The sequence below is a fragment of the Kitasatospora sp. NPDC088742 genome (assembly GCF_055584905.1).
In genome coordinates this window covers 1-54,646 of the sequence record NZ_JBVJLD010000053.1, presented here as the reverse complement: position 1 = coordinate 54,646, position 54,646 = coordinate 1, and the positions used below count along the sequence as shown (strand labels likewise).

The following is a 54,646-nucleotide window of genomic DNA, read 5'->3' as shown; positions in this document are numbered from 1 at the left end:
TGGGCCCGGGTGAGGGCCAGGGCCTGTTCGGCGGCGGCCCGGGCCCGGGGGTCCTGGAGGTCGGAGAGCTCGGCGGCGTACGCGAGCAGCAGCTCGCACCGCACGGCGTCGGAGAGCCCGGGGCGGGCCGACTCGGCGGCGAGCAGGGCGATCAGCGGCTGGTCGAGCTCGCCGTACGGCCGGATCTGCCAGGGCGTCGGGACCGTCCAGGAGGTGAGCGCGGCGGTGAGCAGGGCCGGGTCCCCGAGCGCGGAGTCGACGGCGAGCTGCCGGGTGGTGCGGGCCGCGGTGACGGCACCGGCGCGGACCTGGGCGCGGACCAGGTGGCCGAGCAGGTCGACGCGTTCGGAGTCGTGGGAGGTGTCCCGGGCGGCGTCCGGGACGCGGTCGAAGGCGGTGAGGGCGGTGGCCAGCAGCGCGGCGGCGGTGTCGTGGGCGTGGCGCCGCCCGGCCAGCTCGGCGGCCAGCAGGCCGTACCTGACGGCCCGTCGGGCGGTGGCGGCCGAGGCGGCGGAGGCGAAGTGGTGGGCCAGGGCGGTGACGTCGGCGGAGCCGAGCCGCTCCAGGCCGTCGGCGATCCGGCCGTGCATCCGGCGCGCCCGAAGGGCCGTCAGGTCGGCCAGCAGGGTCTCCCGCACCAGCGCGTGGACGAATCGCACCCGCCCCGGCGCCGGTTCCTCCAGCAGCCCGGCCAGCAGCCCGGCCTCCAGGGCGTCGAGCACCTCCTCCTCCCCGGTCTCCGCCGCCCCGGCCAGCAGCTCGACCTCGGCCTCGGCCCCCACCAGGGCGGCCAGCCGGAGCACGGCCACAGCCGGCTCCGGCAGCCGGGCGAACCGACGCCGCACCACGTCCCGTACGCCCTGCGGCACTTCGGTCAGCGCCGCCGCCTCCCCGGTGGAGGCGAGCAGCCGCGCGCTCTCGCGCAGGTGGAAGGGGTTGCCGCCGGTGCGCTCGGCCAGCGCGGCGACCGTCCCCGGGCTCGGGGCGGGGCCGTCGCCGAGAGCCGTCAGCAGTTCGGCGACGGCGGGCGCGGCGAGGCCGGGCAGCGGCAGCCGGAGCGGTTCGCGCCGGGCGAGGCGGGCCAGCGCCTCCCGGAGGCCGGGCGGGGCCTCCTCCGGGCGGTAGGCGCCGACGAGCAGGAGCCTGGTGCCGGGCGGGAGTTCGGCGGCGGCGCCGAGCAGTGCGGCACTCTCGGCGTCGGCCCAGTGCAGGTCGTCCAGGAGCAGGGCCACCGGCCGTCCCCCGCCCGCCTCGGCCAGCCAGTCGTGGACGGCGCGGTGCAGGCGGAAGCGGGCGGCCGCCGCGTCACCCGGGCCGGTGGGCACGGCGGCGGCGGGTGCGGCAGCGGCCTCGTCGGAGAGCAGCGGAGCCAGCACGGCGGCCCGCGCGGGGGCGGGCGGTGCGGTCAGGGCCAGCCCCCGCAGGGCCTGCACCCAGGGCCACCCGGGCGGCGCCCCGGCGGAGTCCTCGGCGCGGCCGGAGACCACCGACCACCCTTCGGTGCGCAGCCGTTCGGCCAGGCGCTCCAGCAGCGCCGACTTGCCGAGCCCCGCCTCGCCGGTCACCAGCGCGAAGGCCGGTCCGGCGGAGGCGGCCCGGGCGGCAGCGGCGGCGAGCTGCTCGAGCTCGGCCGTCCGCCCGACGAAGGGAGTGGCACCGGTGGGCAGTGGTGGCGTGAACCGGGCTGGCTCGGAGGCGAGTTGGGAGCTGCCGAGTTCGGCGAGCAGCTCGGTGCGGCCGGCCAGGACGGCCGACTCCAGCGCGGTGAGGGCCGGCCCCGGGTCGAGTCCGGTCTCCTCCGCCAGGACCGTCCGCGCCCGGCGCAGCGTCACGAGGGCGTCCGCCTGGCGTCCGGCCGCCCAGAGGGCCAGGGCGTGCAGCCGCCAGCCCTCCTCCCGGAGCGGGGCCTCGCGGGTGAGCAGCTCGGCCTCGGGGACGGCGCCGGCCGGATCGGCCGTCCGGAGCCGGGCCGAGACGGCCGACTCGCGGGCGTGGAACCGGAGTTCGTCCAGGCGGACGATCTCGTCGCGGGCCCAGGGCTCGTCCGCGAACTCGGCGTAGGCCGGCCCCTGCCAGAGGTCCAGCGCCTCGGTGAGGAGGGCGCGGGCCTCGGCCGGGGGAGCGCCGGCGGCCCGCGCCACCGACTGCTCGAACCGCCAGGCGTCCACGGCCGCCTCGTCCAGCCGCAGGGCGTACCCGGGGGCCGTGCTGACCAGCAGCCGGGCGGGGGTGCGCGGGGCCCGCCCGGGCTCCAACAGGCGGCGCAGGTTGGAGACGTAGGACTGGAGGGAGGTCACCGCCTGGGCCGGGGCGGCGTCCTGCCAGAGCTCCTCGACCATCCGGTCGACCGAGACCACCCGGCCCCGCGAGGCCACCAGCAGGGCCAGCACCGAACGCTGCCGCCGCCCGCCCAGGGGCAGGGGGCCGTCGTCCCGTTCGGCCGTCAGGGAGCCGAGCACCGATATCCGCACCATGTCGCGGGCCATCATAGGCGGGCCGGCTCACGGACCGTCAGCCTCCGTGCGGGCAGCGGTCCCAGGGCTTCCCACAGGGCCTCCCGCACGGCTTCCAAGTCGTCTCCAAACCGGTTCCAGGAGGCCCCGGCCAGTCTGTTCACCATGGAGACCGAGAGCACGACCCACCAAGACCTCCGCCCCGACGTCCACGGCATGGTGGTCATCCACCGAGGCCTGCGCCGCGAGGCCCGCCTGCTGGCCGAACTGGTCGCCGCCGTCGCCCCCGGCGACACCGAGCGGGCCGCCGTGCTGGCCGCCCACTTCCGCGACTACCGGCTCGGCCTGCACAACCACCACCACGGCGAGGACGAACTCCTCTGGCCGCTGCTGCTCACCCGGGTCGACCTGGAGAGCGAGGTGGTGCTGCGGATGGAGGCCCAGCACGAGCGGGTGGCCGGCACCCTGGCGGCGGCCGAAGCCGCCCTGCCCGCCTGGGAGTCGACGGCCGGCGAGGCGGAGCGCGACCGGCTGGCGGCGGTGCTGTCCGAGCACCGGGCCGTCCTGGCGGAGCACCTCGCGGACGAGGAGCAGGAACTGCTCCCGCTCGCCGAACGCCACCTCAGCGCCGCCGAGTGGGACCGGCTCGGCGAGCACTTCGTCGCCGCCACCCCCAAGCCGAAGCTGCTGCTCTTCCTCGGCATCGTGCTGGAGGAGGCCGACGCGGCCGAGCGTGCCGCCGTCCTGGCCGGACTCCCGCTCCCCGGACGCCTCCTGTGGCACTCCGTCGGCCGCTCGCTCTACGCCCGCACCGTCCGCCGCGTCCGCGGCTGACCACCCGTCACCCCTCGCCCCTGAAGGAGAACCACCTCGTGAAGAAGCACCTCGCCACCGTCCTCGCCGTCCTCGGCATCGCCTTCGTCTTCTGGTTCGGCACCGGCTACCTGTTCACCCCGCAGTCCATGGCCCCGAGCTTCGGCCTGCCCGACTGGCCGACCGACCAGGGCAGCGGCTTCCTGGTGGTCAAGGGAATCCGCGACGTCGGCCTGGCGCTGATCCTCCTGGTGCTGCTGCTCACCGGACAGCGCCGCGCGGTCGGCTGGGCGATGCTGGCCGCCACCACCATCCCGCTCGGCGACATGTCGCTGATCCTGGCCCGGCACGGCGACACCACCACTGCCCTGAGCGTCCACGGCCTCACCGCCCTGAGCGTGCTCCTCACCGCCGTCCTGCTGCTCACCGAGCGCCGCCCCGCCACCGACCGGTCGCGGCAGGCGAGTTGAGCCCCCGCCAATGCGGTGGAGCGGAGCGGCGGCGGGTGGTCGGCATCCGGCCCATGCTGCACGGAGAGTTCCGGATCGGGCGGCGCTCTTGACAGTTTGTCAGCTGAAGGGCGCTGATGTGTACTCACCGGTTATCGACCGGTACCAGGAACGGCACCGAAGGGGGCGGACGGCCCATGGCACAGTCCGGGAACACAGAGCAGGTGCAGTACCGGCAGCAGTACGACGTCGTGATCAGCGGAGGGAGCCTGGCCGGCTGCGCCGCCGCGATCCTGCTCGCCCGCCAGGGCGTCCGGGTCGCCCTGCTGGAGCGGCGTTCCGACCCGCAGGCGTACAAGGTGCTCTGCACCCACTCGCTGGTGGCCAGCGCCTACCCGGTGCTGGTGGAACTCGGGCTCACCGAGGCCATCGAGGCGGCCGGCGCCCTGCACAACGACGCGCGCTGGTGGACTCGTTGGGGCTGGATCGAACCCAAGGCCGCCCCCGGCGGGCCCGCCCTCCCGTACGCCTACAACCTCCGGCGCAGCAAGCTCGACCCGCTGATCCGCTCCCGGGCGGCCGAGACCCCCGGGGTGGACCTGCTGCTCGGCCACCAGGTCACCGGACTGCTCCAGGAGGGCGGGCGGACGGTCGGGGTACGGGCGAGCAGCGACGCCGGTGAGCGCGAGCTGCGCGCCCGGCTGGTGATCGGCGCCGACGGCCGGGACTCGGCGGTCGCCAAGCAGGCCGGCATCGCCACCAAGCAGTACGAGAACGGCCGCTTCGGCTACCTCGCGCAGTACCGCGACCTGCCGCTGGCCGGGGGGATCGGCCAGACCTGGTTCCTGGAGCCCGACATGGCCTACGCCTTCCCCAACGAGGACGGGGTGACCGTGCTCGCGGTCCTGGTGGAGAAGAAGAAGCACCTGGCCGCCTTCCGGGAGGACCTCGAAGGCAGCTTCCTGAACTTCGTCCGCGCCCTGCCCGAGGCACCGCCCGTCGACGACGCCCGCCGCATCTCCAAGCTGATCGGCACCGTCAACTACCCCCTGCAGAGCCGCCGCCCGACCGCCCCCGGCCTCGCGCTGGTCGGCGACGCCGCCCTCACCCCCGACCCGCTCTGGGGCGTCGGCTGCGCCTGGGCGCTGCAGTCCGCCCAGTGGCTGGCCGAGGCGGTCGGCCCGGCACTCGCCGGGCACGGCGACCTGGCCAAGCCGCTCGCGGCCTACGCCCGGCGCCACCGTCGCAGCCTGACGGGCCACCAGCAGCTGGCGGCCGACTACGCCAAGGCCCGCCCGTTCAACCCGGGGGAGCGGCTGGTCTTCGCCGCGGCCGCCCGGGACGCGGCCGTCGCCCGGCACATGCACCTCTTCGCCTCCCGGCTGATCGGCCCGCTGCGCTTCCTCAACCCGGTGGTGCTGGCCAGGGCCGCCGCGGTCAACCTCAGGCACCGCCGCACCGCACCTGCCCGAGTCACCGCCCGGACCTGACGGTACGGCGGACGCGGGGCGGCCTCCGGCCTCGGTGACCACTAGCTTGACCGGCACCGGGGCGGCACGGCCGCCCCGCGTCCGTGCCCGTCCAGGAGGGGACCGTCTTGCGGATCAACGTCATCGGCACCGGCAACGCCGGCTCCGCCCTGGCCCGGCGCCTCACCGGCGCCGGCCACCAGGTCACCACCTCGAACACCACCACCCCCGTCGCCGACGCGGCCCGGCAGGCGGCCGAGGCCGAACTGACCTTCCTGGCCGTCCCCTTCACCGCCACCCTGGCCCCCGAGATCAGGGCCGCCCTGGCCGGCCGGATCGTGGTCGACGCCACCAACCCGCTGAGCCCCGACTTCCTCTCCCTGACGGTCGGTCGCACCACCTCCGGCGGCGAACTGGTCGCCCAGGCCCTGCCCGGAGCCCGGGTCGTCAAGGGCTTCAACACGGTGCTCGCCGCCGCCACGGCCGCCGCCTCCTACGAGGGCCGCCCCCTGCTCCTGCTCCTCGCCGGCGACGACCGCGAGGCCGTCAAGACCGTCGCCGCCCTCGGCACCGAGCTCGGCTTCGACGCGGTCGACGCCGGCCCGCTGGCCACCGCCCGCTACCTGGAACCCCTGGCCGAGGTCCTCATCCACCTCGCCTACGCCCAGGGCCTCGGCGGCGAGATCGGCCTCGCCCTGCTGCGCGCCCACCCGGAGGCCTGACCGGCTGGGCCGGGATGTCAGGATGTCGGTTCACCTGCCTGGAGGACCGCCCGATGTCCGCACCCCTGTCCGTACGCCGCGTGCTCGGCGACCGCCCCTTCGCCGAGATCGGCGAGCCGGTGGTGGCCGTGCACAGCTCCTCGCGGGGCGAGGTCGCGATCGGCGGTGACCTGGGTGAGCTGGAGTGGCCCGGGCGATCCGTCGAGGGCTGGGACGGCCACCGGATCGGCGTCTACGGGACCGAGGGGCTGGACTGCCGACGGCTCGTCAGCAGCCGCTGGCCGGTGCGCTCGCTCGCCTTCCACCCGAGCCTGCCGCTGCTGGCCGTCGGCACCGGCGAGTACGACGGCGGCTACATGTTCGAGGGCGAGCTGCTGCTCGTCGACCTGACGGACGGGAGCACCGTCTCCACGCTGGAGCACGACAGCGAGGTCCGACGGGTGCGCTGGCGCGAGGACGGGCGCGTGCTCGAACTGCTGCTGGCGCCGCCGGACGAGGGCGCGGTGAAGAGGCCGTTCCGCCGCGGCTACGAGGTGCGGGTCGAGCGGGCGGACTGGCTGACCGTCACCGACCGGAGCATGACCCACCGCGAGCTCACCGGGCCCTTGGTCGAGGCCGGGCGCGACCTGGACGAGGCGACGAAGGCCGCCCGGGAACTGGTCACCGGCCTGGCCGACGGATGGTCACCGCGCCGCCAGGTCTGGGCGGTCGAAGCGCTGGCCGACGGCCGGGTGCTGGCCGCGCTCGAAGGCACCGCGCTGGAGTGCTGGCTGCCCTCCGGCGAGCTCGGCTGGACGGTGCCCGACCCGGACGGCGGGCGGCAGCTCGCCATCTGCCCCGGTGAGGCGGCGGTCTGGGTCAACGTGCCGCGCCATTCGCGCTGGACGGGTTCCGGATGGGCGGACGTCGCCAGCACGGTCGAACTGCTCTCGCTGGCCGACGGCAGCACCGTCGCGACGGCGGACGTCTCCTTCCCGGCCTCGATGACCTCCGACACCCGGGGCTGGGTGGCGCTGCGCGACACCCGGGACGAGAAGCCGAAGCCCGCGCTGGTGCTGATCTCCCCGGAGCACCAGGTGTCCAGCGGGCCGACGGTGGGGGGCTACGACACCTTCAACCACCACTTCCCGGTGCGGCACAGCTCCGAGCTGCTCTTCCTCCAGGGCAAGCCGAAGAAGCCCTGGAAGGACAAGCGGTTCGTCTCCCTCACGCCGGGCACGGGGCACGGCGAGGTCCGCGAGCTCTTCCCCCTGGAGTGGGACACCGACCGGAAGGGCCACCTCTTCGGCGGCCCGGCCGTCCGTCTCGCGGCCGGCGGCGAGGCCCTGGTCCACGCGGGCCAGGTCCACCACGGCCACGGCCTGCTCCCCGGGCACGTCTTCGTCGCGCGCCGCAGCTTCCCGGACGGCGCCCTGCAGTGGCTGTTCACCGCCGACCACGCCGTCACCGCCCTCGACGCCGACGGCTCCACGGTCTACGCCGCCTTCACCTCCGGCGAGTTGGCCGCCCTCGACGCGCTCGACGGGACGGTCCGTTGGCGCACCCCGATCGAGGTCGACGGCACGCCGGTCGCCGCGCTCTCCCTCGCGGTCGCCGGCCCCGGGGAGCTGCTCCTGGGCACGGTCGACGGGCGGATCCTGCTCTGCTCGACCCTCTGAGGGGCCTCGGTGACCCGAGGCCGGGCCCGGCCGATCCTAAGCAGGCTCCTCATGGGGCGAACGGTGGGTCACCAGCCTCCCGGCGGCCGTCCCGACCAGCGTCAGCGCACCGACCCAGTCGCCGTCCGGGTACTCCCAGTCGGTGCCGTCCAGGAGGACCGTCGCAAGCTGATCCCGCGGAACCAGATCTCCTGGCCGGACTCCCTTCTCGCCCGACGGTGACACCCAGGGAGCCACGCGGCGAACTTCGACCCACCCACGGTCCACCAGCGCGAGCAGGACTTCGGCGAGCTCACCGACCGGGCGGCGCCGCGCTGGGTTGGGCCGCGCCGCCGCGCAGGTTCAGCGGTACCAGGTGCGGATGGCGGTGGCGGCCTCGCGGACGTCGGCTCGGCCGTCGCGGATGCGGGCGGCCAGTTCGGCGGCCTGCTTGGGTTCGGCGGTGACGATCACGCCGGAGGCGGCCAGGTAGGAGGCCGCGACCACGGCAGCGAAGTGCTCGTTGGCGAACTCCAGGGCGGGGACCCGGACCAGTTGGTGCATCAGGGCGGCGGCGCGCTGGTTCACGGCGCCGTAGACGGGCACGTCCATCACCTCGTCCACGTGACGGGCGACGGCCGCGGCCAGCGTGCCGTAGTCGGTGACGTCCGGGTCGGTGGGCAGGAACTGGTGGGCGACGTCCAGCAGCCAGGCCCGGTCCACGTGCAGGATCACGCCGCGTCCGCCGTCCCGGCCCGCTTCCCCGCAGGGTACGGCCCGAACTCGGCCTCGAAGGCCGGGCCCCAGGCCTGCGCGAAGTGCGCGGCGGCGGTGAGGAACCGCTCCCGCCGCTCGTCCGCCTCCTCGGCCAGCACCTTTCGCGCGTAGTCCGGCAGGCTCATCCCCGCCGCCTCGGCCCGCTGCTCCAGCGCCTCGTGCACCCCGTCGTCCAACCGCACGTTCAGTTGCTTCATGCCCCCACCGTAGCGAGGGGTAGCGTCGGCTACAAGGTGCGGCCCTACCGCTCGAAGTGCCTCCAGTGGCCCTCGGAGACGACCTCGACGGTGCCGTCGACCACCGTGATCGCGGACTCGTCGTCGAGGGCGTAGCCGGGGACGGGGATGCGGGCGGCCCAGCGTTCGGCGTCGGCGGTGGTGTTCTCGGGGCACATCGGGTTGTCGAGGTGGGGGAAGACCGCGAAGTCGACCAGGCCGAGGGCGGTGTCGTCCCCGGCGGGGCCGGTGGGCGGCTTCCAGCCGAGGAACTCCTCGCCGACGTGCGGGGCCGTCACCATGCTGCCGGCGCTGAGGCCGACGTAGACGGTGTCGCGGAGGGTGGGGAAGAGGGCGGCCAGGCCGGACTCGCGCATCCAGTGGTGCAGGTAGCGGACGTCGCCGCCGCAGACCAGCAGGGCGTCGGTCTCCCGGACCAGGGGGATCCACTGCTCCTCGGGGAGGCTGGGGAGGGCGGTCAGTTCCAGCATGCCGACGGACTTCCAGCCGAGTTCGACCAGCGGGGTGGGGGACTGCCCGGCGATCTGACGCCACGTCATGACGGCGGTGCGGGGCAGCATGCCGTACATCGCGGTGGGGATGCACAGGGCGGTGGACTCGGCGACGGGCTTGCCCAGCAGGTCGGTGAGGGTGGCGAGGATGGTCGGGTTGCTGACGCCGCCCGAGGTGAGGAGGAGTTTCATCGCGCCTTCCTGCGTGGGGTCCTGGTCGGTGCTCAGGCCAGTCCGGCCGCGATGGCGCGACGGACCGCGTCGGCCCGGTCCTGGATGCCGGCCTTGGCGAACAGGTTGTTGATGTGGGTCTTGACGGTGGCCTCGCTGACGAAGAGCTCCTCGGCGATGGCCCGGTTCGGCAGGCCGCGGCCGATCGCCGCGAGCACCTCGCGCTCGCGACGGGTGAGGTCGGCGGGAAGCGACGGCGGCTGCGACTGCTGTGGTGCCTGCGGCGCGGCGGCCGAGCGGCCACGGGCGGTGGCCAGCAGCCGGGCCTGGACCTCGCGGTCGAGCACCGACTGTCCGGCCGCCGCCGCCCGGACGGCCCGGAGGATGTCCTGGCGGCCGGCGTTCTTGGTCAGGTAGCCGCGGGCCCCGGCGCCGAGCGCGGCCAGGATCGACTCGTCGTCGGCGAAGGTGGTCAGCACCACCACCGCCACCTGCGGATGCTCCTCGGTCAGCCGCCGAGTGGTCTCGATCCCGTCCAGCACCGGCATCCGAAGGTCCATCAGCACCACGTCCACCGGCTGCCCGGCCACCACCGCGAGCACCTCGGAGCCGTTCGCCGCCGCCGCGACCACCTCGACGTCGGCCGCCAGGTCGAGCACCGCGGCCAGCGGCTCGCGCACGGCGGCCTGGTCGTCGGCGACCACCACCCGCAGCACCAGCCCCGTCGCTTCGTCCGGTCCGTCGTTCGCCACGTCGTTCATCCCGGGATCACCGCCTCCACCGACCAGCCTCCCCGGTCCGGCCCTTCGGTGACCGGTCCCGCGGTGAGGGTGCCGCCCAGCAGGGCGACCCGTTCCCGCATTCCTACCAGGCCCATCCCGCTGCCGGCGGCCGAACGCTCCGCGCGCCGGCCCGGCCCGTTGCGGACCCGCAGCGTGGTGGACGTCTCGGCGAAGGCCAGCTCCACCGCGACGGTGGCGCCCGGGGCGTGCCGGGCCGCGTTGGTCAGCGCCTCCTGGGCGATCCGCAGCAGTTGCTGGGTCGGCCCCGCAGGCAGTTGGCGGACGGTGCCGGTCACCCGCAAGGCGTCGCGGTGCCCGGAGGTCTCCGCCATCGCGGCCAGGCTCTCGACCAGCGGGAGGGCGTCCTCGCGCAGGGCGTGCACCGTCCACTGGGCCTGCCGCAGGCTCTCCCGGACCAGGTCGTGCGCCTTGGCGTTGGCCTCCCGCACCCTCGCCAGGTCGCCGGTCTCGATCAGGGCGTCGGCCAGCTCCAGCTGCATGTTGATCCCGGCGAGCGAGTGCGCCAGCACGTCGTGGACGTCGCGGGCGATCCGGCTGCGCTCGGTCAGCACGGCGGCCTGCGCCTCGGCCCGGGCGGCCCGTTCGGCCGACTCGGCGGACTCCACCATCGCCTCCACCGCCCGCCGCCGGCTACGGCTGAGCATGCCCGTCACCACCGGGACCCCGGTGGTCAGGCCGACCACCCAGGGCAGTTGCCGGTCGCCCGGGCCGAGGCCGAAGAAGAGCACCGCGCCGCACAGCAGGCTGGTCAGGGCGGCCAGCGCGAGGGCCTGCCGGGCCGGGTAGCGGAAGCCGATGTGCCCGGCCAGGAAGTAGGAGAAGAGGAAGCCCGAGCCGCTGCTGCTCAGCCCGGTCAGCGCCGCGGCGGCCAGCACACCGCCGGTCAGCACGGGCAGGGTGATCCGGGGCGGGCAGTCGGCCGGCAGGTGACGGGCCGTCAGGGCCAGCGAGCAGACCAGCAGGAGCAGCAGCACGGCCAGGCCCGGGCCGGTCGGGCCGAGCGGACGGGTGGTCAGGAACGCCGAGCAGATCACCGTCAGGGTGACGACCCAGCGCACCGCGCCGTCCCGACGCAGCAGCACGGCGGCGCGATGGCCCGGCCCCGGGTCGGGGGCCGGGTCGGGGGCGGAGGTGTTCACGGACACGGCGCGACCATACTCCCGGTTCAGGACGCCCGGCCGGTGCCGGCCACGACCCGCGCGTCGGGCGGCTGCGGCAGGGTGGCGGCTGCGGTCACGGTGCGGCCGCGCAGGTAGATGGTGGCCAGCCTGGTCACTACCTCGGTGAGCGCCATCAGGACGAAGGCGGCGACCCAGGCCTGCTGGCCGGTGATCCGGTGGTCGGCGCTGAACCGGGCCACGTGGGCGGCGCCGCCGCCGTAGGTGACCCAGAGCTGGAAGGCCATCCGGCTGCCCATGCCCAGGACCCAGAGGGCGGCGGAGGCGGCGCCCGCCTTGATGAAGAGCTGTCCGCCCCGGCTGCGGATCCGGGTGAAGACGCCGCCGGCGACGCCGAGCGCCGCGCCGAAGGCGACCAGGACGGCGATCAGCACCAGGTCGTTGCCGGCGGTGGGCACGCCGTCCAGGTAGCTGTTGGCCACGAAGGCCACGATGGCCAGCGGGATGAGGTAGGAGCGGCGGTCCAGGCGGCCTTCGCGGAGCTGGCGGAAGACCACGAGGAGCAGGGCCAGGTCGGTGATCCATTCGGTGGTAGTCATGCCTCCAAGACTGCTGACCGGAGCCTCGGAGCACCTGGACCCACAGGTGGAGAAAGGGGTGGAGATCAGGCGAGGCGGAGGTCGACGTAGGGCACGGTGTCGCCGGTGAGGACGCGGGCGATCACGGTGGTGGCGGGGCCCGTGCGGAAGTGACGCGGTGTCAGGGGCTGACGGCCGGTACCAGGTGGGTCCGGGGCGAGTGCGCTCCGCCGAGCGCACCCGGCCCGGACCCGGCCAGGGAGTGACCGGCCGTCAGTCGCGGTACGAGAGACCGTGACCGGCGGCCAGCGCCCAGACCATCAGCACGCCCCAGATGCCCGGGGACGGCTTCCGTCGTTCCCGGACCACCCCTGTCGCGATTCCGAGCAGGATGAACGCCAGTGCCGCGCCCTGGAGCCACCAGGCCCAGATCAGGAACTCGGCGTGCCCTTGGCGCGATGCCATCCGCAGTGCTCCTGCGGGCAGCACCAGGAGCGCGCCGTACACGGCGACGGCATCCTCGATCGCGGTCTTCTTCGGGGTGTCGGAGCGGGACATCGGGGACCTTCCGTCCTCAGGGGCCTGGAGTGAACTGGACCGGGTGCAGACTGACCGGGTCTCAGCCGGCCAGCTTGATCAGCTCGTCGATGACCCAGCTCTGCACGCCGCCGCTGAGCAGCCACCAGGCACCCCGGACCACGGAGTTCTGCTTGCCCATCCAGTCCTTGAACGCCTGGTGGCCCTGCTTCGCCGCGCTGACCGCCCCCTTGAAGAGGTCCGGGGTCTTCTTCAGCAGCTCGATCATCTTCTTGCCTGCGGCCGACTTCCCGCTCAGCAGCTGCGGGACGTCCGAGCCGTCGGCCGCGGCGGCCCCGGCCCGGATCTGCGCGGCGATCTCCCGGATCTCGGCTATCTCCTGCGCGCTCAGCCGGACCTCGCCGGTCGTGGGCGCGGCGGAGGCGGAAACGGAGGCGGGAACGGTGGCGGCCGAGGCCACCGGTCCGGCGACGCCGATCGCGACGGCCGCGATCGCCGCAGCCGCTGTGAAACGAATGCTCTGGTGCATGGAAGTCCCCTTTGCAGGGCTGGCAGGAATACCGGCCGGATTCGGCGGCGAAAAGGAATCTAGCCCGGCCCTGCCGCTCCCGAATTCCTTGCCGGAATTGACCTGTCCCCCCTCGAATGGGTCCAGACCATTCGGGTAATTCGCCCTCCCGTCCGGCGAATTGCCCGCCGCCGGACGCCCTGCCGGTTGGGCGGCCCGCCGCACCGTGGCCCGAAAGGAGGGGAGCCCGCCCCGGAAGTCGTCTGCCGACGGCGGCGCGGTGGCGCAGAAGGTGGGCTCCCCGGCCTGGCGGCCCGGGTCCGCGCGGAGCACGGTGGAAGGGTGAGGACACGCGACGTACTGGTAGTGCTGTACGACGGGGTCGAGGGCCTTGACGTCGTCGGCCCGCTGGACGTGTTCAGCGGCGCCAACGGCTACGCGGCCGGCATCGTGGCGCTCTCCCCCGACGGCCCGGCCTACCGGGTCCGCACGGCCGGCCCCGGCGGAGTCGCCGTCCGGACCAACAGCGGCCTGCGGATCGCCCCGGACGACGACCTCGCCACCACCGCCATCCCGCACACCGTGCTGCTGCCGGGCTCGGCCACCACCCCGGACGGCCTCCCCCTGCTCGACCCCGAGGTGGTCCGCTGGCTGCGTACCAACGCCCGCCGCCCGCGCCGCATCGCCTCGGTCTGCACCGGAGCCTTCCTCCTCGCCGAGGCCGGCCTGCTCGACGGACGGCGGGCCACCACCCACTGGAGCCTGACCGCCGCCCTCGCCGAGCAGTACCCCGAGGTCCGGGTGGAGCCGGATCCGGTCTTCGTCCGCGACGGCCGGATCTCCACCTCGGCCGGCGGCACCAGCGGCATCGACCTCGCACTCGCCCTGGTCGAGGATGACCTCGGCCACGAGGCCGCCCTGACCCTCGCCCGCTACCTGGTGGTCTTCGTCCGCCGCCACGCCGACCAGGACCAGCTCTCCACCCAGCTGCGGGCCCAGACCGCCCGACGGCCCGGCCTGCGCGACCTCCAGGGCTGGATCGCCGACCACCCGGACGCCGACCTCTCGGTCCACGCCCTCGCCCGGCAGGCCGGCCTGTCACCCCGTCACTTCACCCGCGCCTTCACGGCGGAGACCGGCACCCCGCCCGGCCGCTACGTCGACCTCACCCGTCTGGAGACCGCCTGCCGCCTGCTCGCGGAGACGCCGCACACCGTCGTCCAGGTGGCCCGCGCCAGCGGCTACCCCAGCACGGAAGCCATGCGCCGCGCCTTCCAACGCACCCTCGGCCGGTCCCCCGCCCAGTACCGCCAGGCGGCGGCCCACCCCGGGAGCGTGTAGCGAGCGGACGCGGACGGGCCCCGGCACCGGGGCGGTGGCGGGGCCCGTGCGGAGGTGACGCGGTGTCAGGGGCTGACGGCCAGCACCAGGTAGGCGCCCATCACGGCGAGGTGGACCCCGCCCTGGAGGGGGGTGGCGCGGCCGGGCATGACGGTGAGGGTGCCGACTGCGATGGTCAGGGCGAGCAGCACCATGTGGGTGGCGTCGAGGCCGAGCACCAGCGGCCCGCTCAGCCAGACCGAGGCGACGGCCACGGCGGGGATGGTGAGGCCGATCGAGGCCAGGGCGGAGCCGTGGGCCAGGTTGAGGCTGGTCTGCATGCGGTTGCGCCCGGCCGCCCGGACGGCGGCGATGGTCTCGGGGGCGAGCACCAGCATGGCGATCACCACACCGACCACCGAGGAGGGCAGCCCGGCGTCGGCCACGGTGCGTTCGATGGTGGGCGAGACGCCCTTGCCGAGGCCGACCACCGCGACCAGCGCGACGCCGAGCAGGGCCAGGCTGATCCAGGCCTGCTGCCTGGTCGGCGGATCGGCGTGGTCGTCGTCGTGGCCGCCGTCCTCCAGCACCTTGCCGGTGGAGGTGACCGGCAGGAAGTAGTTGCGGTGACGGACCGTCAGGGTGCCGACGAAGAGCCCGTAGACGAGCAGCGAGGCGGTCGCGGCGAAGACCAGCTGGGTGGTGGAGAACTGCGGCCCGGGCTTGCTGGTGGTGAAGGTCGGCAGCACCATGCTCAGCGTCGCCAGGGTGGCGATCGCGCTGAACGCGGCACCGGTCCCCTCGGGGTTGAACACCGCGATCCGGTGGCGCAGCGCCGTCACCAGGATCGAGAGGCCGACGATCCCGTTGCAGGTGATCATCACGGCGGCGAAGACGGTGTCCCGGGCCAGCGTGGCGTTCTTCTCGCTGCCGTCGGCCATCAGCGTCACGATCAGCGCCACCTCGATGATGGTGACCGCCACGGCCAGCACCAGTGAGCCGAACGGTTCACCGACCCGGTGGGCGATCACCTCCGCGTGGTGCACCGCCGCCAGCACGGCGGCCGCCAGGAACAGCGCCACCACCGCGACCACCGGGCCGGGCAGCGATCTGCCCCAGGTGCAGGCGAGCAGTACGAAGGCGAGCACGGGTACGAGGGTGGTCCATTTCACAGCTTCACGACGGGCCTGGGCGTTCATGACCTCGAGTTTTCCAGCCGGGGGCGCCCTGGCCCCGGGGCCCCGCCGCGCTCGGCGTGTCGCCCGCGGCGGCCCCGGCCCGGCGGGGCGGGGGCCGCCGCGGGTGACGGCGCGTCAGTGTCCTTCGTGGAGCGTGTCGGTGGCCTTGATCTGCTTCCAGGACTTCGGCTCCTGCGGGGCCGTGGCCTTCGCGAGGCCGGTCGGAGCGGGAGTGCTGGCCGTGCCGGGGGCGGGCTTGCCCGGGGTGAGCAGCCAGGTGTCCAGCAGGGCGGCCAGCGGCTTGCCGGAGATCCGCTCGGCGTACCGGCGGAAGTCCGCGAGGTCGGCGTTCCCGTGGCGGTGCTCGGCCTGCCAGCCGCGCAGGATGGTGAAGAAGGCCTGGTCGCCGACGGCGTTGCGGAGCGCCTGGACGGCGAGCGCGCCCCGGTCGTAGACGGCGCCGTGGAACTGGTTGTCCGGGCCCGGGTCGCCCGGCAGCACCTGCCAGAACGGGTCCTCGGCGGGGACGGAGGCGTACGTCCAGTCGGCCAGCTCCTGGGCGGTGCCCTCGCCCTCGTGCTCGGACCAGAGCCACTGGGCGTAGCGGGCGAAGCCCTCGTTCAGCCAGATGTCGCTCCAGCGCTCCAGCGAGACGCTGTCGCCGAACCACTGGTGGGCCAGCTCGTGCGCGACCACGGAGGTGTTGGAGCCGGCGGCGAACACCTTGGGGCTGTAGAAGACCTGACCCTGCGTCTCCAGGGCGTACCGGGTGGGCACGTTGGGGACGTAGCCGCCGACGGTGGCGAACGGGTACGGGCCGAACTGGGTGGCCAGCCAGTCGGTGATCTCACCGGTGCGCTCCACGCTGGCGCGGGCGGCGCCGTCGTACTGGCCGAGGTCCTGGCTGTACGCGGTGACGACCGGCACGCCGGCCGAGGTGACGGTGCTCGTGGTGTCCAGGTCGAAGCGGCCGACCGCGAGGGTGGCCAGGTAGGTGGCCTGGGGGCTGGTCTGGCGCCAGCTGTACCTGGTCCAGCCGAGCTTGGAGGACCGGCCGACCAGGGCGCCGTTGCTGATCGCCTGGGTGCCGTCCGGGACGGCGACCGAGACGTCGAAGGTGGCCTTGTCGCTGGGGTGGTCGTTGCTCGGGTACCACCACCAGGAGCCCTCGGGCTCGTTGGCCGCGACCCCGCCGTCCGGGGTGCGCTGCCAGCCGGTCCAGCCGTACACCTTCCGGCTGGAGGGCACGTCGGCGTAGCGCACCACGACGGTCACCTTCTTACCCTTGTCCAGCGGTGCGACCGGGGTGATCTCCAGCTCGTGGTCGCCGGTGGCGGCGAACTTCGCCTGACGGCCGTTCACCTGCACCTCCTGGACGGCGAGGGCGAAGTCCAGGTTGAAGCGGGTCAGCGCCTGGGTGGTGGTGGCCAGGATGGTGGCCGTGCCCGAGAGTTGGTCGGTGGCAGGCTGGTAGGTCAGGCGCAGGTCGTAGTGCGAGACGTCGTAGCCGCCGTTGCCGTAGTCCGGGTAGTACGGGTCGCCGACTCCGGCGGAGCCGTACGGGGCCGTGCCCGCGGTGGCGGGCTGGGCCAGGAGCAGGACGGCTGCTGCGGCGGCGGCGAGGGTCAGCCTGGTGCGCACGGGGTCCTCCGGTGCGTCGAGTGCGGACGGGGTCGTTCGACGCTAGAGGCTGCGGGGCGGCCGGGGGCCGGGATCCGTGCTCCCGTTATGAAATGTTCACGCCAGTACATCTTCCGCGTCGGGCCGGCCGAAGGGCCGGGCGGCACCGAGTCCTGTGCGGACGCCCCGGCCGGGACCCTGCTGGACGTGCCGGGGTCCCGACTGTCAGGTGCACTGCTGGGACACCGACGTCGCGGACGAATCAGCTCGGCTTCGCGCGTTTCCGCTCGGCGGTAAAGGCTTTTGCCCGGACCGTCATCTTCTTCTGGCGGTGATGACATCCCTCTGCAGGACGGAGGGTCAAAAGGATTGCCCAAAAGGGAAGTTCACACGCTCTGGTGTGGACACGGAGTTGTTCGCGTGGCTAGCGTTCGCGTGTTGCCGCTCCGATGAGAAAGCACCTGAGAGGAACCATGAAGAGTTCGACGAGGAACACCCTTACCGCAGGCGTGGGAACGCTGGCCTTCGCCGCCGTGTTCGCGGCGGCTGCCATCCCGGCCTCCGCGGCCACGTACAAGGGAAGGGCCACCTCCTACTCGCCCGGGCTCAACGCGTGCGGGAAGGTGGATTCCGCCGGGGACTTCATCGTGGCGGTCAGCCCGCAGCTGTTCAGCAACGGTTCGGTGTGCTTCTCGACGGTCCGCATCACCTACAACGGCCGCACTGCGACCGCGAAGGTGACCGATCAGGCGCCGGGTGCGGGCATCAACGACCTCGACATGTCCCCGGCGCTGTTCAAGTACTTCGCCGACAAGGGCCAGAGCTCGCTCTCCGGCGTGAGCTGGTCCTTCACGGAATCCAAGCCCACGCCTGGCGGGACCACGAAGGCCCCGACGCCGAAGCCGAACAGGACCACGAAGGCGCCGACGCCGAAGCCCTCCGGGACCACGAAGGCGCCGACGCCGAAGCCCTCCGGGACCACGAAGGCGCCCACGCCGAAGCCCTCCGGGACCACGAAGCCCCCCACGCCCAACCCCAGCAGGACCCCGTAGGGCCGGGCGGCTAGGGTGGGCCGGTGATCATTCCGCTGCCGCACGGCGACTTCCGGGCCTACCTGTTCGACTGCGACGGGACCGTCGCGGACTCCATGCCGGTGCACCACCGGGCCTGGAGCCGGGCCGTCGGCGAGTGGGGCGGCGAGTTCCCCGAGGACCTCTTCTACGCCTGGGGCGGGCGCCCCGTCGCCGACATCGTGGTGGACCTGAACGAGCGTCAGGGCCTGGCGATGCCGGTCGCCGAGGTGGCCCGGCGCCGCGAGGAGTTCTACCGCGAGCTGCTCCCCGAGGTCACCCTGGTCCCCGGGATCCTGCCGCACGTCGAGGAGGCCCACCGCAAGCTCCGCTCGGCGGTGGTCTCCGGCAGCACCCGCGAGTCCGTCGAGGCCTCGCTGAAGGCGCTCGGCGTGGACGGCATGTTCGAGACGTTGGTCTGCGCCGAGGACGTCACCCAGGCCAAGCCCGACCCGGAGGGCTTCCTGCTGGCCGCGTGGCGCCTAGGCGTCGAGCCGCGGCACTGCCTGGTCTTCGAGGACTCGGTGCTCGGCCTGCGGGCGGCCGCCGCGGCCGGGATGGCCGCCGTGGACGTGCTGGCCCCGCGCACCTGACCGGCCGTCACCAGGCCCGGCCCGCCGGGAGGCCGGCCAGGCCTGGGGCGGAGAGGTGCAGCACCTCGTAGCGCTCCTCGTCCGTGGTGTCTGCGGTGCGGGCCTCGGCCAGCAGGACGAAGCGGAGCAGCTGCCAGTGGTGCGGGTCCAGCGCCAGCGCGGCAGTGTGCACGTCCTCTCGCCGAGCCAGCCCGGCCAGCTCCTCGACCTCCCGGGCGATCAGCTCGGAGAGGCCGAGGCCGGTGCGGTCCGGGTCGGAGTCCACGGGCACGGCGGTCAGCCGGCGGGAGGCGGCCCGGGGTACGGCCGCGCGGGCCGGGCCGGCGTGGCAGGCGATCCCGGTCCAGTGCAGCGCGGCCGGGCGGCCGAAGTCCCGCACGATGTTCTGGAAGCCGCCCCCGCCGACCAGGAAGCGGGCCATCTCCCCGGTGTCGTTCCAGAGGTAGAACGGGGCGTACTGGTTCACCGGCGAACCCTGCTCGCCGCGCTCGCGGATCAGGTAGGCCTTCAGGCCCAGCCCCGCCCGGTCGTCCAGGACGTGCCCACCGGCCGCCACCCGCCCGCGGATGATCCCCATGTCGTAGTCGGCGGGCAGGGTGAGCTCGTACTGCTTGGCGTACACGGTGGAGCCTCTCCAGCAGCGGATGGTGTGACGGGCCGTCAGGCGGTCACCCTAGATGCTCTTCGTACCGCGACGCTCCCGTACGGCAGGATGTCCCGGCAGACGTGTCACCCCAGTGAAGAGAGGCGGTACCCATGTACCCACCCGCGCCCCGGCCACCGTACTTCGAACGGGCCTGGTGGTGGCTGCCGAAGGACGAGCGGCGGGCCAGGCGCGAGCGGCGCCGGGCCTGGGAGCGCTACAAGTCGCAGCAGAAGAAGGACAAGGACAACGACTGCTGCGACGCCCTCGACTGCGTGGGCGACTGCGCCGACCCCTGCCTGATCGCGCTGATCCCGGTGGTCTTCACCTCCGGCCTGCGGGCCGCACTGACCGCCCACCGCGCGCCCCGGCTCCCCGGCGGCCGCCCGGCGGCCTTCCTGCACGGCGCGGTGCAGCACTACCGCACCCGGATCAGCCCCACCCGCCCCGTCTGCTGCCCCTACACCCCGAGCTGCTCCACCTACGCCGTCCAGGCCCTGCACCGCCACGGCGCCCTGCGCGCCACCCGCCTGACGGCCGGTCGCCTGCTGCGCTGCCGCCCTGGCACCCGGGGCGGCGCCGACCCCGTCCCGGAGAACTAGTGCCGGGCACGGCACTAGTCCAGGGGCAGCGCGGTGAAGAGCGCCTCGGTGAACGTGGTCACCCCGGTGAAGCCGAGGCGCTCGTACAGGCGGACGGCGGTGGCGTTGTCGGCGCGGACGTTGAGCCCGATGTGGTCCGCCGTCTCCGCCAGCCGCCGGCAGAGGGCGGCCACGCAGGCCGCCGCGGCGCCGCGCCCGCGCAGCTCGGGCAGCGTGGTGACGTTCCCCAGCACCGCCACCCGCTGCGCCGGCGACCACGCGTGCACCCCGGCCACCGCGGCCAGCCGGCCCTCGTGCCGGACCCCGAGGTACTGGCCGGTGTCCAGCATCCGGTCGTCGAACCAGTTGCCGGGGTAGGCGGCCGCGAACAGGCCCAGCAGCTCCGGGAGTTCGTCCCGCCCGAGCACGGCCGGCTCCCACTGGCCGGGCCGGTGCGCGGCGACGGGGCTGCGGTCCGGGTCGGTGAGCACCATCCGCAGCAGGGTGTCGCGGCCGCTGACCCGGTACGAGCCTTCGAGCACCTTGACCGCGCCGTCCGGCAGGTGCCCGATGAACCGCCGCGGTAGCACCGGCAGCAGAGCGGCCGCCAGCTCCTCCGCCCCCGCCGCCCGCTCCGGCCGGGCCGACACCAGCACTGTCGGGACGTCGCCGACGGAGTACAGCAGCGCCACCGGGCCCTCGTCCTCGACGGCGTACCAGCTGGTGTGCGGCCACAACAGGTCGTCCAGGTCACCGAGTTCGAGCAGGTGCGGCGCGGGGTCACTGAGCAGCCGGGCACCGAGGGCGGCCCGGTCGTGAAGGCTGTGCAGGGAGCGCGGAGACATCCCGGCAGCCTACCCGGGTGATCAGCTGACGGATCGTCGGGATTCGCCGTCAAGGGTGCTCCTGCGGTGATACGTTGCGCTCAGGCAATGGGTCGTTTGCACAGGAAAAGGTGTGGGACTCTTGCCGAATTGCCCGTATACGTACGGTCTGGTCCTGGAGCCGGCCGTTCGCGACTGGCTCCACGGCCTCCGCCGCACGGACCGTGCCTCCCTTGACCAGGTCGCCGCCGCGATCACGGCACTGCGCCGGACGGGCCCGGCCCTGGGCCGGCCGCTGGTCGACCGGATCCGCCACTCCTCGATGCCCAACCTCAAGGAGCTCCGCCCCGGTTCGGCGGGCGGCAGCGAGATCAGACTGCTGTTCGTGCTGGACACCAGGCGTCGAATCGTCATCCTGGTGGCGGGCGACAAGCAGGGGCAGTGGCAGTCTTGGTACCGCACGGCGATCCCGCTGGCGGAGGAGCGCTACCGCAGCCACCTCCGGCGAACCGAGGAACAGGCGGACCGATGACCGAGCCCGGCGAGTACGGCGACGAGGCCGAGTTCCTCGCCGAGTTCTACCCGGAGTCGTCCGACGCCGAGCGGATCACCCGCGAGGCCGACCGGCTGGTGGCCGAGCACCGTGGGCGGGTCCTCGCGGAACTGCGACGGCTGGCCGGTACCGGCTCCGCGGATCTCGCGCACGCCATGGGTGTCGACCCGTCCCGGGTGGTGGCGGTCGAGTCGGGCGCCGAGTCGACGGTGGGTCCGGTGCTCTCCTACGTCGCGGCCCTGGGCGGGCACCTCGTCGTGGAGACCGTGCTGCCCGAGGGCCGGCGGCTCGGATTCGAACTCCCACCGCCGGACTCCCCGACAGCCGCCGCAGGAGCCTTCGACGACTGGAGCGACCGCTGCCGGGCGGCGGTCTCCACGGTCGTGGCGGCAGCCGTGCCTGCGCTGCCGACGGCCGGGGAGGTGGCCGCCGTGCTCCGCGCACCCCGCGAACGGTGGCCCGCCGTTGGGCCGGAGAGCGCGGCCGTGGAGGTCCTGCTGATCGCCGTCGTCGGCGGCTGGCGCGCGGAGATCGCCTGACCGGCCCGGCCCGGCCCGGCCCGGCCGCGCCGTCAGTTGTAGGTGCCGGGGAGGACCGGGACGGTGGGGCGGTAGCGCGCGGCGGCCACGTCGGCGGGGGAGGGCCCGGGGCGGCGCTGGTCGGTGTGGTGGCTGGGGCGGTTGCCGACCTGGGTGACCCAGTGCAGGGCGGTCCTGACGGTCGCGATGACGTGCTTCACGTGCTCACGTCCGGGGCTCAGGTGGAGTGGTTCCACTCCCTCGGTGATCACGCTGGGCGCGTCCGCCCGCCGTTCGGAAGGGAGTTGAGCGGAACCTGAGGTGGGGCGTCTTCGGCCGGTCAGGCGGGTGCGCCGTTGAGGTGGCCGAAGGGGACGTGGACGCTGGGGGTGGTGCGGGCGGTGGCGGCGAGGTGGGCGGCCTGGTCGTCGAAGAACAGGTGCGGGCGCAGCACCGCCATGATGGCGGCCTTGTCCACGCCGCCGAGGAAGAACGCGTCGTTCACCCGCACGCCCCAGCGCTTCAGACTCATGACGGCCCGTTCGTGGGCGGGGGCGTTGCGCGCGGTGACGAGGGAGACCCGGACCCGGGGCCGGTAGGACGGGTCCTTCAGGTGCTCCTGCTCCTCCCGGAGCTGGATCCGGTTGACCGCCGCCAGGAAGTCCTTGAGCGGGCCGGCGTCGTGCGGGACGTCGGCATTCGCCCGCTCGTGCTCGCGGAAGCCGGCCAACCCGTCGGTCTGGTAGACGAGTTCCGAGGCGTCGGTGGCGAGTATGCCGTCGAAGTCGAAGGAGATCCGCAGCTCCTGGTCGTCCGCGTCCCCGCCGTCGGCGTCCTCCGGGATTCCTTCCGGGCCGAGCACGTGCCCGGCGGGCAGCCCCGCCCGGACGGCCTCGCGGACGTCGTCCTGGTTGGCGGAGAGGAAGAGCGACATGTTGAGGGCCGGCATGAAGCGGTGCGGCGAGCGGCCCTGGGTGAAGATCGCCCGGCTGATCGGCAGCCCGTGGGCCTCGATCGACCGCATGACCCGCAGGCCGGTGTCCGGGTCGTTGCGCGAGAGCACGATGACCTCGACCGGCGGATCGTCCGGGTCGAGGTCGTTGAGCGCCAGCAGCCGGCGGACGAAGGGGAAGGCCGCTCCGGGGCGGAGCCTGTCGGCCAAGTGCCGCTCCTGGTACGCCCCGTAGCCCTCCTCGCCCTCCTCGCGGAAGACCGCGTCGGACTCGCCGAGGTCGAACAGGGCACTGGAGGCGACCCCGAGCACCAGCCGCTCCGCCAACTCGTACGCCACCCGTCAGCCCTCCGTCCTCCCGGCCCCGCTCTGCCCGGCCATCATCGCACCTGCGTGCGACGCGGACGGGTGCGGGCCCGCGCGGACGGAGGGAGGGCTGACGACGCGTCACCGCTTGGTGGAGAAGACCTCCAGCTGGGCCTTGGCCTGGGCCTCGACGGCCAGCTGGGCGCCGATCATGACCTGCGGGGAGCCGGTCTCCTTGGACGGGCAGAAGCGGGCGTCCTTGACCGGGACGGAGATGAAGATGGCCTCCTCGTTCCGGACCAGGACCAGCTGGTTGCCCGTCGCGCACTCGGCGTTGGGCGCGCTGGGCGGGGAGGAGAGCCAGCTGACGGCCTGGAACAGGGTCTCGCCGGGGCCGAGGACGGTCGCCTTCGACCGGTCGGTGACGAACTTGACGTCGCCGATCACGCCGGTGACCAGCTTGTGGAAGGTGCCGGCCCCGTCGGTGCGGACGTCGGCCGGGCCGTACAGCTTGCAGGGCTTGGCGGAGACGTTGGTCAGCTTGATGACGCCGGACCAGCGCGGAGCGGCGCTCTTGTCCAGCCCGGTCAGCACGCCGGTGACGTCGGTCTCCTTCTCCGACCCGCCGCAGGGCTGCGCCTCGGGCCGGATGGTGGAGCTGGGGGTGTCCGACGCGGTGGTCTTCGGGCCGGTGCCGGCGCTGGTGGCCGGGTCCGGCGTGGAGACGGCGGGCGCGGGGCCGGAGGCCGTCGCAGAGGTCTTGGCGTCACCGGCCGCCACCGGGGTCCCGGTGGAACTGCAGGCGCTGAGCGCGAGGACCGCGCAGGCCAGGGCGGTGGTGGCGGTGAGGTGACGGTTCTTCAAAGAGGGCTCCCAGGACGGTGAACGGCCCGCCGCTCGGACGGGCCCACCTCCTGTACGTTCCGGGCGGGCCGTTCGGTTGCACCAGCGCGCCGATTTCCTGTCGGTGCCCCGTCAGCCGCTGCCGGCTGCCGAGCCGCCTCGCGCGACACCGGTCACCGGTCTGTCGGATCTGCTTGACCGCGGTACTGATTAGGCGCCATATTACTTCTCGTGACCCCACAGTCCGAGTTCGACCCTGGCGCCCCGAGCCTCGATCAGGCACGCCGTCAGATCTCCCGCTACGGCCTCTCGGTCGACCCGCAGGCGGTGCTGGTCGCGGCCAGACTGATGGCGGCCGGTGCGAGGGTCGGCCAGGCCGGCGAGGTGCACTTCGGCCGCTTCGGCCTCTCCACCGGCCGGTACCGGCTGCTCGCCGACCTGGAGGACCACGGCGGTGAGAAGTCGCCGTCCCAGCTCGCGGCCGGCCTCGGGGTCTCCCGGGCGACCGTGACCGGGCTGGTCGACGGCCTGGAGCGAGAAGGCCTGGTGGCCAGACGCCCGTCCGTCGAGGACGGGCGGGGCAATGTGGTGGTCCTCACCGCGCGCGGGGCCGACCGGCTGCGCGAGCTGGCGCCGGAGCACTTCGCCCGGATGCAGGCGATGGTCGGCGGGCTCTCCGAGGAGGAGCGCGCCACCTTTCTCGACCTGCTGGCCCGCGTGGCGGCGGGCATCGACGCACTCACCGAGGACTGACTCCCGTTCAGGCGGGCCGCACGGCGGCCCGCCTTCCTTCGACCCTGATAGTTAGGGACCTAAGTACAAATCTTAGGGCTCCCGTCGACCAATGGAAAGAGACCGTTCATGAGCACGAGAACTCCGGACGCTCCGGCGCCGTACGTCCTGTGGAAGGAGGTGCTGCCCGCCTACGTCATGCCCGCCGTGATGGCGAGCGCCGGCGGCTTCGCCTCCGGCCAGCCGCAGTTGGTGGTCGCCGCCCTGACCACCATCGGCGGCACCTCCGCCCTGGTGGCCGGTGCCCTCACCGTCGCGCTGCACCGCCGCCCCGTCCCCGCTCGCCCGCCCAGGATCCCCCGGCTGCTCGCGGCCCTCGCGGTCGGCCTCGCCGGCGCCGCGGCGGGCCTGGCTGTCGGCCTCGCCGCCTCGCAGCTGCTGCCGCTGATCCCCGCGCTCGACGGCAGCCCCTGGCCCGGGCGGCTGCCCGCCGACTTCGCGATCTCCTCCGCGATAGCCGGCACCATCGCCACCTTCCGCTGGCGGGGCAGTCGCGCCACGTCCCTTCCCACCGCCGAGCCCACCGAGGCTCCCCTCCTGGAACGGCAGCCCTCGTGATCGTCGTCATGGGCGCCGCCGGCGCCACCGGCAGTGCCACCCTGCACGCGCTCGCCGCCCGCGGCGTGCCGACCCGTTCCCTCACCCGCGACCCGGCGGGGCTCGCCGCCTCCCTCGACGGGCCGGTCCGCGCCACCACCGAGGTCCTGGCCGCCGACGCCGCCGACCCGGACTCCCTGCGGGCCGCCTTCAAGGGCGCCGACCAGCTCTTCCTCACCATGGCCAACGGCCCTCAGCAGGTGCGGTACGAGCTCGACGCCGTCGAGGCGGCCGTCGACAGTGGGATCCGACACATCGTCAAGATCTCGGCGCCGGCCGCCGAACCGGACTCACCGGTCGAGATCTCCCGGGGCCACCACCTCATCGAGGAACGGCTGCGCGCGACCGGCGTCACCGCCACCGTCCTGCGGCCGTACGCCTTCATGCAGAAGCTGCTGCTCCTGGCGCCCGGCATCGCCGCCGCCGGAGTGGTGGCCGGTGCGATGGGTGTGGCGCGCTGCAACTACGTGGACGTCCGCGACATCGGTGAGCTGGCCGCGCAGACGCTCACCCGCCCCGACCTGGCCGGCGGGACGTACCCGCTGACCGGCCCCCGGGCCTACAGCTACCCCGAACTGACCGAACTGCTCGGGGAGTTGCTCGGCCGCACGGTCCGCTACGCGGACCTGGGCCCGGACGGGCTCCGGGCCCACCTGGTCGAACGGGCCGGGATGCCGGGGTGGCTGGCCGCCCACGTGGTGGAGATCCAGCAGCTGGCGGTGGTCCGGGAGGAGCGGCCGGACGAGACCTTCCGGCAGGTCACCGGACGGGACCCGCGCACCCTGGAGGCCTTCCTCGCCGAGAACCTCCACCGCTTCCGCTGACCGCGGGGCCGGGGGCGCGGCGGGGGCTCGGCGGGGGCGCGGTCCTCCCTTCGGGTGGGTTGAGGTTCGGTGGGTGCCGGTGGCGGGCAGAGCCCGTTCCGTGACGAACTCATCCTCCGCACCCTCCGAGGGGCGCCGCCCGCGTCCCCGCCGCCGCCCGTCCCGGCCCGCCGCCGGCGTGCTGGCGCACCGAACCGCCGTACCGCCCCGGCCCGCCGGCCGTGGCGGATGCTGCCGGACCTGGTCGAGCGAACGCCGCGAGCGGGGCGGCCAGGTGGTGCGCACCACCTGGCACGAACCGGCCTGCGCCGTCGCGGTGGGCAGCCACCGGTGACGGGCCCGTCGGACCGTCACGACCCGGCCGGCGGCGGTCGGTTCGCCGCCGGGAGCACGGCGGTCCGCCGGGACGTCCACGGCGGACGGGTCTGGACGGCGATGCCGCACCGGGTGCTGGCCGACGACGGCGACCGCCTGGACCTGGCCTACTGGCCGGGCATCACCAGCCTCGCCCCGACCACCTGGATCGCCTCGCTGGCACCTGGCGGGGAGGGCGACCGGGAGGCCAGACGTGGTGAGGGCCTGGACGAGCTGGCGGCCGGCACCTGGACCCTCGAGCCCTACCGGTGGACCGGCACCGCCCTGCGCAGCACCTTCCTGGAGGGCGAGCACTTCTCCGTCCACCGCTTCCAGCACGCGGCCTCCGGCGAGCCGATCCGTTGGTACGTCAACTTCGAACTCCCCTTCCGCCGCACCGCCGCCGGGATCGACACGATGGACCTCGCCGTGGATCTGGTGGCCGAGCCCGACCTCTCGGCCCACAGCTGGAAGGACGAGGACGAGTACGCCCGGATCCGACGCCTCGGGCTGGTGGACGACCGGCTGCACGCGCGGGTGGAGCTGGCGCGGGAGCGGGCCCTCGGCATGCTCCAGGACCGCGTCGGCCTCTTCGCGGAGCCCTGGCGGGAGTGGGCGCCCGACCCGTCGTGGCCGGAGCCGGTCCTGCCGGAGGGCGCCGGGAGGGCCTGACGGCTCGGCCGAACGGGTGGGTTCGGGGCCGTCGCGGTCTGGTGTTCGGCCGAAAGGGTTACGGAGCGTGACTTTCTGTTGAGCCGTTTGCCATGATCGGACTCATGCGAACCTTCGGTAAGGCGTTCGGCGCCTTCATTGCTGCATGCGCTCTCTCGGCCCTCCCCACCACCGCCTTCGCGGACAACGCCGCCGGCCAGTCCGGCAGCGGCAACGTCGCCATCGGCCAGGGCTCGGGCGCCGACGGCGGTGGGGTCTCCTCCAACTACGCCAACGTCACCTCGGTCACCGCCACCGGCTCCAACGTCGGCAACAACCTCGACCTCTGGCCGGGCGCCGTCCTGGTCGTACCGACCGCTCACTGACGCCTGACGCCCGCCCCATCTGAGACCACCCCGAGGGTCCCGGCCGTAGCGCTACGGCCGGGACCCTCCGTCGTTCCCCGCGCTCCTCCCCGTCCGAGGCCGACGGTCGGCGGAAGCCGGGAGATCGCTTGCTAGGGTCTGATCCTGACTTCCCCTGCGGCCGAGGGACCGGAGGGCAGGTGGGAGCACGTTCGGGAGGTCGGTCCCGGGCGGTCTGAGACGGCATCAGAGAGGGATCAGGAGACGGACATGACCGGTGCCTCGCCGCAGCAGACCCCGGACGCGATCGACACGCTGCTCGGCGCCGGCCCGCGCCGGGCCGTCCCGCTCCCCGAACCGGCCGAGCGCAAGCGCCTGCGCACCGAGTACGGCCTGACGAAGGCGGAGACCGCCGCGGCCCTGGACGTCAGCGCCGGGACGCTCACCGCCTGGGAGTCCGGGCAGCGCGAACCGCAGGGGGAGGGGCGTGCGGCGTACGCCCGCCTGCTGGAGGGCATGGCCGCCCGCCTCACCCCGGCCCAGCCGACGCCCGCCCCCGCCGCGCCTTCCGTTCCGTCAACTTCCGTGCCTGGTACGGCCGGTGAGGTCGTGGTGGAACTGGACCGTACCGAGGCGGGGGAGTTGGTGGTGGCGGAAACGCAGGCGTGCGTGCGCTGCGGCCGTCCGACCCCGTACCGCGCGCAGGGTCGTCCGGTGCACATGGGCGGTTGGTGCACCCCGGCCACCACCGCTCCCGCCTCCGTCTCTCCGTCGCCGACTCCCGCTGCGCCGAGCCCTCGCAAGGCCGCGCCTCCCCGTGGCTCCGCGCCCAAGAAGTCCGCCAAGTCCGCCGCCACACAGGATGATTGGGCGCAGGCCGCGGCCGCCCGCTTCCCGGCCGGTCCGCTCGCCGTGCTCGACGTCGCCGCCGACGGCCGTGGCCTGGTGGCGTACCTCGCGGACGGCTCCCCGGCCGCGACCGCGCCGTCCGCCCGTACGGTGGCCGCCGCCGTCGAGTGGGCGCTGGAGGCCGGTCTCGGGCAGGGGAGGCTGCACCGGCACGGCCGCGACGGGGATCCGCTGCTGATCCTCACCGACGCGGCGCTGGCCGAGCTCGGCCTGCCCCGGGCGGGCCGGGACGAGAAGCAGGACTTCGTCCCCCGGCTGGGCCAACTCCCCAAGAACCACAAGGCGGTGAAGGCGCTGGAGAAGGCGGGTTGGCTGCTGACCCAGCGTGGGTTGGGCCCCTGGGCCCGGATCTACCGCACGCCGCAGGACGGCCGCCGTCAGTGTGTCCAGCTCTGTGTGCCGGCTTGGGGTGCGCTCGCCTCTGGTGGTTGGGTGGTGCCCGAGGGCCTGGATGCCTCGGGTCTGGCCCGGTTGCTCGGGACGTACGCCACCCGGGTGCTGACCCCGCGCGGGTCGACGGCGGTCAGCGGCCTGGAGCTGGTCACCTCGCTGCGTCCGCCGACCCGCCCGGTGCGGACCGAGAGCGGGTGGGCCTCCGGTGTGGTGGAGGGTTCCCGTACGCGTGCCTTCGACGCCGCGCCGCCGGAGGTGCCCGACGTTCACCCGCTGGCCCAGGAGCGGGACGAGCTGGGGGAGTTGGTGACGGAGGCGTGGGACTGGCACCGGTCGCTCACTCCGGCCGAGAGCGTGCTGCCGTACGCGGTCGGGCTGGACGTCAACATGGCTTTTCTCGCCGCCGCCGGCCGCCTCACCCTCCCGCTGTCCGGGCCGGTGCACGAGCTCGCTCCGGCCTTCGACAAGCGGATCCCGGGCAGTTGGCTGGCCGACCTCTCCGAGGTCCCGGTGGACCCGCTGCTGCCCAACCCCTTCACTCCGGACGGCAGTTGCCCGACCGGCCCGGCCTGGTACAGCACCGTCAAGCTCGCCTACGCCGCCGAGCTCGGCCACCCCGTCCAGCCGGCCGAGGGCTGGCTGCGGCACGAGTCCGGCCCGTACCTCGACCCCTGGCACAAGCACCTGCGGCAGGCCTACGTCGACACCATGGCCGCCCTCGGCGTCCCGCTCGACCTGGCCGACGGCGATCCGGTCGGTTTCCTTGACGCGATGGCGGGCTTGCGGACGGTCGGTGACCCGGTCGAGCTCGCGGTGCTGAGCGCGGTGAAGCAGACCGCGAAGGGCACGATCGGCAAGTTCCGTGAACGTCCGCGCGGCCACGGTTACCGCCCGGGGGAGCGCTGGCCCGCGCTGGAGCGGCCCACCTGGGACCCGTTGATGCGGGCCCTGGTCATCGACACCGCCACCGTCAATCTGCACCGCAAGCTGCGCAAGGCCGCGGCGGAGGGCCGCCACGCCTTCGCGGTGCTGTCCGACTGCGCGCTTTTCGCCTCTCCCGGCCCGGGTGCGCTCGATGTCCTCACCCGGCCCGACGGGACCCTCGGCACCGCGCTGCGCCTCGGCGTCAGCCCCGGGCACGTCAAGCACGAGGGCACCCGGCCGATGGCCGAGATCGCCGCGCTGCTCGCCGACGGCACCAACCCCGCACGCCACATCAAGACCGGCGGGGCGGTCTCCGCCGACGAGTAGATCCTGTCTGACGCCCTGTCACCATCACCGGTACGAGGAGGAGCCCCAGCGTGGGGGAGATCGACGAAGGCCTGGAGCGCGTGGAGCGCACCCGGCCGATCCCGCAGTCCCTGCCCGCGCGGCTGCGGTTCCTGCTCAAGGGTCACAAGGGCTCGACCAAGGCACTGGCGGCCGAACTGGGCGTCTCCCAGCGCACGGTGCAGCGCTGGCTCAAGGGCACGTCCGCCCCCAAGCCCGCCGCCGCCGAGCGGGTGGAGCAGCGGGTGCGGGCGAAGTGGCAGCCGAGGGTCCGTCAGCGGGTGCGGCGCGAGGCGGAGAAACGCGGCTTCATGCTCCACCTCCAGGCCCGCTTCGGCTTCACCGCCGCCGTCGGCTCCACCGACGACCCCCGCCCGCGCACCCTCACCCAGCTGATGCCGGGCGAGGTCGCCTCCCGCCTGTACGCGGCCCGCGACGCCGGGGCGAGCGAGGCCCAGCAGGAGCAGATCCTCGCCGACGCCCTCGGCGAGCACTACTTCAAGGACGGCGGCCACCGCGCCGCGGGCCTCGGCGTTGAGCTGACCGGCCTGGAGTGGATCGACATCGAGCGCCTGTAGCGGCCAAGGCCGACCGGCAATCGGGGGGCGGCGTCGCGACGCCGGGGCACGCACCTCGCCGGCTTCTCCTCAGTCGCCGATGCTCCGCATGGACTCTCCCCCAGCCTTCGGCCGGGGGGACCCCCTTGTCGGCGCCGCCGAGCCACGCACCCCAACGCCGCTCCTTCTCCCACCCCCCGGTGAGGTCGTGCCCGCTGCCGGTCGCCGGTTGCGACCGATGATGTGCGATCGGGCACGCAACGGTGGGCTCCGCTGCTAGCCTGCGGCCATGTCCAAGGACGCGGACCTGCTGTTGCGTGCCGTGGCGTCGCGGGCCGCCGGCTCGGGTTCGCCGGTGGTGGTGCTCTCCGGGGTCAGGCGCGGGCTGGGTATGACCGACCAGCGCTTCGCCGCCGCCCTGGCGCGCTGCCGCGACCGCCGTCACGTGGCCGCGGTGGAGGGGGCCGGGCCCGGCACCGTGGCCCTGACGCGGGTCGGCAGGATGCGGGCGCTCCGGCTGGAGGAGGCCGCCAAGCCGAAGAGCCGGCGGGCCTGGGAGTTCCGGGAGGAACTGCTGCGCTGGGTGGCCGACCACGACGCGGGCGGCGGGGCGGTGATGGGCCGTCAGTGGGTCGAGGGCGGGCCCAGGGGCACCACGAGACGGCCGTTCGGTCCGAAGGTGGACTGGGCCGTGGTGGAGATGGCGTACCTGGACCTGGCCGAACGCGGGCTGCTCAGGGTGGGCCCCGTGCGCACCGGTCCGGGTGCCGGGACGGACCGGGTGGAGCTCACCCTGACGGTGGCCGGCCGGGACCTCGCGTTCGCGGACCGGCCCCTGGACGAGGCCCTGACGGGCCCTCAACCCCTGGGAGCGGGCAGCATGACGATCGAGAACGCGGCCATCTTCAGCGGGCCCGTCACCGCTTCGGCGGTGGCGGTCGGCACCCGCAACACGGCCACGGCGAGCGGCAACCAGGTCGGTACCGACGTGGCCCAGCTGGTCGGGGTGCTGCGCGCCCTGGGGCCCCGGCTCGACTGAACCACCGGGCCGGCCGGGCCGGCTGCCGCCCCGCGCCCCGTCGGCTCGTACCCCGTCGCCGGGGCCGGCCCTTCCGGATCGCCAACGGCACCCCGGTGCGGACCCGGACCCACGCCCCGGCCCTCTGGGAGGCCGAGCCTGCGGCCGTCCCCGCCGAGCTGCTGCTGCGACCCACCGACGGTCACGGCGTCTGCGTGTCTACGGTCACCGCCCGCAACCGCTCCGGGGCGGCCGAGCAGCAGCTGACCGTCTCCTACCGACCGTCAACTCCCCACCGGTGGGCGCCGTCCGGACCCGGGCGGCGCCCGAAATCCTGCTTGCCGGGGCAGGGCCCGACCTCGCATCATCGGCGGATGGACGACACGCCGAACCGCCTCCCCGCCACCCTGCCCGCACTGCGCTCCGCGGCGCGCGAAGCCGGCTTCATCATGTCCAGCGAGGACCGCACCGGGAGCCTGCTGGCCGCACTCGCAGCCGCCCGCCCGGCCGGCCGGATCCTCGAACTCGGCACCGGCGTGGGGGAGGGCACCGCCTGGCTCCTCGGCGGCATGGACCAGGACTCGCGGCTGACCACGGTCGAACTCGACCCCGCCCTCCAGGAGTTCGCCCGGCAGCAGCTGGGCGCCGACCCGAGGGTGGGCTTCGTCGCCGGGGACGGCGGCGCCTGGCTGGAGGAGTACGACGGCCCGCCCTTCGACCTCGTGTTCGCGGACACCTGGCCCGGCAAGTTCACCCACCTCGACCGGGCCCTCGCCCTGGTGGCCCCCGGTGGGACGTACCTGATCGACGACCTCTTCCCGCAGCCCGGCTGGCCGGAGGGCCACCAGGCCTCCGTCGAACGGCTGTTGGCCGAGCTGGACGGGCGGGACGACTTCCGGTGCGTCCGCCTGGCCTGGGCGAGCGGACTCCTGATGGCGGTGCGGACCGCCTGACGGCCGGGGCCGGCGCCGTCAGTGCCGGCCGCCGGGCCCGGCGGGGGCGTCGGGGTCGCCGAGCGAGAGGTGGGAGACGATCCGGTAGCGGTCGCCCCGGTAGAGCGAGTGGACGTACTCGACCGGGAGGCCGGTGTCGTCGGTGGTGAGGCGCTCGACGTGCAGGGCGGGGGAGAGCACCGGGACGTCGAGCAGCCGGGCCTCCTTCTCGCTGACCACGGTGGGCTCCATCCACTGGGTGGCCTCGTGCACCCGGACGCCGTGGGCGTCGCGCAGCAGTTCGTAGAAGTCGCCGCTCTCCAGCTGCTCGGCGCGCAGTCCGCCGACCAGGGCGGCCGGCAGGTGCAGGTACTCGATGGCCATCGGCTCGCCGTCGACCAGGCGCAGCCGGGCGACGTAGAGGATCTCGACGGCGGGGGAGAGGTTGAGCTTGCGGCCGACCCGGGCGCCTGCCCGGACGGTCGAGAACTCCAGGACCCGGCTGGTCCAGGTGCCGCCGGCGCGCGGCAGGACGAAGGTGTGGTCCTCGGTGGCGGCGGCCAGCTCCTGGGTGATCTTCGCGGGGGCCACGAACATGCCCCGGCCGTGCTCGCGGACGATCAGACCGGTGGAGACCAGTTCGTCGACGGCGGAGCGCAAGGTCGGGCGGGAGACGCCGAGTTGGTCGCAGAGGGTGCGCTCGGAGGGGATCGGGTCGCCGGGCGAGCGCGACTCCACGTAATCCCGCAGGTAGTCGCGGACCCGGGTGCGCTTGTACGCGGGACCGGAGGTCTCGCCGCTCATGCCGTGCGCCCTTCCTCTCGTGGTCGAACCAGCGGTGAGCGTAGCCGAGACCTGACCAGTGCGCACCATCCGCCCCTGCCGGAGGCCTTGACGGCCCAACTGGTCTATGCCACATTCCTTACCAGTCAGCGCCACTGGTAAGTTTTCCACCCCTTCCCCCATGAGGTGACGTCTCCGTGAGACCCTCCGCACCACCGCTCCGCCTGCTCATCGCCGCCACCGCCCTGGCCACCCTGGCGGGCTGCTCCTCCGCCGGTCAGTCGAGCGAAAGCTCCTCGGGCACCCAGGAGTTGACCGTCTGGATCATGCGTGACACGGTCACCGACGGCTACCTCCAGCGGTTCCGCGCCGACTTCGAGTTGAGCCATCCGAACCTGAAGCTGAACGTCCAGATCCAGGAGTGGGACGGCATCGGCCAGAAGGTGACCAGTGCCCTGGCCAGTAAGGACGCGCCGGACGTCATCGAGGTCGGCAACACCCAGGTCGCCCAGTACGCGGCCAGCGGCGGCGTGCACGACCTCACCGACAAGGTCACCGAGCTGGAGGGCCGGGACTGGATCCCCGGCCTCGCCGAGCCCGGGCGGATCGACGGCAAGCAGTACGGCATCCCCTGGTACGCCGCCAACCGCGTGGTGATCTACCGCAAGGACCTCTTCGAGCAGGCCGGCGTCACCGCCCTGCCGAAGACCCGCGAGGAGTGGCTGGCCACCACCGAGAAGCTCAACTCCGGTGGCAACGAAGGCATCTACCTGACCGGGCAGACCTGGTACGCGCTGGCCGGCTTCATCTGGGACGAGGGCGGCGACCTGGCCGTCAAGGGCCCGGACGGCAAGTGGAAGGGCGCCCTGGACACCCCGCAGGCCCGGGCCGGCATCGACTTCTACCGCCGCCTCCAGGCGCTCGGCAAGGGCCCGAAGGACGCCGACGAGGGCAAGCCGCTGCAGGCCGAGGTGTTCGCCAAGGGCCGCGTCGCCCAGGTGATCTCCACCCCCGGCGGCGCCAACGCCATCGTCAAGGCCAACCCGGAGCTCAAGGGCAAGCTCGGCTTCTTCCCGGTCCCCGGCAAGAGCGCGGCCAAGCCCGGCGCGGTCTTCACCGGCGGCTCCGACCTGGTCGTCCCCGAGTCCTCGCGGCACCAGGACGCCGCCTACCAGGTGGTCAAGGCGCTGGCCGGGGCCAAGTGGCAGACCGAGATGGCCAAGGAGATGAGCTACGTCCCCAACCGCACCTCGCTGGCCGGCGCACTGGCCGGCGACGAGGGCGCGGTGGCCATGGCGGCCGGCGCGGTCAACGGCCACGCCACCCCCAACTCGCCCAACTGGGCCGCCGTCGAGGCCAACAACCCGATCAAGCAGTACATGACCCAGGTGCTCACCGGCGCCGACCCGGACGCGGCCGGCAAGACCGCCTCCGACGCCATCACCAAGGCCCTCAACAGCTCGTCCTGACCGGGAGTCAACCGCCGTGCCCACCGCCGTGCCCACCACCCGACCGCCGGTCCGCAGCCGGGTCGGCCCCTACCTGCTGATCGCCCCCACCGTGGTGGGCGCGGCGTTCCTCCTGCTCCACCCGCTCGCCCGGAACCTGCTGATCTCCTTCCAGCACTTCCGGATGGCCGAGCTGATCCGCGGCGACGCGCCCTGGGTCGGGTTCGCCAACTACACCGAGGTGCTGGGCGACCCCGAGTTCTGGCGGGTGGTCCGCCGCACGCTGGCCTGGACGGCGCTGAACACCGCGCTGATCACCGTGCTCGGCACCCTCACCGCGCTGCTGCTGATCCGGCTCGGCCGCCGGATGCGGCTCGCGGTGATGAGCGCCCTGGTCCTCACCTGGGCCACCCCGGTCATCGCCGCGACCACCGTCTTCCAGTGGCTCTTCCAGTCCCGCTTCGGAGTGGTCAACTGGGCCCTTGACCAGTTGGGCCTGCACGGCTTCCGCGACTACGCCTGGTTCGCCCACGAGGACGCCACCTTCGCCGTACTGGTCGCGCTGGTGGTCTGGCAGTCGGTCCCGTTCACCGCCCTCACCCTCTACGGCGGACTGACCACCATCCCCGGCGAGCTGTACGAGTCCGCCCGCCTGGACGGCGCCGGGCCCTGGCAGACCTTCCGCCTGGTCACCTTCCCCGTCCTGCGCCCGCTGTTCGCCCTGGTTACCTCGCTGGAGGTGATCTGGACCTTCAAGTGCTTCGCGCAGATCTGGGTGGTCAGCCAGGGCGGCCCGAACAGCGCCACCACCACCCTGCCCGTCTACGCCTTCCAGATCGCCCAGTCCCTGCACAAGTACGACCTCGGGTCGGCGGTCTCCACCCTGACGGTGCTGATCCTGCTCACCGCCCTGGTCGCCACCCTGCGCCGGATGCACCGTCAGGAAGCCGAGGAGAACCCGTGATCCCCACCCTGCGGCAGCTGCGACGCCTGCCGCTCAACCTCGCCGGCCTGGCCGTCCTCGCGGTCTGCGCCTTCCCGGTGTACTGGATGGCGATCACCGCGCTGAAGCCCACCGCCGAGATCCAGGCCGACACCCCCACCTTCCTCCCGCTGCACCCCACCCTGGAGCACTTCCGCACCGCCGTCTCCGCCCCCGGCTTCGGCACCTTCTGGCGCAACAGCCTGCTGGTCACCGGCGCCTCGGTGCTGCTCGCCCTGCTGGTCGCGCTGCTCGCCGCGTTCGCCGTCGCCCGGCTGCGCTGGCACGGCCGGCGCGCGTTCCTGCTGCTGGTGTTCACCGCGCAGATGGCGCCCTGGGAGGCGCTGCTGATCCCGATGTACGTGATCGCCCGGGACACCGACCTGCTGGACAGCCTCACCATGCTGACCCTGGTCTACTTCATGACCACCCTGCCGTTCACCATCGTCACCCTGCGCGGCTTCCTGGCCGCCGTCCCGGTGGAGCTGGAGGAGGCCGCCCGGGTGGACGGCTGCACCCGGCCGCAGGCCTTCCGCCGGATCACCCTGCCGCTGCTCGCCCCCGGCCTGCTCTCCACCTCCCTGTTCGGGTTCATCACCGCCTGGAACGAGTTCGCCTTCGCCAACACCCTGATCATCAAGAACCAGGACGCCCGCACCCTGCCGGTCTGGCTGTCCTCCTTCGCCAACGTCTTCGGCACCGACTGGGGTGCCACCATGGCCGCCGCCGTGCTGTTCATGCTCCCCGTGCTGCTGGTCTTCCTGATCCTCCAGAACAAGGTCACCGCCGGCCTGACCGCCGGCGCCGTCAAGGGCTGACCGTCCGTCAGGAAGCCCCGATCCCAGGAGAACGCCCCGTGATCCTCCCGACCCCCGTGCGGGCCCGCCGCACCGCCGGCCGGTTCACCCTCGACGACGCCACCGCCGTCCGCGCCGAACCCGCCGCCCGCCCGGCCGCCCGGCTGCTGCGCACCCTGCTCGCCCCCGCCACCGGACTGCCGCTGCCCGTCTCCCCGGACGGCGCCGTGGTCCTCGCCCTCGACCCGGCCGTGCCCGGCGCCGAGGGGTACCGGCTCAGCGTCACCCCCGAGGGCGTCCGGCTGGCCGCCGCCCGTCCCGCCGGACTGCTGCACGGCATCCAGACGCTGCGTCAACTCCTGCCGCCAGAGGCCCTCCAGGACTACCCGGCACCCGGCACGGCCTGGACCCTGCCCTGCGTCGAGATCGCCGACCGGCCCCGCCACCCCTGGCGCGGCCTGATGATCGACACCGCCCGGCACTTCCAGCCGGTGGACCGCCTGCTGCGCACCGTCGACCGGATGGCCCTGCACAAGCTCAACGTGCTGCACCTGCACCTGACGGACGACCAGGGCTGGCGGCTGCCGGTCGACGCCTACCCCCGGCTGGTCGAGATCGGGTCGGTCCGGGCCCGCTCCATGCTCGGCCAGGCCGGCTCCGACCGCTACGACGACCGGCCGCACGGCGGCTCGTACACCAAGGCGGAGCTGCGCCACCTGGTCGCGTACGCCGCCGAGCGCGGGGTGCGGGTGGTGCCCGAGGTCGAGATGCCCGGCCACGCCCGGGCCGCGCTGGCCGCCTACCCCGAGCTCGGCAACCGGCCCGAGCTGCAGCTGGACGTGTGGACCGAGTGGGGCGTGTGCGAGACCGTCCTCGGCGTCCACGAGGGCGTGCTGGACTTCTGCCGCACCGTCCTCGACGAGACCATGGACCTCTTCCCGTCCCGGTACATCCACCTCGGCGGCGACGAGTGCCCCACCACCGAGTGGGAGACCACGCCGGGCGCGCTCGCCCGCACCGCCGAACTCGGCCTCGCCGCACCGAAGGAACTGCACGGCTGGTTCCTCGCCCAGGTCGGCGCCTACCTGATGGCCAACGGCCGCCGCCCGGTCTGCTGGGCCGAGGACAGCTCCTCCTCGCTGCCGCCCGAGTTCACCGTGATGCCCTGGCGCGACGCCGACCACGGCCTGGCCGCCGCCCGGCGCGGCCACGACGTGGTGATGGCCCCTCACCTGTCCACCTACCTGGACTACCCGCAGAGCGACTCCCCGCACGAGCCGCCCGGCCAGGCCGGCGCCGTCGTCGACCTGCGCTCCGTCCACGCGGGCGATCCGGCCACCGCGCACTGGGCGCCCGCCGACACCGCCCGGGTGCTCGGCACCCAGGCCCAGCTCTGGACCGAGTTCGTCACCACGGAGGAGCAGTACGACCACCTGCTCTACCCCCGCCTGCTCGCCCTCGCCGACCGCGCCTGGAACCCGGCGGGCGACTGGGCCACCGACTTCCTGCCGGCCCTGCGCGACCACGCCCCCCGGCTGGCCGCGATGGGCATCACCACGGGCAGGTAGAACCGCACCACCCGCACTACCCCGCACCACCTGCACCGCAGTACGTCCCGCACCCCCCGCACCCCCCCCACGCACCCCCACGGAAAGGGATCCCGTGTCCGCACGACTGCGCATACCCGCCGGCGCCCGCACCGCGCTGGCCGCCGCCACCGCCGCCGCACTGGTCGGCTCCGGCCTCGTCCTCGCCGGATCGGCGGCCGCGGCCGCCGACGCGCTCACCGCCCAGTACCGCACCAGCGCGAGCGGAGCCACCGCCGACCAGTCCGAGCCCTGGCTGCAGCTCACCAACACCGGCACCACCACCGTCCCGCTCAGCGGCACCACGCTGCGCTACTACTTCAAGTCCGACGGCCCGTCGGTGAGTTACCGCTTCGCCTGCTCCTGGGCGGTCAAGGGCTGCGGCAACATCACCGGCACCTTCGGCACCCTGGCCAGCCCCACCGCCACCGCCGACCGCTACCTGGAGATCGGCTTCACCTCCGGCGCCGGCTCGCTCGCCCCCGGCCAGTCCACCGGCGACATGCAGCTGCGCTTCTACCGCTCCGACTGGCAGACCCTGACCCAGGCGGACGACTACTCCTTCAGCTCCAGCCAGACCTCGTACGCCAACTGGAGCAAGGTCACCGTCCAGAAGAACGGCGCACTGATCTGGGGCACCGCGCCGGCGGGCAACGACCCCACCCCGTCGCCCTCCCCGTCCCCGTCCGGCTCGACCTCCACCCCGCCGGTCGACCCCAAGGCCCCCGCGCTGTTCGACGACTTCGCGTACGGCAGCAGCTCGGACGCCGCGATCCAGCAGCACGGCTGGACCGTCAAGTCCGGCCAGGGCGGCCCCGGCGTCCCCGGTGCCACCTGGTCGCCGCAGGACGTCACCTTCGCCGGCACCGGCGCCGCAGCCGTGATGAACCTCAAGCTGACCACCGACGGCACCGCCGCCGGCACCCGCGAGACCGAGATCCAGACCACCGCGCGCAAGTTCAAGAACGGCACCTACGCGGCCCGGGTCAAGTTCAACGACAACCCGACCGGCGGCCCCGACGGCGACCACGTCAACCAGACCTTCTTCACCTTCACCCCGCTCAACGCCCCGATGGACCCCAACTACGGCGAGCAGGACTTCGAGTACCTGCCCAACGGCGGCTGGGGCGAGCAGGGCAACATCATGTACGAGACCTCCTGGGAGACCTACAACCCGGACCCGTGGAACGCCGTCAACGCCCACGGCGAGCAGCGGCAGTCCTACGACGGCTGGCACGACCTGCTGCTGACCGTCGACAACTCCGCCATCACCTACTGGATCGACGGCCAGGTCGTCGCCACCCACGGCGAGCCCTACCTGCCCGAGACGCCGCAGTGGATCGACTTCAACCACTGGCTGATCGACCTCAACGGGCAGACCTCGTCCACCCCGCGCTCCTACAACGAGCAGGTCGACTACGTGTACTTCGTCAAGGACCAGGTGCTGACCCCGGCCCAGGTCTCCTCGAAGGTCGCCGGCTACCGCTCCGCCGGCACCACCTTCACCGACACCGTCCCCGGTAGCTGACCTCCCGGCTCCCCGACCCCTCCCACCCGGCGGGGACGCCCGGCCGCACCCGTGGCCGGGCGGCCCCGCCGGGCTCCGCCAAGCGGATTGGTCATCCGCTTCTGCTAGGATCGGTGGAAGTGGATGACATATCCGATTCTGGGGAGGGTGCATGCGCAAGACGGCCGTGGTGACGGCGGGGACCGGGGGGATCGGGTTGGAGACGGCTCTGGGCCTGGCCGCCGCGGGGTTCTCGGTGACGGTGGTCGGGCGGGACACGGAGCGTGGTGCGCGGGCGGTGGAGCGGATCGACGCGGTGGGCCGGTCGGGTCCGGCCCGGTTCGTGCGGGCCGACCTCGGCTCGCTCGGGGAGGTCCGTACGCTCGCCGCCCGCCTCGCAGAGGAGCCGCTGACGGTGCTGGTCAACAACGTCGGCGCGATGTTCCCGCGACGGACGGAACTGGACGGCGTCGAGGCCACCTTCGTGGTCAACCACCTCTCGCCGTACCTGCTGACCGAACTCCTGCTGCCGGCCCTGACGGCCGCCGCGCCGAGCCGGATCGTGAACGTCACCTCGGGCGCGGTCGGCCTCGCCAAGCGGCGGTTCGACGCGGCCGAACCGCCCGGCGGCTACTACGGCTTCCACTGGTACGGCCGCGCCAAGCTGGCGCACCTCGCCCACACCCTCGACCTGGCCCGGCGCCTGGACGGCACGGGCGTCTCGGTGTTCGCCGCCGACCCGGGCGGCGCCGCGACGCGGATGACCGACGACACCCTGAACGACCCGGCGATCGTCTCGCCCGCGCTGCGGCTGCTCTGGCCGCTGGTACGCCGCCGGTTCGAGCGCTCGACCTCGGGCCCGGCCGCCGTGGCCGCCCGCCCGTCGATCACCGCCGCCACCGACCCGGCCCTCGACGGGCGGACGGGCGTGCTCCTCGGCCCCGACGCGCGGCCGCAGGCACCGCCGCGCGCCGCCGCCGACCCCCGGATCGCGGCAGCCGTACGGCGGTTGGGCCAGCGGTACGCACCGGCTCCGGGACGGGCGGATGAGTCATCCGATTAGCATGTCCGGATGACCACGCCCCTGCGCAAGGACGCCGCCCGCAACTGGGACCGGATCGTCTCCGTCGCCCGCACCCTGGTCGACCAGGGCACCGCGCTACAGCTGAACGACATCGCGCGGCGCGCCGGGCTCGGCGTGGCCACCGTCTACCGGCACTTCCCCACGCCCGAGGCACTGTTGGAGACGGTGGCCGCACCCAGCCTCCATGCACTGGCCGCCCACGCCGAGCGGGCCCTCGGCGAACCCGACCCGTGGACCGCCCTGGCAGACTTCCTGCACCACACCGTCGAGGCCCAGGTGGGCGACGCCTCGCTGCCGCCGGTCGTGGCCGCGCCCGCCGACGCCCTGCCGCGCACCACCGAGCTCAAGGCCACCCTCGGTACGGCCGGCGCCGCGCTCCTCGACCGCGCCCGTACCGCCGGCGCCGTCCGGCCCGACCTCGCGGCCGCCGACCTGGTGCCCCTGATGTGCGGGGTCGCCCACGCGGTGGACGTCCACGGGCCGGGCGACCCCGCCGACCGGGCGGCCACCGCCCACCGGTACCTGGACACGCTCCTGGCCGGCCTCCGCTCCGCTCCGCAGGCAGACTGACCCGCGCCCTTTCGGTGCCGCGGTGGTGGGGTGACACGCCGTCAGACCGGGAACACCCCTTCGGGCAGCGCCGAGCGCCCGCGGACCGGGCCGCCGACACGGCGCCCCATGGACACCACCACAGGAGAGAGACGCATGCCGAGCCAGGGATACCCCGAGAAGCCGCACATCTCCACGGCGCAGAAGCAGGCCGCCGCCGCGCCCGCCGCCGCGCCGGACCGGGCCGAGACCGAGGGGGTCGACGCGGTCGAAGCGGATTCGGCCAAGGACACCGAGCGCTGACGGCACATCAGCGGTGGGTACGCCCGACGTCCGGTCCGCCGGGGGAGCCGGGCGCACCCGTCAGGCGGGGTGCAGGAAGACCTCGTCGGTGTAGCACCAGGCCCAGGTCTCGCCGGGCTCGACGGAGCGGGCGACGTGGTGCCCGTGGTGGAGGTGGGCGTGCCGGTGGGCGTGCCGGCCGGGGGAGCTGTCGCAGCAGCCGACGTGTCCGCAGTGCAGACAGGCGCGCAGGTGGACCCAGGTGGTGCCGTTCCGGAGGCAGTCCTCGCAGGCGGGGACGGTGTCCACCGCGACCTCTCGCAGGTCGTCCAGATGGGCGCAGGTCCGCTGGACGACCAGGCCGGGGTCCACCGCGACACGCCACCACCGCTCGTCACCCATGCCGCCCACGCTACCTCTCCGCCCCCGTCGGCATGCCGTGGGGCTTGACCGCCCGTGGCGCGATGGTCACTGTTGGTGCCATGGCTGGGGGTCTTCGGGGCGGTGGGACGCTCGGGGCGGTGATCCGCTGCGTGCTGGTCCTCGGCGCGCTCGCGGGAGATCGGTCCTGGGCGGCGCGTGGGCGCTGGTCCAGGCGGACCGGTTGAGCGGTGGGAACCCGTAGGCGGCCTGGTCTCCGGCGTGCTGGGCCTGCTCTGGTGGGACCAGCAGATCCTCCACGAGCGCGCTGTGGTGACCCCGGGCGTGGTGGGCCGCCACTGGGAGGTCGGGGACGGCGTCGGCCTCGACCGGGCCCGCTTTCGGGGCCCTGGTGGTGGCACTCGCCGCCGCCGCACCGCACCGCTGGCTCCTCGCCGGAGGCCGGCTGTCCGGGGGCTGACCGTGAGCGGCGGCCGCCCGCCGACGGGGGGAGCCGCGGGCGGCCGGTCATTAGCCAGTCACTCGCCGGTCTCCCCGTCGATCGCTTCGCGCAGGAGGTCGGCGTGGCCGTTGTGGCGCGCGTACTCCTCGATCATGTGGGTGAGGACGTAGCGCGGTGAGATGCCGTCGCCGCGGAACTCGACGGCCTCGTCGATCGACGCGATCGTCTCCACGACGGCCCGGGAGGCGTCGCACTCCGCGTGCCAGAGGGTGAACGCCTCGCCCGGGTCGGCGTCGTCCACCTGGAACTCGCCCCGCCCGTCGTCGCCGGCCGGCCACAGCGGCTTGAGGTCCTCGCCGTTCAGCACCATCCGGAACCAACCCCGCTCCACTTCCGTCAGATGGCGCACCAGGCCGAGCAGCGACAGCTCCGAGGTCGGCACCGCCCTCCGCTTCAGCTGCTCCTCGTCGAGGCCACGGCACTTCATGGCGAGGGTGGCGCGCTGGTGGTCGAGGAAGGCGACCAGCGACGTGCGGTCGTCGGCCGTCATGGGCGGGTGCGTGCGGTGGTCTTCACTCATCCGGTGATGATCGCAGAGTCCCGGCCGTCCGGTCAGTCACGTGTGCGAACGAGGCTGACGGGTAGCCATCTTCCCTACGAGGACCGGCAGTCAGGGGGATGCGATGGGCAACGGCCTGGTGACCAACGACGGGCACCGCGTGGGCGTCGGGGACCGTGTCCGGTCCAGGAACCACCTGCCGTGGATCATCCGCCGGATCGGTGCGAGGGCAGGCCTGCCCGGCATGGTCTGGGCCTTCATGGACCGCGACCCGGCGTACCCCGCCCAGGCCGACCTCGACAGCACCCTCACCACGGCGGAGCCGGACTTCTCGACGTACCTCTACCGGTCCCACCCCCGCGACAGCTCCTGTGCGGCGGCAGGGTGCTGGTGACACCGACCTTGTTCGCACCGAACTTCGGGTGGGTGAGCACGTACATCAGCGCGGGCTCGTCGTCATACCGACGCAGCGGACAGCACGACCCGCCCTCGGGCCGCTCCCGCTTACGCGCGCGCAGCACCATCTCGGCGAGGCCCTGACGCTGGCCCTGCTCGGCCTCGCCCACGGCGAACTCGGCCGCCTCCCGGAGGCGTCGCACCACCTCGACGCCGGGCTGGCGCTGGCCGAACGCACCGGCCACCGCGAGGCCCGCTGGCTCGCCCTGACCGTCCGGGCCGAACTGCGCACCCGTACCGGCCACCCACGCGAGGCCGTGGACGACCCGCCGCGACACCGGCGACGGCTCCCACCGCGCCCCAGGCCTGCCCGGCACCACCGGGATGCGCGGCCGTCACCCCCGCGGTCGGGCTGCCCTCCAAGGCGCCTGGAAACTCGGACGACCCTGTCCTGTCCCTGGCCCGCTCCCTCCCGTTTGCTGACGGTGGGTGGGGCGGTTGGCGGCGGCGGGTCGGGTACGGCCGACCTGCGGCGCGTGCGGGGCCTCGCGCCCTCTGGTGCGACGTGTTCACCGCAGTCCTGCACTCACCCCGTCCACCGCCAGCCGGCCAGCATGGTGTCCAGCTCCCGCACCCGGTCCGACCAGGTCTGCGGCTGGGCCGACAGGTGGATGAGCAGCTGTTCGCCGCCGTCCTCCACCAGGACGAAGCGTGAGCGGTCCTCCCCTGGTGGTTGGCCTTCGAGGACGAGGGCCCGGTGTCCGCCGACGAGGGTCTCGTGGCCGCCCTGTGCGAGGAGGGTCGCCTTGGCGGAGTCGATCGGGAACTCGGTGGTCCGGGTGATCGTGACCTGGGCGCGCAGCACGAAATCCTCCGGGCGGATCCGCAGCTGCGCTCCGGTGCCGTCCGGTTGGGAGCTGACATCGAACCAGCCGGGGGCCAGGAGGAACCGGTAGTCGCCCGCCCCGACCCAGCCACGGTCCCCGACCGACGCCCCGGCCAGAGTCGGCGCGGCGCGGCTCTGCCGGGTCACCAGGTGCCCGGCCAGGTACAGGCCGGCGAGCAGCGGCAGCACCGCCGCCAGGGCGAACCCGCGCCCGCCGACCGCCCACCGCCGCACCCGCAGACGTGGCGAAAGCCGCCCCGCCACCCAACTCCGCAGGCCGAGCCAGGGCGGCAACAGCAGTACGCACAGCACGCCGGTCACCCCGGGGAGCAGCTGGACCATCAGAACGACGCCGTCCCCGGCGGGCGCGGAGAGGCACCCCCGGCTGGACGGGCGCAGCGCGAAGGCGTCCACGCAGTGGCCGAGGAGTGGCTGCGCGACCATCGCGAACGCCCCTACGGCGGCGCACACGAGGGCTGTCGTCGCCCCGCGCAGCAGCCCCGTACGCGGCTCCCGGCCGGCCGCGACCAGGCCGGCCAGCAGTGCGATCACATCGGCGGCCAGGATCAGCCAGACCTGGAAGCGGATGACGAACTCGTGGCTCCACCGCTCCAGCAACGGCAGTTGGTGCGCCTGCCAGGCGGAGAGCAGGATCAGCACCGCCACGGCCGCACCCGCGATCAGCCCCGCTCGCGAACCCGCCCTGATCGCCGCCATCGACTCGCCCGCCCAGGGCGGCCGGTTCCGCAGTCGCTGCCTGATCGCGATGCCCGCGACCACGGCGGCCGACACCACGGCACAGCCGAGCACCGCGGGCACGGCAGCGGAGGCGTATGCCAGCCCGGGCAGCGCGAACGGCTGCGCCAGTTCGGACAGTGCGGTGCCCGGGCCCTGCCCGGACAGCGGAGCGAGCGTCAGGAACGCCTGGTCGACCAGGCGCAGCACGATCGTGTAGGCGACCGTTGCGAGCACGAGCACCACCGTCAGCAGGATGGCCCGCGAGGCCCTTCCGGACCCGGCCGGGCTCGCACCGATGGCCCGGGCCGCAGTGGCCGCGCCTCGGACCACCCAGCAGGTCACCGGAGTGGCGAGCGCGACGACGAGCGGCACCCAGGCGACGGCCCAGACCAGCAGGCCCAGCGCGTCGATCCGACCGAACGCCGTCTCCAGGGAGAGCAGCGGACCGAGCGCCAGACCGGCCGAGAGCCCCAGGGCGAACGGCCAGACCCGGTCCCTCCCGGTCCGTTCCCTCCCGGCTCGGGCCTGCGGGCCCGGACGCCACTGCCCACCCACCACGGCCGCCGCCACCGGTACGGCGATGGCCGCAGCGGTCCAGGCGGCCTGGGCCGGGTCCGACACCAGCAGCCATGCCGCCCGGCTCAGCCCGGTCAGCCCGACCATGGCGACCAGGCCGATACCCAGACCCCCTCGGAAGTTCTGCCCGAACAACGGCGCGGAGCCGTTGAGGGCCGCCAGCCGTGCGCCGGGAGCCGGGTGCAGCCGGGGCCGTGCTCGGCGTGACGGGGTCGGCATGCCCGAGAGGATTCTTGCCAGCGCGTCCCCTTCCGCAGTTCCGGAACCGACCCGGGCGTCGGCCTGGAACTCCCGGGAGCGGACCAGCGCCGCCAGCAGCACCACGCTCACCATCAGCAGACCGACCACCCGCAGGACGAACCCCGCCACCAGCCCGGGCGGTGCCCCGCCCGGGCTGGTGGCGAACCAGAGTGCGGCCCCGCCCACGACCAGGGCGAACGCCCCCGTGAGCGCCAGAGCCGCGTACGTCTGGTCGACATCCCGGTTGCGCAGGTGCGCGAGCTCGTGCAGGACGGTGGCCCGGAACGCGGCCGGGTCGGTGTGGTGACGCACCACGAGCCCGGCGCTGAGGACGACCGTGCGCCGACCCGGCAGCCCGGCCACGAAGGCCGACGGCACCGGATCGAAGGGGCGGCTGAGGAATCGCACGCGTCCGGCGCCGGCCGTCCGGCGCAGCCGCTCCAGCTCGGTCAGCAGCAGAGCGGCGTCCGAGGGGTCGAAACCACGCAGGCGGTAGCGGCGGGCGAGAACCGGCGGGTGCGCCGCGTACAGGAGCGCCGCGACGACCAGGACGAGGACCAGACCGCCGACGAGCCAGCGCAGTTGGTCGTGCTGAGCGGGGGCCGCGCACGCTTCGACTGCGGCGAGCTGCCCGCTCGTGTACGAGATCCAGTCGGAGAAGGACGGCAGGTCGGTGATGCCGGTCGGCACCCCGCCGAGCGGATGGGCGGTCAGGCACCGGTTCCACAGGCCGATCCAGTTCCGGCCACCGGGGGAGATCGCGAAGGCTCCCCGGGCAACGATCAGGGTCGACAGCGCCACCTCGATCGAGAGCAGCGTGAACAGGACCGAGGTGACGGCCCGTCCGCTCGACCGGGCGCCGGCCGATCCCACGTCACTCCCCGGCGGGCAGGGCGGGGGAGGGCACGGCCAGTGCTCCGACGATCGCGTCCGCCAGCAGGCGCTGCTGAGCCTCCGTCAGGGCCAGGTCGGCTGCGCACCTGGTGACCTCGGTGCGCAGCAGGGCGAGCTCCTCGGCGGTGAACTCCACCCGGGCAGCGCCGTCCTGTGGCGCGCCGACCCTGCCGAGGCGCAGCCGGATCCGGCTCAGCAGACCTCCGGCTCCGTCGACCGCCCGCTCCGCCGCCCTCGCGCTCAGCGCGCCCCACAGCTGACGGCAAGCCTCCAGCACCACCGGTGTCAGCAACACCACCGCGGCGTCGAGGCCGAACCCCAGCAGCGCATCCCGGTCGGAGCGGTCGAGCCTGACCCCGCGGGCGAAGTACGCCTCGCTCAACTGGGTGAACAACGGCATCTCTCCGGGGGCGAGACCCTGCACCCCGGCGCGGCCCAGCGCCGCCACGACCCGCTCGTCCTCCGACTGCCGCAACGTACCCCCCACGTGTGGCTCCACAGCTCGCAGTGGCCGGCCGCCGGACGGTGCCGCATCCCCCTCGGCCGACCTGAAGTGACTGGCCGTCAATGTACTTGGTTCACAAGGAATTCACCGGACTTTCGAGGAAAGGCGTCGGCGCCGGCACGCCGACCTCCCGCCCCGCGGCCACCGCTGAAGAAGGGCTCGCCCCGTCCCCGAGCAGGCCATCGCATCGATTGCCAAGGGCCTTGCCCGGCGCGGCGACATGTCTGTCGGTACGGGCTGTCGCTGTCCTGTCGTACGGTCCCCGGGCTGGGAAGGCCGGCTGGCCCAGGACCTCCGGGGTAACCGGCAGGAGTGAAGCGCGGAGTACGCGAGCTGGGATGTCGTCACGGTGGACGAGCGAATCCAGTGGGGTTGCGTCCAGGGAAGTGGTGTACGGGTTCCATCCGTCCCTGGGGTTTCGTCCCGGTGATGGGTGCCGCCCGAGAACGTGAGACGACCACCCGCTGATTCTTCGAGAACGACATCGGCTCCGAGATCCTCGGCCGCTGCCGCCTCCACCCGATCGAGGGAGAAACCCCGACGAGACCACCCTGACCGCACTCACCGCCTGGCACCGGCACGTCACCCTGGCGATGCTCGCCCTCGCGTTCCTGGCCGTCGCCGTCGACGACGCGCGGCCGACCAGGCCTGCGGACCCGAACCGTCCCGCCCGCAGCGGAGAGCCGGTCGACCTCACCGTCCCGGAGGTTCGCCGCTTGACCGGTGCAGTGTTCAGTCCTCCGGACACCTCCGTGCGTGCGCTCCTGCACTGGAGTGCCAGAAGCCGGCCAAGCCGGGCCGGACCCGCTCCCGGCCCGCCGTCCCGGTCGCTGACGCCCCCGTCCACCTGGCGGCATTCAACCGTGAGGACGACCCGCACCACGAGAGTGCCGAGGCCTGCCAGCTGCCCGGGGGTCGACCATCACGGGATAGGGCGCGCCCGCCGGGCCGGGCGTAGCCGTTGTGATCGCGGAGTTCGACGGCGGTGCGTGCCGTCCCGTGCGGGCGCACCCTGACGTCTCCGTGGCCTGCGGGAGGGACAGCCCGTCGCTGAGGAGTTGGCGGGCGAACGTCCAGGCCACCGGGGTGTTGTCGAGGGTGTGCTGGCGGCGAGCTGCGGGGCCGAAGAGCATGCGGACGGCGAAGGGGTCACTGCTGTGGTACTCGATCTGCGCCGTGAAGCGAACCGGTGCCAGCGGCACGATCAACAGTCCGGTGATCGGGTGGACGACCGATTCGTGCGACATGGTGGGCACTCCCGTGAGCTGGCGGCCCGATCGGCGGTGTGAGCTGCGTGTTCCCGTGATCGCCGGGGTCATGCTCCTACGGCCGGGTGAACAGTCCCGCCGGCCGGACCCCGCCGACCGGTGAGGCGGTTCGCGGGGCCGCGCACAGGACGGCGGCGGGCCCACCCGCCGGTGGGGCCGTCGCCGTCCTGTCCGTGGGCATCTCGGTGTCGCTCTGACGGTCCGTCGGCTACCCGGGCATCCGGACCCCGTGCCTCCGACTTCCGCGGAATTCAGCCCTTGAAGGCGTCCTTGACGTGTTCGCCGGCCTGCTTGAGGTCGCCCTTGACCTGGTCGGCCTTGCCCTCGGCTTCGAGGCGCTCGTTGCCGACCGCCTTGCCGACGGTCTCCTTGGCCTTGCCCTTGATCTTGTCAGCGGTGTTCTCGGCCTTGTCGCTCGCGCTCATCGCACTCTCCTCCGGTAGTTCGCGGACTGTCCTGCACGGGAGCGCCTGCCCGCCGACCGCCGGAAGATTCCTATGAATAATCGCCACCGACCAGGGCAGCCGGTCCTCCGACACTGACTGTGGAGGTCATGATGGTTCCCCTTCTTCTGGTCCTGCTGCTCGCCCTTCTGCTGTTCGGCCTCGGATTCGCGGTGAAGATCCTCTGGTGGGTCGCGATCATCGTGCTGGTGGTCTGGCTGGTGGGTTTCGTCGCCCGGGGCACCGGCGCGTCCGGCAGCCGCGGCCGCTGGTACCGCTGGTAACAGCGGCGGTCGGCTGCGGCTGACCGTCGGCCCGCAACGGGTAGGACCACCGAAGTCGACCAGGAGGCTTCCGTGTCCGAGCGCTACCGCACCGCCTACGACGCTCAGGTGTCGGCAGCGTCCTGGACGGCCTCGATCTGCCCGCCACCGCGATCGTCGGCCACTCCTACGGCGCCTGGCTCGCCACCCACTTCGCCCTCCACGCGCCTCGGCGGGTGACCCGCCTGGCCGCCCGGGCCCGCCGACCGGTGCCGCATGCGGAGATCGAGGTCATGGAGGGGATGACCCACCACACGATCCCCACCGCCGCCCCGGCCGGCTTGGCCGGCTTGGCCGGGACGTCGGACCGGCCCCGTGCCGCCGACGACCCGGCAAGCCGGGCACAGGGCCGTCTGACGGGCTCTCAGGCGAACTCGGGGGAGTTCCTGATCTCGTCCATGGTGCGGTTGATCCACACGGTCTCCTCGGCGGTGCCGACCCGGGTGATGGCGCCGACCGGGAGGAGGACCTCGCGACCGAAGATCCACGGGCCGGTGTCGACCACGATGTGCGCGGCGTCGACCACGTCGGTGTGCTTGTCCACCTTGCCGATGTGACCATCGGTGGCCTCCACCCTGTACCCCGTCAGGTCGGTACCCGCCGTGTCGTTCTCGGTGCTCTCGTAGCTCCGAAGTCCGCTGGTCACCACTGCCTCCAGGGTTCGTCGTCGTCGCTCTGACGCTGCCTCGGCTACCCGGGCATCCGGCGCGCATTCCTACGACTACCCGGGAGGGTGAATCCGGGGCCTGCCCAGGTGAGAGGGCTCAGGGGCCGTTGTCGGGACCGGTGATGTCGGCCAGGCCGGAGATGGCCAGGATCGGCTCCAGGACCGGATTGGCGATGAGTTCGAGCCGGCCGGCGTGGAGGAAGATCACGTTCAGGCCCGCGCTGTCGAGGTACTCGACGGCGCTGAGGTCGAGTACCAGGGGACCGGGGGTCCCGTCGAGTGCGGCGGCCAGGGCGGCGGTGTTGCTCATGGCGATCTCACCGGCCGCGGCCGGCACGGCCCTGCCGTCGTCGCGCCGGCCGGGCGTGAGGCTCAGGGGAGTGGTCATCAGGTGATCCTCGTCTGCATGTCGACGGTGGTTCCGGCCGGTCCGGGGCTGATGGTGACGTGCTGCATCAGGGCGCGCATCAGGCGCGTTCCGCGTCCTCGGTCGGTGTTGCGCCCGGGCTGGGGTGGCTTCCAGCGTCCGGTGTCGGCGACGGTCAGGCGCAGGGTGTCGACGAAGGCCTCGGCCCGCAGGCTGATGGTGCCGTCGGGGGTGTCGCGGTGGCCGTGCTCGATCGCGTTGGCGCACGCCTCGCCTGCGGCGACGAGGATGTTCTGCACGGTCGTCCGCGGGAGATCGCACTGGGCGAGCCAGCCCCGTAGAGCGCTGCGGACCGGGGCGAGGTGGGAGGAACGGGCGGGGAAGGACAGCTCCAGCGGGGCCGGGTGGCGGTACAGCATCAGGGCGACGTCGTCGTTGTAGCCGGCGGTGGGGGCCAGGCGGGCCATCACGTCGGTGGCCAGGTCGTCGACGGCCGTGTTGCGTCCGTCCTGGAGTACTTCGCCGGCCTGGTCGATGCCGGCCGTGATGGGGCGGCGGCGGCGCTCGACGAGACCGTCGGTGTACAGCAGAAGGGTGGAGCGGGGCGGGATGACGCAGGTGCTCTCCGGACGCGGTCGGCCGGGGAGGACGGCCGGCGGCAGGGAGCGTCCGTCCTCCAGGAGCAGGGTGGTGCCGTCGGGCCGGGCCAGGATGCCCGGCGGATGTCCGGCGCTGGAGTAGGTCAGACGGCCGGTCCCGGCGTCCAGGACACCGCAGAAGACGGTGGTGCAGGCCGCGCCGGGCACGCTGGCGGCGAACTGGTCCATGGCGGTGAGCTCGCGGGAGGGGGAGACGTCCTGCAGCAGCAGGGCGCGGCAGGCGCTGCGCAGCTGGCCCATGACGCTGGCCGCGCCGAGTCCGCCGTGCACCTCGAGCTCGACGACGGCCGGTTGACGCTGCTCGCGGTGGCCGAGGACGGGTCCAGTCCCGGGGCCTCGCACCTGTTGGCCTACCAGGTGGCCTGGACGGCGGTGAAGTACCGCCCGTCGTAGAGCAGTTCGCCCCCGAGCTCGGCCGCCAGCTGGCCGGGGACGAAGCGCCGGCGGTAGATCCGGTAGGTGACGCCGTCGATCTCACGCGCCTCCAGGCCCTCGGTGGGCGTCGGCCCGTCCGCCCGCAGGTCGACCACCAGCAGGGAGCGCCCGACCCGGCGGGCCTCCGCCAGGAACCCGGCCCGCTCCTGCTCGCGCAGCAGCCCGTAGAGGTTGGCGGCGAACACCGTGTCCACCCCGCCGTCGGCCACCGGCAGTCCGGGCAGCCGGGCCCGCACCAGCGCGGCGTGGTCCCCGAGCCGCTCCCGTGCCAGCGCGATCATCGCGGCGCTCTGGTCCAGCGCGACCACCTGGCCCGGCAGGAACCCGGTCCACACCGCGGTCCCGCAGCCGACCTCCAGGACCCGCCCCGGCCGCAGAGCGGCCAGGCGCCCGCCCAGCTCCGCCGTCTCCCGGTCGAGTCCGGCGTCCACCACCGGGTCACCCCGGTGGCTGGTCGCGTCGTACACCGGGGCCCGGTGCTCGTAGTACCGCTCACGCACGAAATCCCGCATACGGCGCAGTATCGCCCCGCCACCCTGCCCCCGCGCGGCCCGCCACCCTGCCCCCGAACGGCCCCGCGCCCCGGCCGAAGACGGCCGCCCGGCCGGGGTGTCCCGCACCCCCCGTGGGCGGCCGGCCACGATCGCGGCGCAGCCGGGCCCACCCTCGGCTGGTGAACGCGGGGGAGCTTCGCCTTGTTGGTGGGGCCGGCCGGGGTTGGTGAGGTGTGTCGGGGGTTCTGCCGGTGGGGGTGGTGGTGTGTGGGGTGGTGGCCCGGCACGCTAGTTTGCGGGGGTGAGTTTTCTTGATGAGGTGGCCGAGCGCGACGGCTGGCGGTGCTGGGTGTGCGACGAGCCGGTCGATCCCGGTATGTCGGTGAACGACGACCGCGGGCCCAGTGTCGACAGTCGTACTGCGGACCGGAAGGCGAAGGTCGCGGAGCGGCTCGCGCACCGTGGCTGCAATACCCGCAAGGGTGCGGTGAAGGTGGTCATCGCGTGGCCGGAGCGCCTCTACGTGGTCGAGCCCGCGCCGTTGATCACGGTGGCGGGGCGTCTGGAGCGCAAGGGCGGGCGGGAGATGGTGGGCCGCTGTCCGACCAGGCGGGACGCCCAGGAGGCGGCGGACTGGCTGGTCGACCGGTTCTCCCGGTTGGTGCCGGGGCTGCCGGTGAGCGTCGGGATCGAGCCGGGCGGCGGCCAGTTCCTCCTCGTGTTGAGCACCGGCCGCCGCTGACCGGACGGGCCGGCCGGCCCAGCCAGGTGCCGGTACCCGGCTGGGCGTGGCTCGGCGGGTTCTCGAGGAGCGCGCGGTGCTTTGCCCGTGGCCGCCGTCGGTGCGGGTGGTTCAGGGCTTGCGGGCCACGCCGGACCAGTAGTAGGCGGCGGAGGGGTCGGTGGGCTCCCCGCCCTCGGGGCGCCAGCCCATGACGGGGACCACGCCCGGGTCGAGGAGCTCCCAGTCGCCGAAGAACCGCGCGACCTGGTCGCGGGTGCGCGGCACCAGCGTCATCTCGCCCCTGGCCGCGGCCTTCACGACGGCGGCCATGGCAGCCGGGTCGAAGTCCGATCCGGGGTGGGTGATCGCGACGTAGCTGCCGGGGGCGAGGGCGTCCATCAGCACGCGGGCCTTGCCCCAGGGGTCGTCCGAATCGGCCAGCAGCATCAGCACGGCCACCAGCGTCAGCCCCACCGGCTGGTCGAGGTCCAGGGTGTTGGCCAGGGCCGGGTCGGCGAGGATCTTCTCCGGGTCCCGCAGGTCGGCGTGGATGTAGGCGGTGCGGCCGGAGCCGGTGCTGTCCATCAGCGCGCGGGCGTGGGCCAGCACGATCGGGTCGTTGTCGACGTAGACGACGCGACTGTCCGGGGCCGTGGCCTGGGCGACCTCGTGGGTGTTGCCCTCGGTGGGGATGCCGGTGCCGACGTCGAGGAACTGCCGGATGCCCGCCTCGCCGGCGAGGTGGCGCACCGCGCGGCCGAGGAACTTGCGGTTCTCCCTGGCCATCGTCTTGATGCTGGGGATGGCCTGCTCGAAGGCCTCGCCGAGCGCCCTGTCGGGCGGGAAGTTCGTCTTGCCGCCGAGCCAGAAGTCGTACATCCGCGCGGAGTGCGGGATGTCGGTGCGCAGGTCCACCCGCTCGATCGCCGGGTCCTCCAGCCCGCGCACCATCCACTCGATGTTCTCCGGCATCATCCACCCCTTGTCCACGCGAGCGCCCCTGACGGGTCGTCAGGAAAGGCATCCTAGTCCGTGCCTTCGCACTGTCGACGGGGCGGTCCGGAGCCGCAGGGCCCGGGTCGGCGCCGTGGCCGGGAACCCGCGCCGGGGTAGGCGCTGTCGTGCCCGGTGACCTGCACGGATGCCCACCCACCCCTGGGTGAGGCCCGGACGCGACAAGGCCCGGGGCGACAGGCCACAGCCTGCCCCCGGGCTGGATCGGCTGACGCCTACTTGTTGAACAGGACGGAGCGGAACTTGACGTCCGTGCCGCCGCTGCCGCCGCGTGCCTTGAGGGGGAAGGACTCGCCGTCGCAGTCGGCGTCGGTGTACACCGTCGCGATGGAGTTGGTGCGGTTGCGGGGGGAGTGCGCGGGCGTGGCCGGCTCGGCGACCTCATCCAGGTTGATGCACACACGGGCCTGCGGATCCTTCAGGAAGCCTTCGAGGGTCTTGCCGCCGCTCTCGTAGGTGTAGCCGAAGGTGCCGGTCGCGGCCCCTGCCGGCGTCGGCAGGCTGAGGGTGAGCGTGAGCGCGCCCAGGCCGACGGTGAGAGAGGAACGGAAGCGCATGACGGGCGTCCTTAGGTGTCGGGGGCGGGAGTGTGCTCTCACGATGTCCTTGCCCGGCTGGCCCCCGTGGGCCCCGGGCTGTTGTGTCGCCCGTCCGGGGCACGCCGATGCGCCAGCTGGCGGAGCGCCCGTCCCCGGCCCTCGGTACCCAGGCGCCCTGCTCTCTCGTCGCCGGGATCTGGCCGCCCGCGTCTCCACCCCGGCCGACCACGCGTTTCCTGTCGGCGCTCTACAGCCCGCACCTGGGCGGCTGAGCGCCTGCCACCGCCTGCCCGGCGGGGCGTTGGTCCGTCGTCCGGGGACGGAGACGACGAAGCCCCCCTCCACCGGCCGAGGTCGGTGGAGGGGGGCTTCCGGTGCCTTCCGGCGGGGTCAGACGCTGAGGACCTGGCCGGGCAGGATCATGTCGATGTCGGCGCCGATGACGGCGGCGTTGGTGGTGTAGAGGGTGTTGAGGTTGACGCCGTGGGCGGCGGCGATGGCACCGAGGGTGTCGCCGCTCTTGACGGTGTAGCTGCCACCGGTGCTCTTCTGCACCGGGGCGGCCGGGGCGGCCGGGGCGCTCTTCTCGACGGGCTTGCGCTCGGTGCCGCGCGAGGCCGCGGTGGTGTCGTTCTTCGGCGCGGCCTTGGTGCT

Annotated in this window: 61 protein-coding genes and 2 pseudogenes (1 of these 63 cut by a window edge); 32 read left to right on the top strand and 31 right to left on the bottom strand. The window is 73.6% G+C overall.

Translation table 11 applies throughout. The annotated features are described in order from the left end of the window. Positions 1-2,474, bottom strand: partial view of a BTAD domain-containing putative transcriptional regulator gene (locus tag ACZ6ZR_RS31765; RefSeq protein WP_465648268.1) — the 5' portion only. Its footprint begins 835 nt before the window's first position; the window shows 2,474 of its 3,309 coding nt (coding positions 1-2,474); it begins with the start codon at positions 2,472-2,474; its stop codon lies off the left edge, out of view. A 144-nt stretch (positions 2,475-2,618) separates the two neighbouring features. On the opposite strand from ACZ6ZR_RS31765, the gene ACZ6ZR_RS31760 reads away from it, so the two are divergent. The 5 genes from ACZ6ZR_RS31760 (at position 2,619) to ACZ6ZR_RS31740 (ending at position 7,564) form a co-directional block, all read left to right on the top strand. Then, entirely contained in the window at positions 2,619-3,287 is a 669-nt protein-coding gene (locus ACZ6ZR_RS31760) for a hemerythrin domain-containing protein (protein WP_465648266.1), read from the top strand. Positions 3,288-3,325: 38 nt separating this feature from the next. Further along, positions 3,326-3,736, top strand: a complete 411-nt coding sequence (locus ACZ6ZR_RS31755; protein WP_465648264.1) for a DUF4267 domain-containing protein — start codon at positions 3,326-3,328, stop codon at positions 3,734-3,736. Positions 3,737-3,912: 176 nt separating this feature from the next. Next, on the top strand, positions 3,913-5,205 hold the full coding sequence (locus tag ACZ6ZR_RS31750) for an NAD(P)/FAD-dependent oxidoreductase (protein WP_465648262.1): 1,293 nt from the start codon (positions 3,913-3,915) through the stop codon (positions 5,203-5,205). 107 nt (positions 5,206-5,312) lie between these two features. Next, entirely contained in the window at positions 5,313-5,906 is a 594-nt protein-coding gene (locus ACZ6ZR_RS31745) for an NADPH-dependent F420 reductase (RefSeq protein WP_465648260.1), read from the top strand. A gap of 53 nt (positions 5,907-5,959) precedes the next feature. Next, positions 5,960-7,564, top strand: a complete 1,605-nt coding sequence (locus tag ACZ6ZR_RS31740; protein ID WP_465648258.1) for a PQQ-binding-like beta-propeller repeat protein — start codon at positions 5,960-5,962, stop codon at positions 7,562-7,564. 342 nt (positions 7,565-7,906) lie between these two features. Here ACZ6ZR_RS31740 and ACZ6ZR_RS31735 read toward each other — a convergent pair whose 3' ends face one another. From ACZ6ZR_RS31735 to ACZ6ZR_RS31700, 8 genes are all read right to left on the bottom strand, one after another. Further along, entirely contained in the window at positions 7,907-8,278 is a 372-nt protein-coding gene (locus ACZ6ZR_RS31735) for a fic family toxin-antitoxin system, toxin component (protein ID WP_465648256.1), read from the bottom strand. After that, positions 8,275-8,517 carry a FitA-like ribbon-helix-helix domain-containing protein gene (locus ACZ6ZR_RS31730; protein ID WP_465648254.1) on the bottom strand — a complete coding sequence of 81 codons (243 nt, stop codon included), beginning with the start codon at positions 8,515-8,517 and terminating at the stop codon, positions 8,275-8,277. The genes ACZ6ZR_RS31735 and ACZ6ZR_RS31730 overlap by 4 nt, the downstream gene beginning before the upstream one ends. A gap of 44 nt (positions 8,518-8,561) precedes the next feature. Next, positions 8,562-9,239, bottom strand: a complete 678-nt coding sequence (locus tag ACZ6ZR_RS31725; protein WP_465648252.1) for a Type 1 glutamine amidotransferase-like domain-containing protein — start codon at positions 9,237-9,239, stop codon at positions 8,562-8,564. A 32-nt stretch (positions 9,240-9,271) separates the two neighbouring features. Continuing rightward, positions 9,272-9,979 carry a response regulator gene (locus tag ACZ6ZR_RS31720; RefSeq protein WP_465648250.1) on the bottom strand — a complete coding sequence of 236 codons (708 nt, stop codon included), beginning with the start codon at positions 9,977-9,979 and terminating at the stop codon, positions 9,272-9,274. After that, the gene (locus ACZ6ZR_RS31715) at positions 9,976-11,166 is read right to left on the bottom strand and encodes a sensor histidine kinase (RefSeq protein ID WP_465648248.1); all 1,191 of its coding nucleotides are present in this window, start codon (positions 11,164-11,166) and stop codon (positions 9,976-9,978) included. The genes ACZ6ZR_RS31720 and ACZ6ZR_RS31715 overlap by 4 nt, the downstream gene beginning before the upstream one ends. 20 nt (positions 11,167-11,186) lie before the next feature. After that, the gene (locus tag ACZ6ZR_RS31710) at positions 11,187-11,738 is read right to left on the bottom strand and encodes a hypothetical protein (RefSeq protein WP_465648246.1); all 552 of its coding nucleotides are present in this window, start codon (positions 11,736-11,738) and stop codon (positions 11,187-11,189) included. 252 nt (positions 11,739-11,990) lie between these two features. Continuing rightward, positions 11,991-12,275: a hypothetical protein gene (locus ACZ6ZR_RS31705; RefSeq protein ID WP_465648244.1), complete on the bottom strand. Its 285-nt coding sequence runs from the start codon at positions 12,273-12,275 to the stop codon at positions 11,991-11,993. A gap of 61 nt (positions 12,276-12,336) precedes the next feature. Next, on the bottom strand, positions 12,337-12,783 hold the full coding sequence (locus ACZ6ZR_RS31700) for a hypothetical protein (protein ID WP_465648242.1): 447 nt from the start codon (positions 12,781-12,783) through the stop codon (positions 12,337-12,339). A 321-nt stretch (positions 12,784-13,104) separates the two neighbouring features. On the opposite strand from ACZ6ZR_RS31700, the gene ACZ6ZR_RS31695 reads away from it, so the two are divergent. Further along, positions 13,105-14,103 (top strand): GlxA family transcriptional regulator, encoded by a 999-nt coding sequence (locus tag ACZ6ZR_RS31695; protein ID WP_465648240.1) that lies wholly within the window; start codon positions 13,105-13,107, stop codon positions 14,101-14,103. Positions 14,104-14,168: 65 nt separating this feature from the next. Here the strand turns inward: ACZ6ZR_RS31695 and ACZ6ZR_RS31690 are convergent, their stop codons facing one another. The 3 genes from ACZ6ZR_RS31690 to ACZ6ZR_RS31680 all read right to left on the bottom strand — a co-directional run bounded on the left by ACZ6ZR_RS31690 (position 14,169) and on the right by ACZ6ZR_RS31680 (position 17,907). After that, complete coding sequence (locus ACZ6ZR_RS31690) at positions 14,169-15,281, bottom strand: calcium:cation antiporter (protein WP_465648238.1); 1,113 nt, start codon at positions 15,279-15,281, stop codon at positions 14,169-14,171. Between the two features lie 114 nt (positions 15,282-15,395). Further along, positions 15,396-16,901 carry a M1 family metallopeptidase gene (locus ACZ6ZR_RS31685; protein ID WP_465648236.1) on the bottom strand — a complete coding sequence of 502 codons (1,506 nt, stop codon included), beginning with the start codon at positions 16,899-16,901 and terminating at the stop codon, positions 15,396-15,398. A gap of 724 nt (positions 16,902-17,625) precedes the next feature. Beyond that, the gene (locus tag ACZ6ZR_RS31680) at positions 17,626-17,907 is read right to left on the bottom strand and encodes a hypothetical protein (RefSeq protein ID WP_465648234.1); all 282 of its coding nucleotides are present in this window, start codon (positions 17,905-17,907) and stop codon (positions 17,626-17,628) included. Positions 17,908-17,955: 48 nt separating this feature from the next. On the opposite strand from ACZ6ZR_RS31680, the gene ACZ6ZR_RS31675 reads away from it, so the two are divergent. Beyond that, a complete protein-coding gene (locus ACZ6ZR_RS31675; RefSeq protein ID WP_465648233.1) occupies positions 17,956-18,543 on the top strand; it encodes an HAD family hydrolase in 588 nt (195 codons plus the stop codon). 7 nt (positions 18,544-18,550) lie between these two features. On the opposite strand, the gene ACZ6ZR_RS31670 is transcribed toward ACZ6ZR_RS31675, so the two are convergent. Next, positions 18,551-19,165 (bottom strand): DUF4865 family protein, encoded by a 615-nt coding sequence (locus ACZ6ZR_RS31670; protein WP_465648231.1) that lies wholly within the window; start codon positions 19,163-19,165, stop codon positions 18,551-18,553. Between the two features lie 134 nt (positions 19,166-19,299). Here ACZ6ZR_RS31670 and yidD point away from each other — a divergent pair, with 134 nt between their 5' ends. Next, a complete protein-coding gene (gene yidD / locus ACZ6ZR_RS31665; RefSeq protein WP_465648229.1) occupies positions 19,300-19,788 on the top strand; it encodes a membrane protein insertion efficiency factor YidD in 489 nt (162 codons plus the stop codon). Between the two features lie 14 nt (positions 19,789-19,802). Here yidD and ACZ6ZR_RS31660 read toward each other — a convergent pair whose 3' ends face one another. Then, positions 19,803-20,612, bottom strand: coding sequence for a GNAT family N-acetyltransferase (locus ACZ6ZR_RS31660; protein ID WP_465648227.1), 810 nt, complete (start codon positions 20,610-20,612; stop codon positions 19,803-19,805). A gap of 121 nt (positions 20,613-20,733) precedes the next feature. On the opposite strand from ACZ6ZR_RS31660, the gene ACZ6ZR_RS31655 reads away from it, so the two are divergent. Then, positions 20,734-21,123 carry a type II toxin-antitoxin system RelE/ParE family toxin gene (locus ACZ6ZR_RS31655; protein ID WP_465648225.1) on the top strand — a complete coding sequence of 130 codons (390 nt, stop codon included), beginning with the start codon at positions 20,734-20,736 and terminating at the stop codon, positions 21,121-21,123. Next, complete coding sequence (locus ACZ6ZR_RS31650; RefSeq protein WP_465648223.1) at positions 21,120-21,683, top strand: helix-turn-helix domain-containing protein; 564 nt, start codon at positions 21,120-21,122, stop codon at positions 21,681-21,683. The genes ACZ6ZR_RS31655 and ACZ6ZR_RS31650 overlap by 4 nt, the downstream gene beginning before the upstream one ends. Before the next feature lie 32 nt (positions 21,684-21,715). Here ACZ6ZR_RS31650 and ACZ6ZR_RS31645 read toward each other — a convergent pair whose 3' ends face one another. From ACZ6ZR_RS31645 to ACZ6ZR_RS31635, 3 genes are all read right to left on the bottom strand, one after another. Further along, positions 21,716-21,883 (bottom strand): hypothetical protein, encoded by a 168-nt coding sequence (locus ACZ6ZR_RS31645; RefSeq protein WP_465648221.1) that lies wholly within the window; start codon positions 21,881-21,883, stop codon positions 21,716-21,718. 119 nt (positions 21,884-22,002) lie between these two features. Next, on the bottom strand, positions 22,003-22,953 hold the full coding sequence (locus tag ACZ6ZR_RS31640) for a 5'-nucleotidase (protein ID WP_465648219.1): 951 nt from the start codon (positions 22,951-22,953) through the stop codon (positions 22,003-22,005). A 108-nt stretch (positions 22,954-23,061) separates the two neighbouring features. Continuing rightward, positions 23,062-23,784 (bottom strand): hypothetical protein, encoded by a 723-nt coding sequence (locus ACZ6ZR_RS31635; protein ID WP_465648217.1) that lies wholly within the window; start codon positions 23,782-23,784, stop codon positions 23,062-23,064. 210 nt (positions 23,785-23,994) lie between these two features. Between ACZ6ZR_RS31635 and ACZ6ZR_RS31630 the strand changes: the two genes are divergently transcribed. From ACZ6ZR_RS31630 to ACZ6ZR_RS31585, 10 genes are all read left to right on the top strand, one after another. Continuing rightward, positions 23,995-24,516, top strand: a complete 522-nt coding sequence (locus ACZ6ZR_RS31630; RefSeq protein WP_465648215.1) for a MarR family winged helix-turn-helix transcriptional regulator — start codon at positions 23,995-23,997, stop codon at positions 24,514-24,516. A gap of 108 nt (positions 24,517-24,624) precedes the next feature. Beyond that, complete coding sequence (locus tag ACZ6ZR_RS31625) at positions 24,625-25,113, top strand: hypothetical protein (RefSeq protein WP_465648213.1); 489 nt, start codon at positions 24,625-24,627, stop codon at positions 25,111-25,113. Continuing rightward, positions 25,110-25,976, top strand: coding sequence for an NmrA family NAD(P)-binding protein (locus ACZ6ZR_RS31620; RefSeq protein WP_465648211.1), 867 nt, complete (start codon positions 25,110-25,112; stop codon positions 25,974-25,976). Before ACZ6ZR_RS31625 ends, ACZ6ZR_RS31620 begins: the two co-directional genes overlap by 4 nt. A 100-nt stretch (positions 25,977-26,076) precedes the next feature. Further along, a complete protein-coding gene (locus ACZ6ZR_RS31615) occupies positions 26,077-26,310 on the top strand; it encodes a hypothetical protein (protein WP_465648209.1) in 234 nt (77 codons plus the stop codon). Beyond that, entirely contained in the window at positions 26,307-27,002 is a 696-nt protein-coding gene (locus tag ACZ6ZR_RS31610; protein WP_465648207.1) for a ribonuclease FAU-1 family protein, read from the top strand. The genes ACZ6ZR_RS31615 and ACZ6ZR_RS31610 overlap by 4 nt, the downstream gene beginning before the upstream one ends. A gap of 104 nt (positions 27,003-27,106) precedes the next feature. Further along, a complete protein-coding gene (locus ACZ6ZR_RS31605) occupies positions 27,107-27,367 on the top strand; it encodes a hypothetical protein (RefSeq protein WP_465648206.1) in 261 nt (86 codons plus the stop codon). Between the two features lie 249 nt (positions 27,368-27,616). After that, positions 27,617-29,899 (top strand): telomere-associated protein Tap, encoded by a 2,283-nt coding sequence (tap, locus tag ACZ6ZR_RS31600; protein ID WP_465648204.1) that lies wholly within the window; start codon positions 27,617-27,619, stop codon positions 29,897-29,899. A 50-nt stretch (positions 29,900-29,949) separates the two neighbouring features. Then, positions 29,950-30,495, top strand: a complete 546-nt coding sequence (gene tpg, locus ACZ6ZR_RS31595; protein WP_465648202.1) for a telomere-protecting terminal protein Tpg — start codon at positions 29,950-29,952, stop codon at positions 30,493-30,495. A gap of 268 nt (positions 30,496-30,763) precedes the next feature. Beyond that, a complete protein-coding gene (locus ACZ6ZR_RS31590; protein ID WP_465648200.1) occupies positions 30,764-31,513 on the top strand; it encodes a hypothetical protein in 750 nt (249 codons plus the stop codon). Positions 31,514-31,866: 353 nt separating this feature from the next. Then, complete coding sequence (locus ACZ6ZR_RS31585) at positions 31,867-32,445, top strand: O-methyltransferase (protein WP_465648198.1); 579 nt, start codon at positions 31,867-31,869, stop codon at positions 32,443-32,445. 18 nt (positions 32,446-32,463) lie between these two features. Here the strand turns inward: ACZ6ZR_RS31585 and ACZ6ZR_RS31580 are convergent, their stop codons facing one another. After that, positions 32,464-33,228 (bottom strand): GntR family transcriptional regulator, encoded by a 765-nt coding sequence (locus tag ACZ6ZR_RS31580; protein WP_465648196.1) that lies wholly within the window; start codon positions 33,226-33,228, stop codon positions 32,464-32,466. A gap of 176 nt (positions 33,229-33,404) precedes the next feature. Between ACZ6ZR_RS31580 and ACZ6ZR_RS31575 the strand changes: the two genes are divergently transcribed. The 8 genes from ACZ6ZR_RS31575 to ACZ6ZR_RS31540 all read left to right on the top strand — a co-directional run bounded on the left by ACZ6ZR_RS31575 (position 33,405) and on the right by ACZ6ZR_RS31540 (position 41,463). Next, positions 33,405-34,676 (top strand): extracellular solute-binding protein, encoded by a 1,272-nt coding sequence (locus ACZ6ZR_RS31575; protein WP_465648194.1) that lies wholly within the window; start codon positions 33,405-33,407, stop codon positions 34,674-34,676. 16 nt (positions 34,677-34,692) lie between these two features. Beyond that, entirely contained in the window at positions 34,693-35,619 is a 927-nt protein-coding gene (locus tag ACZ6ZR_RS31570; RefSeq protein ID WP_465648192.1) for a carbohydrate ABC transporter permease, read from the top strand. A gap of 86 nt (positions 35,620-35,705) precedes the next feature. Further along, complete coding sequence (locus ACZ6ZR_RS31565; RefSeq protein WP_465648294.1) at positions 35,706-36,455, top strand: carbohydrate ABC transporter permease; 750 nt, start codon at positions 35,706-35,708, stop codon at positions 36,453-36,455. A 20-nt stretch (positions 36,456-36,475) separates the two neighbouring features. After that, entirely contained in the window at positions 36,476-38,002 is a 1,527-nt protein-coding gene (locus ACZ6ZR_RS31560) for a beta-N-acetylhexosaminidase (protein WP_465648292.1), read from the top strand. 94 nt (positions 38,003-38,096) lie between these two features. Then, entirely contained in the window at positions 38,097-39,548 is a 1,452-nt protein-coding gene (locus tag ACZ6ZR_RS31555; protein WP_465648191.1) for a cellulose binding domain-containing protein, read from the top strand. 151 nt (positions 39,549-39,699) lie between these two features. Continuing rightward, positions 39,700-40,590, top strand: a complete 891-nt coding sequence (locus ACZ6ZR_RS31550) for an SDR family NAD(P)-dependent oxidoreductase (protein WP_465648189.1) — start codon at positions 39,700-39,702, stop codon at positions 40,588-40,590. Between the two features lie 9 nt (positions 40,591-40,599). Continuing rightward, positions 40,600-41,181: a TetR/AcrR family transcriptional regulator gene (locus tag ACZ6ZR_RS31545; protein WP_465648187.1), complete on the top strand. Its 582-nt coding sequence runs from the start codon at positions 40,600-40,602 to the stop codon at positions 41,179-41,181. Positions 41,182-41,316: 135 nt separating this feature from the next. Beyond that, a complete protein-coding gene (locus ACZ6ZR_RS31540) occupies positions 41,317-41,463 on the top strand; it encodes a hypothetical protein (protein ID WP_465648185.1) in 147 nt (48 codons plus the stop codon). A gap of 60 nt (positions 41,464-41,523) precedes the next feature. On the opposite strand, the gene ACZ6ZR_RS31535 is transcribed toward ACZ6ZR_RS31540, so the two are convergent. Further along, entirely contained in the window at positions 41,524-41,844 is a 321-nt protein-coding gene (locus tag ACZ6ZR_RS31535) for a UBP-type zinc finger domain-containing protein (protein ID WP_465648183.1), read from the bottom strand. Between the two features lie 497 nt (positions 41,845-42,341). Beyond that, entirely contained in the window at positions 42,342-42,845 is a 504-nt protein-coding gene (locus ACZ6ZR_RS31530) for a DinB family protein (protein WP_465648181.1), read from the bottom strand. A gap of 103 nt (positions 42,846-42,948) precedes the next feature. On the opposite strand from ACZ6ZR_RS31530, the gene ACZ6ZR_RS31525 reads away from it, so the two are divergent. Next, complete coding sequence (locus ACZ6ZR_RS31525) at positions 42,949-43,218, top strand: hypothetical protein (RefSeq protein WP_465648179.1); 270 nt, start codon at positions 42,949-42,951, stop codon at positions 43,216-43,218. Between the two features lie 588 nt (positions 43,219-43,806). Here the strand turns inward: ACZ6ZR_RS31525 and ACZ6ZR_RS31520 are convergent. The 4 genes from ACZ6ZR_RS31520 to ACZ6ZR_RS31505 form a co-directional block, all read right to left on the bottom strand. Continuing rightward, positions 43,807-46,533: a M48 family metallopeptidase gene (locus ACZ6ZR_RS31520; protein WP_465648177.1), complete on the bottom strand. Its 2,727-nt coding sequence runs from the start codon at positions 46,531-46,533 to the stop codon at positions 43,807-43,809. Position 46,534: 1 nt separating this feature from the next. After that, the gene (locus ACZ6ZR_RS31515) at positions 46,535-47,041 is read right to left on the bottom strand and encodes a hypothetical protein (protein WP_465648175.1); all 507 of its coding nucleotides are present in this window, start codon (positions 47,039-47,041) and stop codon (positions 46,535-46,537) included. 875 nt (positions 47,042-47,916) lie between these two features. Further along, complete coding sequence (locus ACZ6ZR_RS31510; protein ID WP_465648290.1) at positions 47,917-48,306, bottom strand: SsgA family sporulation/cell division regulator; 390 nt, start codon at positions 48,304-48,306, stop codon at positions 47,917-47,919. A 272-nt stretch (positions 48,307-48,578) separates the two neighbouring features. After that, on the bottom strand, positions 48,579-48,752 hold the full coding sequence (locus ACZ6ZR_RS31505) for a CsbD family protein (protein WP_465648173.1): 174 nt from the start codon (positions 48,750-48,752) through the stop codon (positions 48,579-48,581). A gap of 131 nt (positions 48,753-48,883) precedes the next feature. On the opposite strand from ACZ6ZR_RS31505, the gene ACZ6ZR_RS31500 reads away from it, so the two are divergent. Continuing rightward, a complete protein-coding gene (locus tag ACZ6ZR_RS31500; protein WP_402304300.1) occupies positions 48,884-49,054 on the top strand; it encodes a hydrophobic protein in 171 nt (56 codons plus the stop codon). Positions 49,055-49,176: 122 nt separating this feature from the next. Continuing rightward, positions 49,177-49,425 (top strand): annotated as a pseudogene (locus ACZ6ZR_RS31495) (alpha/beta fold hydrolase); the annotation flags it as partial. A gap of 32 nt (positions 49,426-49,457) precedes the next feature. Here the strand turns inward: ACZ6ZR_RS31495 and ACZ6ZR_RS31490 are convergent. The 4 genes and pseudogenes from ACZ6ZR_RS31490 to ACZ6ZR_RS31475 all read right to left on the bottom strand — a co-directional run bounded on the left by ACZ6ZR_RS31490 (position 49,458) and on the right by ACZ6ZR_RS31475 (position 51,733). Further along, complete coding sequence (locus tag ACZ6ZR_RS31490; RefSeq protein ID WP_465648172.1) at positions 49,458-49,739, bottom strand: PRC-barrel domain containing protein; 282 nt, start codon at positions 49,737-49,739, stop codon at positions 49,458-49,460. A gap of 118 nt (positions 49,740-49,857) precedes the next feature. Further along, positions 49,858-50,148, bottom strand: a complete 291-nt coding sequence (locus ACZ6ZR_RS31485) for an STAS domain-containing protein (protein ID WP_465648170.1) — start codon at positions 50,146-50,148, stop codon at positions 49,858-49,860. Next, positions 50,148-51,050: pseudogene (locus ACZ6ZR_RS31480) on the bottom strand (SpoIIE family protein phosphatase); the annotation flags it as partial. The pseudogene ACZ6ZR_RS31480 and the gene ACZ6ZR_RS31485, both read right to left, overlap by 1 nt. A gap of 86 nt (positions 51,051-51,136) precedes the next feature. Further along, entirely contained in the window at positions 51,137-51,733 is a 597-nt protein-coding gene (locus tag ACZ6ZR_RS31475; protein ID WP_465648168.1) for a class I SAM-dependent methyltransferase, read from the bottom strand. Positions 51,734-52,016: 283 nt separating this feature from the next. Between ACZ6ZR_RS31475 and ACZ6ZR_RS31470 the strand changes: the two genes are divergently transcribed. After that, positions 52,017-52,457, top strand: coding sequence for a hypothetical protein (locus ACZ6ZR_RS31470; protein WP_465646803.1), 441 nt, complete (start codon positions 52,017-52,019; stop codon positions 52,455-52,457). A gap of 111 nt (positions 52,458-52,568) precedes the next feature. On the opposite strand, the gene ACZ6ZR_RS31465 is transcribed toward ACZ6ZR_RS31470, so the two are convergent. The 3 genes from ACZ6ZR_RS31465 to ACZ6ZR_RS31455 form a co-directional block, all read right to left on the bottom strand. Further along, positions 52,569-53,429 (bottom strand): SAM-dependent methyltransferase, encoded by an 861-nt coding sequence (locus ACZ6ZR_RS31465; protein ID WP_465648166.1) that lies wholly within the window; start codon positions 53,427-53,429, stop codon positions 52,569-52,571. Between the two features lie 239 nt (positions 53,430-53,668). Beyond that, entirely contained in the window at positions 53,669-54,010 is a 342-nt protein-coding gene (locus ACZ6ZR_RS31460; protein ID WP_465648164.1) for a peptidase inhibitor family I36 protein, read from the bottom strand. A 372-nt stretch (positions 54,011-54,382) separates the two neighbouring features. Then, positions 54,383-54,646: LysM peptidoglycan-binding domain-containing protein (locus ACZ6ZR_RS31455; protein WP_465648162.1), on the bottom strand; the 264-nt coding region annotated here is incomplete at its 5' end.

What these genes read in the sequence shown, in the direction of transcription:
- ACZ6ZR_RS31500 (WP_402304300.1), top strand. Translation starts at nt 48,884, where the DNA reads ATGGTTCCCCTTCTTCTGGTCCTGCTGCTCGCCCTTCTGCTGTTCGGC.
- ACZ6ZR_RS31710 (WP_465648246.1), bottom strand. Translation starts at nt 11,738, where the DNA reads ATGACTACCACCGAATGGATCACCGACCTGGCCCTGCTCCTCGTGGTC.
- ACZ6ZR_RS31650 (WP_465648223.1), top strand. Translation starts at nt 21,120, where the DNA reads ATGACCGAGCCCGGCGAGTACGGCGACGAGGCCGAGTTCCTCGCCGAG.
- ACZ6ZR_RS31540 (WP_465648185.1), top strand. Translation starts at nt 41,317, where the DNA reads ATGCCGAGCCAGGGATACCCCGAGAAGCCGCACATCTCCACGGCGCAG.
- ACZ6ZR_RS31660 (WP_465648227.1), bottom strand. Translation starts at nt 20,612, where the DNA reads ATGTCTCCGCGCTCCCTGCACAGCCTTCACGACCGGGCCGCCCTCGGT.
- ACZ6ZR_RS31460 (WP_465648164.1), bottom strand. Translation starts at nt 54,010, where the DNA reads ATGCGCTTCCGTTCCTCTCTCACCGTCGGCCTGGGCGCGCTCACGCTC.
- ACZ6ZR_RS31510 (WP_465648290.1), bottom strand. Translation starts at nt 48,306, where the DNA reads ATGTCGCACGAATCGGTCGTCCACCCGATCACCGGACTGTTGATCGTG.
- ACZ6ZR_RS31530 (WP_465648181.1), bottom strand. Translation starts at nt 42,845, where the DNA reads ATGAGTGAAGACCACCGCACGCACCCGCCCATGACGGCCGACGACCGC.
- ACZ6ZR_RS31535 (WP_465648183.1), bottom strand. Translation starts at nt 41,844, where the DNA reads ATGGGTGACGAGCGGTGGTGGCGTGTCGCGGTGGACCCCGGCCTGGTC.
- ACZ6ZR_RS31740 (WP_465648258.1), top strand. Translation starts at nt 5,960, where the DNA reads ATGTCCGCACCCCTGTCCGTACGCCGCGTGCTCGGCGACCGCCCCTTC.
- ACZ6ZR_RS31545 (WP_465648187.1), top strand. Translation starts at nt 40,600, where the DNA reads ATGACCACGCCCCTGCGCAAGGACGCCGCCCGCAACTGGGACCGGATC.
- ACZ6ZR_RS31485 (WP_465648170.1), bottom strand. Translation starts at nt 50,148, where the DNA reads ATGACCACTCCCCTGAGCCTCACGCCCGGCCGGCGCGACGACGGCAGG.
- ACZ6ZR_RS31750 (WP_465648262.1), top strand. Translation starts at nt 3,913, where the DNA reads ATGGCACAGTCCGGGAACACAGAGCAGGTGCAGTACCGGCAGCAGTAC.
- ACZ6ZR_RS31525 (WP_465648179.1), top strand. Translation starts at nt 42,949, where the DNA reads ATGGGCAACGGCCTGGTGACCAACGACGGGCACCGCGTGGGCGTCGGG.
- ACZ6ZR_RS31505 (WP_465648173.1), bottom strand. Translation starts at nt 48,752, where the DNA reads ATGAGCGCGAGCGACAAGGCCGAGAACACCGCTGACAAGATCAAGGGC.
- ACZ6ZR_RS31700 (WP_465648242.1), bottom strand. Translation starts at nt 12,783, where the DNA reads ATGCACCAGAGCATTCGTTTCACAGCGGCTGCGGCGATCGCGGCCGTC.
- ACZ6ZR_RS31725 (WP_465648252.1), bottom strand. Translation starts at nt 9,239, where the DNA reads ATGAAACTCCTCCTCACCTCGGGCGGCGTCAGCAACCCGACCATCCTC.
- ACZ6ZR_RS31625 (WP_465648213.1), top strand. Translation starts at nt 24,625, where the DNA reads ATGAGCACGAGAACTCCGGACGCTCCGGCGCCGTACGTCCTGTGGAAG.
- ACZ6ZR_RS31550 (WP_465648189.1), top strand. Translation starts at nt 39,700, where the DNA reads ATGCGCAAGACGGCCGTGGTGACGGCGGGGACCGGGGGGATCGGGTTG.
- ACZ6ZR_RS31605 (WP_465648206.1), top strand. Translation starts at nt 27,107, where the DNA reads ATGCGAACCTTCGGTAAGGCGTTCGGCGCCTTCATTGCTGCATGCGCT.
- ACZ6ZR_RS31705 (WP_465648244.1), bottom strand. Translation starts at nt 12,275, where the DNA reads ATGTCCCGCTCCGACACCCCGAAGAAGACCGCGATCGAGGATGCCGTC.
- ACZ6ZR_RS31565 (WP_465648294.1), top strand. Translation starts at nt 35,706, where the DNA reads ATGGCGATCACCGCGCTGAAGCCCACCGCCGAGATCCAGGCCGACACC.
- ACZ6ZR_RS31475 (WP_465648168.1), bottom strand. Translation starts at nt 51,733, where the DNA reads ATGCGGGATTTCGTGCGTGAGCGGTACTACGAGCACCGGGCCCCGGTG.
- ACZ6ZR_RS31760 (WP_465648266.1), top strand. Translation starts at nt 2,619, where the DNA reads ATGGAGACCGAGAGCACGACCCACCAAGACCTCCGCCCCGACGTCCAC.
- ACZ6ZR_RS31730 (WP_465648254.1), bottom strand. Translation starts at nt 8,517, where the DNA reads ATGAAGCAACTGAACGTGCGGTTGGACGACGGGGTGCACGAGGCGCTG.
- ACZ6ZR_RS31590 (WP_465648200.1), top strand. Translation starts at nt 30,764, where the DNA reads ATGTCCAAGGACGCGGACCTGCTGTTGCGTGCCGTGGCGTCGCGGGCC.
- tap (WP_465648204.1), top strand. Translation starts at nt 27,617, where the DNA reads ATGACCGGTGCCTCGCCGCAGCAGACCCCGGACGCGATCGACACGCTG.
- yidD (WP_465648229.1), top strand. Translation starts at nt 19,300, where the DNA reads ATGTACCCACCCGCGCCCCGGCCACCGTACTTCGAACGGGCCTGGTGG.
- ACZ6ZR_RS31690 (WP_465648238.1), bottom strand. Translation starts at nt 15,281, where the DNA reads ATGAACGCCCAGGCCCGTCGTGAAGCTGTGAAATGGACCACCCTCGTA.
- ACZ6ZR_RS31585 (WP_465648198.1), top strand. Translation starts at nt 31,867, where the DNA reads ATGGACGACACGCCGAACCGCCTCCCCGCCACCCTGCCCGCACTGCGC.
- ACZ6ZR_RS31580 (WP_465648196.1), bottom strand. Translation starts at nt 33,228, where the DNA reads ATGAGCGGCGAGACCTCCGGTCCCGCGTACAAGCGCACCCGGGTCCGC.
- ACZ6ZR_RS31720 (WP_465648250.1), bottom strand. Translation starts at nt 9,979, where the DNA reads ATGAACGACGTGGCGAACGACGGACCGGACGAAGCGACGGGGCTGGTG.